The sequence below is a fragment of the Limosilactobacillus albertensis genome, from assembly GCF_014145555.1.
Classification (GTDB): domain Bacteria; phylum Bacillota; class Bacilli; order Lactobacillales; family Lactobacillaceae; genus Limosilactobacillus; species Limosilactobacillus albertensis.
In genome coordinates this window covers 1-52,339 of the sequence record NZ_JACIVD010000073.1, presented here as the reverse complement: position 1 = coordinate 52,339, position 52,339 = coordinate 1, and the positions used below count along the sequence as shown (strand labels likewise).

The 52,339-nt window shown below is 37.2% G+C and carries 57 protein-coding genes and 1 tRNA gene; 42 read left to right on the top strand and 16 right to left on the bottom strand.

The genetic code is table 11. The annotated features are described in order from the left end of the window. Positions 1–19 precede the first annotated feature (19 nt). On the bottom strand, positions 20–988 hold the full coding sequence (locus H5S41_RS10530) for an IS30 family transposase (protein ID WP_085720378.1): 969 nt from the start codon (positions 986–988) through the stop codon (positions 20–22). A gap of 93 nt (positions 989–1,081) precedes the next feature. Here H5S41_RS10530 and H5S41_RS10525 point away from each other — a divergent pair, with 93 nt between their 5' ends. Beyond that, entirely contained in the window at positions 1,082–1,336 is a 255-nt protein-coding gene (locus H5S41_RS10525; RefSeq protein WP_182603279.1) for an AbrB/MazE/SpoVT family DNA-binding domain-containing protein, read from the top strand. 430 nt (positions 1,337–1,766) lie between these two features. Here H5S41_RS10525 and H5S41_RS10520 read toward each other — a convergent pair whose 3' ends face one another. Further along, on the bottom strand, positions 1,767–2,186 hold the full coding sequence (locus H5S41_RS10520) for a YjdF family protein (RefSeq protein ID WP_182603278.1): 420 nt from the start codon (positions 2,184–2,186) through the stop codon (positions 1,767–1,769). Between the two features lie 768 nt (positions 2,187–2,954). Here H5S41_RS10520 and H5S41_RS10515 point away from each other — a divergent pair. From H5S41_RS10515 to H5S41_RS10505, 4 genes are all read left to right on the top strand, one after another. Then, positions 2,955–3,371 (top strand): (deoxy)nucleoside triphosphate pyrophosphohydrolase, encoded by a 417-nt coding sequence (locus H5S41_RS10515; protein WP_231833057.1) that lies wholly within the window; start codon positions 2,955–2,957, stop codon positions 3,369–3,371. Next, complete coding sequence (locus H5S41_RS12005) at positions 3,371–4,144, top strand: phospholipase D-like domain-containing protein (RefSeq protein WP_231833058.1); 774 nt, start codon at positions 3,371–3,373, stop codon at positions 4,142–4,144. The genes H5S41_RS10515 and H5S41_RS12005 overlap by 1 nt, the downstream gene beginning before the upstream one ends. Then, positions 4,096–6,318 carry a DUF3427 domain-containing protein gene (locus H5S41_RS11995; RefSeq protein ID WP_231833059.1) on the top strand — a complete coding sequence of 741 codons (2,223 nt, stop codon included), beginning with the start codon at positions 4,096–4,098 and terminating at the stop codon, positions 6,316–6,318. The genes H5S41_RS12005 and H5S41_RS11995 overlap by 49 nt, the downstream gene beginning before the upstream one ends. A gap of 160 nt (positions 6,319–6,478) precedes the next feature. Continuing rightward, positions 6,479–7,102, top strand: coding sequence for an SAP domain-containing protein (locus tag H5S41_RS10505; RefSeq protein WP_182603276.1), 624 nt, complete (start codon positions 6,479–6,481; stop codon positions 7,100–7,102). Positions 7,103–7,168: 66 nt separating this feature from the next. Here H5S41_RS10505 and H5S41_RS10500 read toward each other — a convergent pair whose 3' ends face one another. Continuing rightward, positions 7,169–7,759, bottom strand: a complete 591-nt coding sequence (locus H5S41_RS10500) for an MBL fold metallo-hydrolase (protein WP_182603275.1) — start codon at positions 7,757–7,759, stop codon at positions 7,169–7,171. Positions 7,760–7,839: 80 nt separating this feature from the next. Then, positions 7,840–9,429: an MFS transporter gene (locus H5S41_RS10495; RefSeq protein WP_182603274.1), complete on the bottom strand. Its 1,590-nt coding sequence runs from the start codon at positions 9,427–9,429 to the stop codon at positions 7,840–7,842. A 123-nt stretch (positions 9,430–9,552) separates the two neighbouring features. On the opposite strand from H5S41_RS10495, the gene H5S41_RS10490 reads away from it, so the two are divergent. The 3 genes from H5S41_RS10490 to H5S41_RS10480 all read left to right on the top strand — a co-directional run bounded on the left by H5S41_RS10490 (position 9,553) and on the right by H5S41_RS10480 (position 11,676). Beyond that, a complete protein-coding gene (locus H5S41_RS10490; RefSeq protein ID WP_182603273.1) occupies positions 9,553–10,071 on the top strand; it encodes a PadR family transcriptional regulator in 519 nt (172 codons plus the stop codon). Between the two features lie 188 nt (positions 10,072–10,259). After that, a complete protein-coding gene (locus tag H5S41_RS10485) occupies positions 10,260–10,787 on the top strand; it encodes a DUF7010 family protein (RefSeq protein ID WP_182603272.1) in 528 nt (175 codons plus the stop codon). Positions 10,788–10,905: 118 nt separating this feature from the next. Further along, positions 10,906–11,676, top strand: a complete 771-nt coding sequence (locus H5S41_RS10480) for a CPBP family intramembrane glutamic endopeptidase (RefSeq protein ID WP_182603271.1) — start codon at positions 10,906–10,908, stop codon at positions 11,674–11,676. Positions 11,677–11,743: 67 nt separating this feature from the next. On the opposite strand, the gene H5S41_RS10475 is transcribed toward H5S41_RS10480, so the two are convergent. Next, on the bottom strand, positions 11,744–12,190 hold the full coding sequence (locus tag H5S41_RS10475) for a DUF3021 domain-containing protein (RefSeq protein WP_182603270.1): 447 nt from the start codon (positions 12,188–12,190) through the stop codon (positions 11,744–11,746). Continuing rightward, positions 12,187–12,621 (bottom strand): LytTR family DNA-binding domain-containing protein, encoded by a 435-nt coding sequence (locus H5S41_RS10470; RefSeq protein WP_182603269.1) that lies wholly within the window; start codon positions 12,619–12,621, stop codon positions 12,187–12,189. Before H5S41_RS10470 ends, H5S41_RS10475 begins: the two co-directional genes overlap by 4 nt. A 190-nt stretch (positions 12,622–12,811) precedes the next feature. Between H5S41_RS10470 and H5S41_RS11990 the strand changes: the two genes are divergently transcribed. From H5S41_RS11990 to H5S41_RS10435, 8 genes are all read left to right on the top strand, one after another. Continuing rightward, positions 12,812–13,000, top strand: coding sequence for a hypothetical protein (locus H5S41_RS11990; RefSeq protein WP_231833096.1), 189 nt, complete (start codon positions 12,812–12,814; stop codon positions 12,998–13,000). Then, positions 12,966–13,301 (top strand): hypothetical protein, encoded by a 336-nt coding sequence (locus tag H5S41_RS10465; protein ID WP_231833095.1) that lies wholly within the window; start codon positions 12,966–12,968, stop codon positions 13,299–13,301. The genes H5S41_RS11990 and H5S41_RS10465 overlap by 35 nt, the downstream gene beginning before the upstream one ends. 126 nt (positions 13,302–13,427) lie before the next feature. After that, the gene (locus H5S41_RS10460) at positions 13,428–13,823 is read left to right on the top strand and encodes an iron-sulfur cluster biosynthesis family protein (protein ID WP_182597610.1); all 396 of its coding nucleotides are present in this window, start codon (positions 13,428–13,430) and stop codon (positions 13,821–13,823) included. Positions 13,824–14,062: 239 nt separating this feature from the next. Beyond that, complete coding sequence (locus H5S41_RS10455; RefSeq protein WP_182603268.1) at positions 14,063–14,944, top strand: ABC transporter ATP-binding protein; 882 nt, start codon at positions 14,063–14,065, stop codon at positions 14,942–14,944. Further along, positions 14,941–15,699 carry a DUF2705 family protein gene (locus H5S41_RS10450; RefSeq protein ID WP_182603267.1) on the top strand — a complete coding sequence of 253 codons (759 nt, stop codon included), beginning with the start codon at positions 14,941–14,943 and terminating at the stop codon, positions 15,697–15,699. The genes H5S41_RS10455 and H5S41_RS10450 overlap by 4 nt, the downstream gene beginning before the upstream one ends. Before the next feature lie 16 nt (positions 15,700–15,715). Further along, entirely contained in the window at positions 15,716–16,486 is a 771-nt protein-coding gene (locus tag H5S41_RS10445; protein ID WP_182603266.1) for an ABC transporter permease, read from the top strand. 190 nt (positions 16,487–16,676) lie between these two features. Continuing rightward, a complete protein-coding gene (locus H5S41_RS10440; RefSeq protein WP_182603265.1) occupies positions 16,677–16,967 on the top strand; it encodes a hypothetical protein in 291 nt (96 codons plus the stop codon). A gap of 77 nt (positions 16,968–17,044) precedes the next feature. Then, a complete protein-coding gene (locus tag H5S41_RS10435) occupies positions 17,045–17,683 on the top strand; it encodes a GyrI-like domain-containing protein (RefSeq protein ID WP_182603264.1) in 639 nt (212 codons plus the stop codon). A 73-nt stretch (positions 17,684–17,756) separates the two neighbouring features. Here the strand turns inward: H5S41_RS10435 and H5S41_RS10430 are convergent, their stop codons facing one another. Further along, complete coding sequence (locus H5S41_RS10430) at positions 17,757–18,644, bottom strand: Rpn family recombination-promoting nuclease/putative transposase (protein ID WP_182603263.1); 888 nt, start codon at positions 18,642–18,644, stop codon at positions 17,757–17,759. A gap of 123 nt (positions 18,645–18,767) precedes the next feature. Between H5S41_RS10430 and H5S41_RS10425 the strand changes: the two genes are divergently transcribed. From H5S41_RS10425 to H5S41_RS10415, 3 genes are all read left to right on the top strand, one after another. Then, positions 18,768–20,093, top strand: a complete 1,326-nt coding sequence (locus H5S41_RS10425) for a dihydrolipoyl dehydrogenase family protein (protein ID WP_182603262.1) — start codon at positions 18,768–18,770, stop codon at positions 20,091–20,093. A gap of 84 nt (positions 20,094–20,177) precedes the next feature. Then, entirely contained in the window at positions 20,178–20,831 is a 654-nt protein-coding gene (locus H5S41_RS10420; RefSeq protein WP_153709979.1) for a nitroreductase, read from the top strand. Between the two features lie 203 nt (positions 20,832–21,034). Continuing rightward, a complete protein-coding gene (locus H5S41_RS10415) occupies positions 21,035–21,127 on the top strand; it encodes a helix-turn-helix domain-containing protein (protein WP_231833094.1) in 93 nt (30 codons plus the stop codon). A gap of 120 nt (positions 21,128–21,247) precedes the next feature. On the opposite strand, the gene H5S41_RS10410 is transcribed toward H5S41_RS10415, so the two are convergent. Next, positions 21,248–22,333, bottom strand: coding sequence for an LLM class flavin-dependent oxidoreductase (locus H5S41_RS10410; protein WP_182603261.1), 1,086 nt, complete (start codon positions 22,331–22,333; stop codon positions 21,248–21,250). A 193-nt stretch (positions 22,334–22,526) separates the two neighbouring features. Between H5S41_RS10410 and H5S41_RS10405 the strand changes: the two genes are divergently transcribed. Further along, positions 22,527–23,465: a peptidoglycan recognition protein family protein gene (locus tag H5S41_RS10405; protein WP_182603260.1), complete on the top strand. Its 939-nt coding sequence runs from the start codon at positions 22,527–22,529 to the stop codon at positions 23,463–23,465. 121 nt (positions 23,466–23,586) lie between these two features. Further along, on the top strand, positions 23,587–24,138 hold the full coding sequence (locus H5S41_RS10400; protein WP_182603259.1) for a hydrophobic protein: 552 nt from the start codon (positions 23,587–23,589) through the stop codon (positions 24,136–24,138). A gap of 62 nt (positions 24,139–24,200) precedes the next feature. Here H5S41_RS10400 and H5S41_RS10395 read toward each other — a convergent pair whose 3' ends face one another. Further along, positions 24,201–24,908 (bottom strand): Bax inhibitor-1/YccA family protein, encoded by a 708-nt coding sequence (locus H5S41_RS10395; RefSeq protein ID WP_182603258.1) that lies wholly within the window; start codon positions 24,906–24,908, stop codon positions 24,201–24,203. A gap of 261 nt (positions 24,909–25,169) precedes the next feature. Here H5S41_RS10395 and H5S41_RS10390 point away from each other — a divergent pair, with 261 nt between their 5' ends. From H5S41_RS10390 to H5S41_RS10365, 6 genes are all read left to right on the top strand, one after another. Further along, positions 25,170–25,469, top strand: a complete 300-nt coding sequence (locus H5S41_RS10390; protein ID WP_182603280.1) for an MGMT family protein — start codon at positions 25,170–25,172, stop codon at positions 25,467–25,469. A 28-nt stretch (positions 25,470–25,497) separates the two neighbouring features. Next, positions 25,498–26,514: a DUF3114 domain-containing protein gene (locus H5S41_RS10385; protein ID WP_182603257.1), complete on the top strand. Its 1,017-nt coding sequence runs from the start codon at positions 25,498–25,500 to the stop codon at positions 26,512–26,514. A gap of 25 nt (positions 26,515–26,539) precedes the next feature. Continuing rightward, the gene (locus tag H5S41_RS10380) at positions 26,540–27,733 is read left to right on the top strand and encodes an amidohydrolase (protein WP_182603256.1); all 1,194 of its coding nucleotides are present in this window, start codon (positions 26,540–26,542) and stop codon (positions 27,731–27,733) included. 132 nt (positions 27,734–27,865) lie between these two features. Continuing rightward, on the top strand, positions 27,866–29,389 hold the full coding sequence (locus H5S41_RS10375) for a glutamate--cysteine ligase (protein ID WP_182603255.1): 1,524 nt from the start codon (positions 27,866–27,868) through the stop codon (positions 29,387–29,389). 104 nt (positions 29,390–29,493) lie between these two features. Then, on the top strand, positions 29,494–30,417 hold the full coding sequence (locus H5S41_RS10370) for a lactate/malate family dehydrogenase (RefSeq protein ID WP_182603254.1): 924 nt from the start codon (positions 29,494–29,496) through the stop codon (positions 30,415–30,417). 3 nt (positions 30,418–30,420) lie between these two features. Beyond that, positions 30,421–31,014, top strand: a complete 594-nt coding sequence (locus H5S41_RS10365) for an LOG family protein (protein WP_182603253.1) — start codon at positions 30,421–30,423, stop codon at positions 31,012–31,014. Positions 31,015–31,029: 15 nt separating this feature from the next. On the opposite strand, the gene H5S41_RS10360 is transcribed toward H5S41_RS10365, so the two are convergent. Continuing rightward, positions 31,030–31,392: a DUF4828 domain-containing protein gene (locus H5S41_RS10360; RefSeq protein ID WP_153709991.1), complete on the bottom strand. Its 363-nt coding sequence runs from the start codon at positions 31,390–31,392 to the stop codon at positions 31,030–31,032. A 159-nt stretch (positions 31,393–31,551) separates the two neighbouring features. On the opposite strand from H5S41_RS10360, the gene H5S41_RS10355 reads away from it, so the two are divergent. The 4 genes from H5S41_RS10355 to wecB all read left to right on the top strand — a co-directional run bounded on the left by H5S41_RS10355 (position 31,552) and on the right by wecB (position 35,251). Further along, positions 31,552–32,571 carry a Gfo/Idh/MocA family protein gene (locus H5S41_RS10355; RefSeq protein WP_163704213.1) on the top strand — a complete coding sequence of 340 codons (1,020 nt, stop codon included), beginning with the start codon at positions 31,552–31,554 and terminating at the stop codon, positions 32,569–32,571. An 11-nt stretch (positions 32,572–32,582) separates the two neighbouring features. Next, a complete protein-coding gene (locus H5S41_RS10350; protein ID WP_182603252.1) occupies positions 32,583–33,890 on the top strand; it encodes a DEAD/DEAH box helicase in 1,308 nt (435 codons plus the stop codon). 59 nt (positions 33,891–33,949) lie between these two features. After that, positions 33,950–34,022 (top strand) — tRNA-Arg (locus H5S41_RS10345). Positions 34,023–34,129: 107 nt separating this feature from the next. Beyond that, a complete protein-coding gene (gene wecB / locus H5S41_RS10340; RefSeq protein ID WP_182603251.1) occupies positions 34,130–35,251 on the top strand; it encodes a non-hydrolyzing UDP-N-acetylglucosamine 2-epimerase in 1,122 nt (373 codons plus the stop codon). A gap of 70 nt (positions 35,252–35,321) precedes the next feature. On the opposite strand, the gene H5S41_RS10335 is transcribed toward wecB, so the two are convergent. Together H5S41_RS10335 and H5S41_RS10330 are read right to left on the bottom strand one after the other, a co-directional pair. Further along, the gene (locus H5S41_RS10335) at positions 35,322–35,759 is read right to left on the bottom strand and encodes a GtrA family protein (protein WP_163704210.1); all 438 of its coding nucleotides are present in this window, start codon (positions 35,757–35,759) and stop codon (positions 35,322–35,324) included. Continuing rightward, a complete protein-coding gene (locus H5S41_RS10330; RefSeq protein WP_182597591.1) occupies positions 35,752–36,210 on the bottom strand; it encodes a flavodoxin in 459 nt (152 codons plus the stop codon). Before H5S41_RS10330 ends, H5S41_RS10335 begins: the two co-directional genes overlap by 8 nt. Before the next feature lie 116 nt (positions 36,211–36,326). On the opposite strand from H5S41_RS10330, the gene map reads away from it, so the two are divergent. Next, positions 36,327–37,181, top strand: a complete 855-nt coding sequence (gene map, locus H5S41_RS10325; protein ID WP_163704208.1) for a type I methionyl aminopeptidase — start codon at positions 36,327–36,329, stop codon at positions 37,179–37,181. A gap of 59 nt (positions 37,182–37,240) precedes the next feature. Here the strand turns inward: map and H5S41_RS10320 are convergent, their stop codons facing one another. Together H5S41_RS10320 and H5S41_RS10315 are read right to left on the bottom strand one after the other, a co-directional pair. After that, positions 37,241–38,362, bottom strand: coding sequence for an aminotransferase (locus tag H5S41_RS10320; RefSeq protein WP_182603250.1), 1,122 nt, complete (start codon positions 38,360–38,362; stop codon positions 37,241–37,243). A 13-nt stretch (positions 38,363–38,375) separates the two neighbouring features. Continuing rightward, positions 38,376–39,797 (bottom strand): basic amino acid/polyamine antiporter, encoded by a 1,422-nt coding sequence (locus H5S41_RS10315; RefSeq protein ID WP_182603249.1) that lies wholly within the window; start codon positions 39,795–39,797, stop codon positions 38,376–38,378. Positions 39,798–40,114: 317 nt separating this feature from the next. On the opposite strand from H5S41_RS10315, the gene yjeM reads away from it, so the two are divergent. The 4 genes from yjeM to H5S41_RS10295 all read left to right on the top strand — a co-directional run bounded on the left by yjeM (position 40,115) and on the right by H5S41_RS10295 (position 44,048). Then, on the top strand, positions 40,115–41,620 hold the full coding sequence (gene yjeM / locus H5S41_RS10310; RefSeq protein ID WP_153710000.1) for a glutamate/gamma-aminobutyrate family transporter YjeM: 1,506 nt from the start codon (positions 40,115–40,117) through the stop codon (positions 41,618–41,620). Positions 41,621–41,795: 175 nt separating this feature from the next. Further along, a complete protein-coding gene (locus H5S41_RS10305; RefSeq protein WP_182603248.1) occupies positions 41,796–42,224 on the top strand; it encodes a DUF6978 family protein in 429 nt (142 codons plus the stop codon). Between the two features lie 11 nt (positions 42,225–42,235). Further along, positions 42,236–43,009 carry a DUF1828 domain-containing protein gene (locus H5S41_RS10300; RefSeq protein WP_182603247.1) on the top strand — a complete coding sequence of 258 codons (774 nt, stop codon included), beginning with the start codon at positions 42,236–42,238 and terminating at the stop codon, positions 43,007–43,009. Positions 43,010–43,169: 160 nt separating this feature from the next. Beyond that, the gene (locus H5S41_RS10295; RefSeq protein ID WP_182603246.1) at positions 43,170–44,048 is read left to right on the top strand and encodes a YihY/virulence factor BrkB family protein; all 879 of its coding nucleotides are present in this window, start codon (positions 43,170–43,172) and stop codon (positions 44,046–44,048) included. A gap of 61 nt (positions 44,049–44,109) precedes the next feature. On the opposite strand, the gene H5S41_RS10290 is transcribed toward H5S41_RS10295, so the two are convergent. Then, a complete protein-coding gene (locus tag H5S41_RS10290; protein WP_153710004.1) occupies positions 44,110–44,337 on the bottom strand; it encodes a DUF2922 domain-containing protein in 228 nt (75 codons plus the stop codon). A gap of 19 nt (positions 44,338–44,356) precedes the next feature. Continuing rightward, positions 44,357–44,572 carry a DUF1659 domain-containing protein gene (locus H5S41_RS10285; protein ID WP_182603245.1) on the bottom strand — a complete coding sequence of 72 codons (216 nt, stop codon included), beginning with the start codon at positions 44,570–44,572 and terminating at the stop codon, positions 44,357–44,359. 102 nt (positions 44,573–44,674) lie between these two features. On the opposite strand from H5S41_RS10285, the gene recX reads away from it, so the two are divergent. The 6 genes from recX to H5S41_RS10255 all read left to right on the top strand — a co-directional run. Then, entirely contained in the window at positions 44,675–45,466 is a 792-nt protein-coding gene (recX, locus tag H5S41_RS10280) for a recombination regulator RecX (RefSeq protein WP_182603244.1), read from the top strand. A gap of 78 nt (positions 45,467–45,544) precedes the next feature. Continuing rightward, on the top strand, positions 45,545–46,312 hold the full coding sequence (locus H5S41_RS10275) for a DUF4422 domain-containing protein (RefSeq protein ID WP_182597585.1): 768 nt from the start codon (positions 45,545–45,547) through the stop codon (positions 46,310–46,312). Between the two features lie 17 nt (positions 46,313–46,329). Next, positions 46,330–47,259 carry a glycosyltransferase family 2 protein gene (locus H5S41_RS10270; protein WP_182603243.1) on the top strand — a complete coding sequence of 310 codons (930 nt, stop codon included), beginning with the start codon at positions 46,330–46,332 and terminating at the stop codon, positions 47,257–47,259. 11 nt (positions 47,260–47,270) lie between these two features. Continuing rightward, the gene (locus H5S41_RS10265) at positions 47,271–47,918 is read left to right on the top strand and encodes a sugar transferase (protein WP_182603242.1); all 648 of its coding nucleotides are present in this window, start codon (positions 47,271–47,273) and stop codon (positions 47,916–47,918) included. A 228-nt stretch (positions 47,919–48,146) separates the two neighbouring features. After that, positions 48,147–50,867, top strand: a complete 2,721-nt coding sequence (locus H5S41_RS10260; RefSeq protein ID WP_182603241.1) for a M23 family metallopeptidase — start codon at positions 48,147–48,149, stop codon at positions 50,865–50,867. Positions 50,868–50,933: 66 nt separating this feature from the next. Next, positions 50,934–52,339, top strand: a 1,406-nt coding sequence (locus H5S41_RS10255) for a KxYKxGKxW signal peptide domain-containing protein (protein WP_182603240.1), incomplete at its 3' end; no start/stop codon positions are given.

Below are 52,339 nucleotides of genomic sequence, written 5' to 3'. Positions count from 1 at the left end.
CCCGAAATGTCAATTTAAATTAGAAAAATGTTGAAAGCTGTTCATCTGTGACGTGACTTAGGAATACTTCAAGTGGTGTGCGGTAGTGAAGTGACTTCCGTGGAATAGTATTTCGTTTGTGCATCAGCTGGGTGATTAGTTCATCTGGTAAATTACGGAAGTCTAATCGTTTACTGAGACCGTCACGACGTAAGATACCATTATTGTTTTCATTCAGGCCGCGTTGATTGGGCGCTCCAACCTCCGCAAAATAAGTATGAAGATCATGTTTATTGGCAATCTCACGCCAGCCCGCGAATTCCTTACCATTATCAAAGGTAATCGACTTAACGAAATGACGAGGTATTTTAGAAAGCCATTTATCCAAGTGATAGTTAACTGCTTCATCAGTTTTACGATGAACGTTAAGCACAATCATCACCTTAGATTGACGTTCCACCAAGGTCATGACCGCACCACGATGAGCTTTTCCTTGAACAGTATCAGCTTCAAAGTGACCAAACTCGTGTTGGTAGTGAGGAAAATCATGGTATCGCTGGTAAATACTCCGACCGAGATGCCCCGCCTTACCACGTCGTTCGACATAGCCATTGGGGTGTCGCTTGCCTTTCATCGGTAATTGCTGGACGGCAAAATTGTACTGTCCACGAGCAAACATCCGATAAAGTGTCCGCATACTACAGCTAATTGTCCGTTCTGCTCGACCAATGATCGTATCAGGTGTCCAGCCCGCTTTAACCTGCTCATTGATGTAGCTGATCTCATCCTTGGCTAGCTGAGCCTGCTTACGACCACAACGCTGCTTATTCCGTTGGTAAGCCTTAAGATACTGTGCAATGGTCTTACCGCTATCAAGAAATCGATAGACTCGGTAAATAGTTTCTTGGCTTCGTTTAAGCAGTTTAGCAGCTTGATAAGCCTTCGTACCTTGGTGCCAAAAATTAGCTATGAGGGTTAGTTCACGTGTGGTAAGATGTTTATAAGTCATTTGTGATGTTCCTTTACTTTTGTTTGTGGTTATTCAAAAGTCTATCACAAATGGCTTTTTTATTTTTCTAACTTAATTTTACAAACGGCGAATATGGATGACGCTTTAACTGAGAAAGTTTCTCAGAAGGGCCAGCTAGTTATTCCGGCAGCTATTCGAAAAGCATTGGGAATAGAGAAAGGTCCGAAAGTTTCTTTTGAGGTAAAGAATGATGAGAAAATACCGACAGCATTAGACTGGTCAAATTTGGTTGACCAACTACCAGAAGAAAGGGTAGACATTGACAAGAATGGTCATTATGATCATGAAAAATCAACTAATTTTCATGATTGGATGGTTAATGGCTAATGCAACCGATTGATATTTATATTGCTGATGTTTCATTTGATGAAGAAAGTTGAATTCTAGTTGTTCTTGAACTTTTGCAGCTAAATAGATAACAAACGTCGGTGTAACGGTATTTTAATAATTGGAAAGTGTACTAATTCCTTTGTTGACGATGGAGATTAGTACACTTTTTGATTTTTCATCTAGGGGCTTGAGTATTCTATGTTCTTTTTGCAGGTTGAGTATGCAAAGATGCGCTTTGGAAAGTTAAGTGAACTAAGATGTTGAAAATAGTGAAAAAGGTTGAATTTTAGCTCAACACTTAGGGACGAGAGTGCTAAACAAAATCAGTTTTAGTCTAATTTTATTATTATTAAAGAGAGCTACACACTTAACTATGTTCAGTCAAAAAGAAAAGCATGATCGTCACTGGAACGACCATGCAATATGTTTAATAACCACGATGCTTTTTACGATGCTTAGCTACTCGTTTTTGATAACGAAGCTCTTGTGCTAATCGTTTTTCAGTTGAGTGCTGCGCTTTTCGTAACTTTTTCTTTTCTTCAAATTGTTTTTGCAAAGTGCTCTGTGCTTTGGTGCTAATACCGTGAGCTTTTATTGCCTTATTGGCTAATCGTTGAGCACGTTTGGGATTGATATGTTTTGTAACTATTCGTGTTCTGTCTAGTTCATAATGAAAATGGAACCGTTGATAATCCTGATTTATCAGTTTTAGAATTAATGATGTTTTGGGTTCTGAACTACCAAGGGTAACTGATGCAACTGAATAGCTGTTATCATCGTAACATTCCAAAATAGCCTTATAGAAACTACCATCAAAAACAATTGTTAGACAAGATTGAATAACCATCATGTCCCCTCCTTAAATTAGGTTAAGAAAGCGGGACATCCCGGAGGGGAAGGATACTGATCAGCTTGTGCCGATGTCCGGACTACCAACCGAACTGTGTTTTTACTTTCTTAGAAGATAGTATCATAATTTTATTGAAAATGTACCACTATAAATTAGCTCTATATCGATTGCTTTATTGTTCCTATGGAATGAGCTTCACAAAATATTTATGAATAGTGAACGGATATTTACTCCCCCCAAAAAAATATTCCTGATATTATCTTAGGTAATATTAGCAAACTTAGGGAGATGGTGGGAATGAAGAAAATTCAGAAGCATCATAATGATATTAAGCATGGTAAATATGAAAATAGTCTTCAAAATGGTAATAGATATTATCTACAACAAAGATTATGAATGCTAGGTATGGATGGTTGGCGCTTGCTCTTAATATTTGTATTATTATAAATGTTATTGGAATTATCTTTGTTTTATTTGCTTACCTGAGAATTAAAACAATACCCAAATAAAATATGTAGTATTGAACTTATTTGAATTGGGCAGCAAATAAGTTATGAATCGAATTAAACATAAACTTGTCGCTAGTTACTTGGTATTAAAGTTAGTATAATTATTTTCGTTAAAACTTTGTGTAGAAACTATAATAAATTTATTTTTATGCCTGGAAATTGGTATACTTTTATTTATTGTTAGAGACTTGAATAGATTAAAAGAGTGAGGTTAGTTGACGTAGAATATAATTTAATGGAATGTGAGGAAATTATTTTGGCTAAGCAGATTAAAGTTGTTGGCGCCGCAATTCTAAATGAAAATAGGCAAATTTTAGCTAGTAAGCGAAATGGTAATCGGATTCTGGGAACACTATGGGAATTTCCAGGTGGAAAAATTAATCTGGGAGAAACTCCTGAAGAAGCTCTTCAACGTGAACTATTTGAGGAGTTTAATGATAGTATCCAAGTTGGAGAACAGGTTTGTCCTACTTCGGTTTATTGTTATAAGTTTGGTGAAGTTCATCTAACTGTTTATTTTGCAAAGTTGGTTACACATCATTTTGATTTAGTAGCACATAGCAAATTAAAGTGGTGTGATCAAAATGATTTGTTGAATCTTAACTGGGCAGATGCTGATCTACCAATTGCAAAATATATTAATAAGATAGATTTGAAAGAGGTAAAGATTTAATGGCTAATTTTGACTATAATCAGCTCTTAAATAAGAATATTAATAATCACGACAATACAGTAGTAAATGAGCTGTATGGATCATTATTGAATGGGTACATGAACCAGAAAACTGTTATCAATAATGATCAACTTGGTCCGCGTCTTCTCAATAACCAAGAAGGTAGTTTGATTTGGGAACAAATAAAACACGAATTACTAACGTGTGATAGTTATACTTTTGCTGTTGCATTTATTACTGATCCAATGATCTCTAATCTGAAACCTATTTTTAAGGATCTTTCCCAAAAAGGTGTTCGAGGAAGAATTTTAACTTCAACCTACTTGTATTTTAATCGTCCGGTTGTATTTCAAGAATTATTAAAACTACCAAACGTGGAAGTAAAAATTGCTGATGTAGATGGATTTCACCAGAAAGGTTATATTTTTCAACATCAAGGTTATCAAACGATTATTATTGGTAGCGCAAATTTAACAACAAACGCATTGATGCGTAACTATGAGTGGAGTTTGCAAATTAATTCTTTAGATGGTGGTGATATTGTTGACCAAGTCAGTTCAAATGTTGAATCTGAATGGAATAAGGCAATGAGATTAACTCGTCAGTGGATTGCAAAATATGAAAATCTATACAAGAAAAATAAAAACAAGTTCATTTTAGAACCCCAAACAAATCATCATGAAGATGAAAGCATTATAAAACCAAATCAAATGCAAAAGATGCAATCAAACAGCTACGGTTATTACGCAAGGAAGGCAAACAGCGTGGCTTAATTATTTCCGCAACAGGAACAGGGAAGACTTATTTAGGAGCATTTGATGTTAAAGCTGCAAAACCTAAGAAAATGCTTTTTTTAGCTCATCGTGAACAAATATTAAAAAAGTCTAGGGATAGTTTTTATAAGGTAATTGGCGGTCAGAAGGAAAATTATGGACTTTACACAGGTAACTCGCGGGATAAAGATGTCAAATATGTTTTTGCAACAGTCCAAACTCTTAGTAAGATTGAGCATTTATCATTATTTGATCAAGATGAATTTGATTACATTTTAATTGATGAGGTTCACCATGCTGGTGCTGAAACCTACCAAAGAATAATGAATTATTTTCATCCAAAATTCTACCTTGGAATGACGGCAACACCAGATCGTAATGATGATTTTAATGTCTTCAAATTATTCGATTATAATGTTGCATACGAAATTCGTCTTCCAAAGGCTTTAGAAGAGGACATGCTTTGTCCTTTTCATTACGTGGGAATCAGTGATTATGAATTTCAGGACAGTCAAATTAATCAAGAAATTGATCAATACAATAATGAGACTATAAGTCAAAAAAATGCTCGGCAGGTAGTTAAATATCTTTCAAGTAAAGAACGTGTTCAATACATTTTAGAGCAAACCAATTATTATGGATATTCTGGGGATACTCTACATGGACTAATATTTTGTTCAGGAGTTTCTGAAGCGACTTCTCTTGCTAAAGAACTTACGAGGCAGGGGTATCCTTCAAAGGCCCTTTCTGGAGCAGACAGTGAATTAAAGAGAAGCCAGGTAGTCGATGACCTTGAAAATGGAATAATTAAGTACATTGTTACTGTAGATATTTTTAATGAAGGAATTGACATCCCATGTATTAATCAAGTTGTCTTTTTGCGAAATACAAGTTCTAATATTGTCTACATTCAGCAATTAGGACGAGGGTTGCGAAAATTTGAAGGAAAAGAATATGTAGAAATTCTTGATTTTATTGGCAATTACAAAAATAATTACATTGTTCCGGTCTCTCTTACTGATGATTCTTCTTATTCTAAAGATAGTGCACGGGAAACCACCAATATGGAACCAACAATTGGTATTTCGACTATTTATTTTGAACGAGTTGCCAAAGAAAGAATTTTTGCTTCGATTCGCCAAGCTAAATTTGACAGTATGCACAATTTGCGAACTGTTTACAAAGAGATAAAAAAGAGAGTTGGTCGTATTCCATTATTACAAGATTTTATAAGGTTTAACTCAATCGATCCAGTAATTTTGGCTAATAAGGAGAACAACTACGCCAACTTTTTGAACAAGATGGGTGAGAATGTTAATATTTCTAATTATGAAAATAAAGTGTTAACTTTTCTCAATGCAGAATTGCTCAATGGTAAACGGCGTCACGAATTGTTATTGTTAGAATTATTAACCCAACATCCAGAAATTAAGTCACAGGAATTTGCCAAAGTGTTAAATGAAAACCATTGTTTATCTAATCCTGAAGTAATAGATTCAGTACGAAGAGTGCTAAATTTGACATTTTATAGTCAAAATGCTTCTCCGTCACGTAAAGATTATGGTGAGCAACCGATAGTGACATGGGATGGTCAACATAAACAATACCAATTGAATCTAAATATTTGGAATTCAATTCAGAAGAATGACGATTTTCGTACTTTATGGATAGACAGTATCAAAACTGGATTATATAGATCAAAAAAATACCAGCCAGATAAACTTTTTACAATTGATAAGAAATATACACGTAAAGATGTAATGAGGTTAAGCAGTAATAGCACTAATGTTACCGCTCAAAACATTGGTGGATATTATTTCAATAATAAGTATGGAATGATCTTTGTCACATATAAGAAATCAGAAAATATTAGCAAATCTATTCAATATGAGGATCGTTTTCTTAGTGATCGGATTCTTCATTTTTATTCTAAAAATAACCGAAAATTAACTAGTAAGGAAGTTCAAAAATTCTTTGATGGCAAATATCAATTACTATTGTTTATGAAGAAGTCAGATGCTGATAATAATAAAAATTTTTATTACTTAGGTACTTGTCAATATCTTGAATCTTCTGCTCAACAAGAATTACGTGATGGAAAGTCAATAGTTTCAATGAATCTCCGTCTGGACCAAAGAGTTAAATATCATCTTTATCATTTTCTAACTGATTAGCTACCTAACTTAAGCGAGCTGACTAAAATCGGAGAGTCAGAAAATAATTGAGTGGTTTTAGTTCCACTAAACTTAGATTATGATTGTCTTATATTTTTATCAGTGGTGAGTGGTTACTGAGTAAAGAATTTACAATTTATTTCAAAAAAGGTTGTTTATCATGAAAATTCCTCATACTCTTTCTGAATTTACACAAACCTATTACTATAAAACAGAATTAATAAAGTTATGCAGACAATGGAATTTACCCACATCTGGAACAAAAGCAGAACTCAATTCGTACGTTGAAAAGTATTTAAAGGGAATGCCTGCGAACGAAATTAAACCGTGTCGAAGTAATAATAAAACACATCGTTCATTAACGTATAATGAGATTAATTTGAACACAAAGTTAATCAACTCTGGCTTCTGCTTTAACAAAGTTGCTCACCAGTGGTTTGCTGATTATTTTGGTGTCGAGAAATTTTCCTTCAGTAAGAAAATGGCCGTTATTAAAAGAAAAGCGGAGGTAGAACGTGATGAACAAGCGACTGTTGGCGACTTAATTCAACAGATGCAGAATTGGGACAAAAATAAAATTGCATCACCTGCAGAAGAAAATACTTATCAATGGAATAACTTTGTTCGCGACTTTTTTAAGGATCCAGCTACTAAGCAGTTTAGTCAGCGATTAAAAGTTGCTTCGCTTTTATGGAAAAAAGTACGCATTTCACGGGGGAAAAAGGTTTGTTGCCATAATATGTTAGAGAAGTATAATAAAGAAATTGAAATATATAAGGAATGATAATGTATTAGGCTTTTCTTGAATGTATTTTTCCTACTAATCGATCCATACATCTATTAAAATCTTTCAGATAACCTTCTCATTTGCATAATGGGCAAAATAAATGAAAGTTGCGCCATGAGAGATAAGTTTTTTCCAACTATGGCTTAGAATTTTATTATTATATAAGGGTACCTGTTCTTGTGGATATAAATCACCAACAAACGCCTCTCCACTATCTAGAATAAGAGATATAGAATCTGCACTATGACCAGGTGAACTTAAAATTGTGCCTGAGATTCCACATTCACTGAGAAACTGACGACTATCAATTAAATTTAACTTGTGGATATGTTTATCATTAATTGGATGAAAATTAGGGTTATTTTCTTTTTGAAAGATATAATCACTTTGATGAATATAGGCTATTTGACAATCAAGCACCACTAAGGAGATTCCAAGGTTCATCAAATCAGTTGCTAATCCCATATGGTCGGGGTGGTAGTGGGTAATTAATAGATAATCAATATCTTGGACCTTTAACTTTTTCCTTCCTAGCTCTTGGAAAAATTTAGGAAGAGTACCCGCCCAGTCTGTATCAATTAACAGATTTTTCTTTGTTCCTTTTAGGAGATAGCATTTTGTATTACCGTATTTTAATTGAATAATTTTAGTCATGAGGAGCTCCAATTTTTATAATTAGTGTTAATTTATATTAAAATATAATCGAACTTTAAGGGTATAGTAACACGACTCAATCATGCTTTAGCTTTTTTTCGTGGAAAAAGTAAACAAGTAAATGTTGAAAGCAGAACGAAAACAATTGAATAACTATATAGCTTAGTAAATGCTTTGTCATATTCATTAATGGCAAAGCTTTTTATTTTTGTAATTTTGGCATTAATATTTTGATTTATTGTTTTAAGCTTCAAATCTACCTTTGATTCAACTTGGATATAGATTTGCTGCTTTGCTGTTTCAGAAACTACCCCGGATTGTTTCTTTATTACTTTATTATAATTTTCTTGAATAATGCTTTCCCTTTCCGCTTGGCTAAAGTGAATTTTAGGAGTACTAGTAGAGTTACCAGATAGTGAATTAATAGCTTTTTGAATTACGACATTTTTCTTAGACTTTGGAATATTTAACGTTGCAACTTCTTCTTTAATGTAGCGGGTTGAGTTATTTTTAGCGGTGACTAAATTACCGTATAGCCCAGTGACATAGATAGCAATTGCTAATGAAATGCCGATTTGGCGAAGAACGCCAGCAACGCTTTGAGATGCATTTAGTAGTGAACCTTTAAAATCCGAAGCAGCTAGTACTGTGATTGGACCGGCGATAATCCCGTATCCAGTTCCTAAGATAAGGCAGGTGATAATAACTAGCATTGAATTTTGCATATTAATTGTTGCAAAGAGAATAAAACTAGTTGTCATTAATATAAAACCAGTTGCAATCACCATTCGGGCACCGAGCCTATCAATAATAATGGCAGCTAAAGGTGAGAAAATAAAAATCATTCCGGTGATTGGAGTAATTAGTAACGCTGCCGTTAATTCTGTTTTTCCTTGAATTTTCACGAAGTAGGTGGGGAGAACAACAGTTACAGCAACTAAAAAGAGATTGCTAAGAACAATGGTAATTGCCGAACCCGTGAATTCCCGATTTTTAAAAAGTTCTAATGGCACCATTGGATGGACTGACTTTTGTTCACAAATAATAAATAAGATTAAAGAGATGCCTGAAGCAATGAATAATGTGTCAATTATTAGACTATGCCATCCCCACGTTCTCCCTTGAACAAGTCCCAGAGTTAGTGTGAAAAGGGTAATCATACTTAGTAGTGAACCAATAAAGTCGATTGAGGCCTTTTGCTTAACTTCATGTAATTCAAGATTAAATAGACAAATGATTACAGAAATAATACTTAGAGGAATATTAATGATGAAGATCCAACGCCAAGAAAGGAATTGAGTTAAACAACCACCAATTGTCATGGATAATGGAAAGACAAGGGCTGCACCGATACTTTGCAATGCTCGTCCGCCAATTAGCATATTTAGATTATGAGCAGAAGCTGAAATAGTAGAACTACAAATGAATACTACTAAACCTATAATATAAGTTCTGTTAATTCCAAAATGCTCTGCAATTTTACCAAGCGGGATTGTTAGTGAAGCAAAGAGAATTGTATAAATGTTTAATGCCCAGGATAACCGATTTAACTGGGCATTCAGGCTAGATTGAATTGCTGGTAATGCAACGTTCATTACGGTTGTGTCAAGCATGCAAAGGAAGATACCGATAGACATTGCACAGATAGTAAGAATATTTTTAGCTTTCATAAAGCTTACTCCTTTTATATTAATATTGTTAATATAAATTACATAAATATAGATGTCAATGATATAAATGATGAAAATAGTTGCTATACATGCTATTATGAGTAAAAAAGGAGTTCAAATAATATGAAGGGTAGAGACGTTATTCTTGGAATTCTTCAAAACAAGCCTAGAACTGGTTATGAAATTAACGAAATTTTGCAAAATCAAATTTCATATTTTTATGATGGAACCTATGGGATGATTTATCCAACACTCAAAAAGTTGGAAAAAGAAGGAAAGGTAAAGAAAGAAACTATTATCCAAGATGACAAGCCTAATAAAAATGTCTTTTCTATTACTGATGAAGGAAAAGAAGAATTGAATGAATACTTGAATTCTGAAGATATAAGTGAAGTATTTAAGTCGGATTTTTTGATGAAGCTATTTTTTGGTGATAATTTAAGTAAGAAACAAGTTGTTAAATTAATTAATAAAGAAATTGAGACTAAAGAAAAGCAAATTCAAAGGTTGGAGAATAGTTTAAAAAAATGGCAATTTCAGGGAATAAGTAATTTACAGAAAATAACAGTAGGTTATGGATTAGCGCAATATAAAGCGGTTGTTAGCTATTTGAAGGTCCAGTTGAAAGTCCTAGAAGATTAGAGAATAAAAAAGCACTCAGTTAAAATAGTTGAGTGCTGGATATTCTAATTAAATTTAATCACTCCACCATCTTTAAACGTAAACTTCGCGTTGAAAGATGGTGCTTTTTAATTTAGTGTAATCAAGCTACAAATATTAGTTACCTTTATTGTATAATTAAACAACCAAAATTAAAGGAGGGACAGGCGATGACCCAACTCGAACAAAAAAGGCTTGATTTAGCTGTTAAGCAAAAAAGAGGACTGCATTTTATCACTGCTTCTGTAATAATTTGGCTTGCAATTGCATTTATTTATTCATCTGCTATGCCGATCTTGACTAAGAACCTATTTGTTTTTATTTGTACAGGGATCTTATTACCGCTGGCATGGGGAATCTCAAAAATATTGAAAGTTAGCTTTAGTGATAATGAAAATCCTTTGTCAAATTTGGGCATCTTGTTTGCAGTGAATCAGTTATTATATTTGCTGATTGCCATGTGGATTTATCCGACTATTCCAGATAAAATGCCAATGGTTATTGCAATAATTTTTGGTGCGCACCTAATGCCCTTTAGCTGGTTATATAAATCTAAAGTGTACTTACTGTTCTCGATAGTTATTCCGTTTTTGGCGCTATTCATTGGCTTATTATTTAGTCCAACTATTTTAGCTGTTGGAATGACAATTATAGAAACCATTTTTTGTGGAGCATTAATTATTGAAAATAAAAATTGAAATTTATGGAATATGATTGGCAATATAAACTTAATCCGGTCAAATAAAGCCATTGCAGTATAAGACCTCGTTAAGGTGTAAAATAACCTTAGAGACTATCCAATCGAGGCGAAACCACATGCGTAAATATGTCAAAGCGCTAATTATGATTATCTTAATTCTAATACTAATGGTTGTTGGTCAAATTGCACCACTAGCAGTAGCTGACCACTTAAATTTTTCAGAAAAAACGGCAGTTATTTTAATGACAGTTACTTATCCAATTATTGTCATCGGTGGTGGATGGCTACTAAACCATTTTCTATTTCATCAACCTCTGCCATTAGTGGCTAAGTGGCGTTTTCAATGGTGGCCAATTTTATATGCAATCTTGGCGGATGTCTTAATTTACCTATTTTCTTGGATTGCGCAGACTGGCTTCCATTCATCAGTAACAACAATGAATAACTGGTGGTTACAATTCGCTATGACAGTGATCAGCGCGCCATTAGTTGAAGAATACGTTTTTCGTGGGTATATCTTTGGCGCACTGGATAGTATTTTTAGTCGTTCCGTAACGATTTGGCTAACAGCATTTGTTTTCGGCTTAATTCATCTATCGTCACTCGGTAAAGCAGCATGGTATAATGCAGTCTTCCTCGTAGTCGCCTATACCGCAATGGGAATGTTCTTCACGCTAATTGCTGTGGCAGCGAAAAGCTTGTGGGCTAGTGTTACCGCGCATGTTGTGAATAATTTATTGATCTACATTATTGGAATTTGGGCGGCGGTTTCCACTTCATCAAGTATGATGTGGCGAAGTCTAACCGGAACTTTGCTTGGCATGGGGATCGTTGCTGGATTGGTTTATTGGCGCTTTTTAAAGAATAAACGAGGATTAACACGATAATATGCTTTGGCAGATAGTAAAATGAACAGCTCGTGCCAGACTGACGCGAGCTGTTCATTTTAAAAACTTATTGCCTAAGCTTCCTATTAATTTTTTTCAAATCCTGCTTTACCGCGTAAAAATTAATAAACCACATAATAAGGTAAATCATTACAAAAATGCCAGTAAAAACTAACCAGTTAATTAGGTTTAATGGGAACCAGCCGGCTAGAATTGCCAGGGGAGTAAATCCACAATAATAGATGATAAAGTTAACGATTGTTCGTTTTAAAATTGACCAATCCTCAATATTAAAAATTAATGCGCCCAAGCTGAATACAAGCCCCATCATCCCCCAGAGAATTACAGAAACTAACACTGCATTTAACGGTCGACTAAAATGATCGGTAAAAGTTGGTGCAGATGGTACGTAATCTTTAAGGTTGTAGAGGTAACTAAAGAATAATGAAAAGATTAAGCCGAATAACTCGCCGACACTTACCCCGCTGACGGCATAAAGAAAACATTTTTTCATAAACCTAACCTCGCTTTCAAATTTTTGATTTTGCGTCGACTAATTGAAATTCGCTGGTGATTTTTTAAAATTACATCAATTGCGCCATTATCCATTAATTCTAAGTGATCGATATGCTTAAAATTAAAGATTGCACTCCTAGAGGCTTCAACAAAATCATTAGTTAATTGCGCTTTTAATACCGAAATTGGTTTCCGATACTGATAGCGTTTATTAGCGGTTGCCACTTCTAAGCCGTGATCAGCTGTTTGAATGGCGAAAATATCACGATAGTAGACGGGAACTAATTCATTATCATAGTTACACCATAGTACCTGCTCATTGTTATTTAAATATTCTAAAAGATCAGCGAGTTTAGGAGTCATTTTCCGCACCCAGATTTCAGCATGTTCATCCTTGATTGAACTATCGACATGGCAGTTGATTTTCAAAGTGTTATACCTCCTCAATTGATGTATCAATTTTAACAAAAGATAACGATGCTAACTGCAAATAGTATTAAATGGTGGAAAAATACGAATAAGAGGTATGATTTAGGAAACAAATAGCAAAATTGGTAAGTGTTCTAAGGATGATGGGAAGTAGTTAATAATGAGTAAGTATAATCAGTTATGGTAGTATATCGCAAACAATGAGAACGGATCTTTTGAGCTGACATTTGAACAAATTGGCGTGATCGCTGGTGTACCATTAGATCATTCTTTCTTAAGGTATAAGAAAGAGTTACTAAATTATGGATTCAAGGTAGAAAAAATTTCAATGAAAAATCAGTTAGTTGAATTTACCAAACTTAAAGCAGAAACCAAGTAGTAATGATTCAAAGAAGGCAGTTGAAATGCGGCAAGTACCGATTAATCAGGCTAAGTCTATCTTAAAGCAGCTTTTGAAAGCAAGAAATCATCAGAAAGTTCGTTTACTGACAAATAAGAAAGACCGTTCATTAACGGTTATTGTAAATAATGGTGAAGTAACCGTGATTGAACAAGGATACGTTAATGATGCCAATATATATTTCGCTGAAAGCTCAGCTAAACACAAACTTACAAAGGCTTTTAAGCGCGAATTTCCCCGTAGTCACCAGCTTTATGTTAGCTATGAGAAAACGAGCTAGATTATTCACAGATAATAGTTAGCAATATCTAGGCTACTGTAATAAATGAATTTAAGCAGATTACTTTTCATTTTTCTATTTATGAGTAAACTTAGGACTAAAACTAGCTTTTAGAGGTGGAGTTCTATGAAGACGTTATTTGTTACAGATGAAGCTAAGAAACGGGTTGCAAAATATATTAGTCCGGATAAACGAATTGTCCTTGATTTTGATGATGGTGTTGGACCATTTTCTGCAGTTGGAAATTGTAATCTTGATGCAAATTATAAACTAATCTTTGTTAATAAAGACATCGAATTAACTGATTTTGATGAAAAGGTCAGTTCTAATATTGGCGACATTTATATTAAAAGCGAGTGGTATGCTAGTGCTCAATTTGAAGATCAAATGGAACTTCGCTTTGATCCTAAGCATATTGCACTACCATTAGTTAGCCCGACTAAGATCTTAACAGGGAATGTAGAGGTGCTTAATATTAGTAAACCGATAAAGGTAGAATATACGAAGACACATGATTGCTAAACTATATTAATAAAAGATTTAGGCGATTTTAGCGAGGAGTTAAAAGAGGCGATTAATCAAATTAGACAGCAAAACTAAATTATTACATCAAATATTTCCCAGGAAATATTAATTTCATAAGTCGCTAGTTATGGTGAAATTCCAGGCTAGTGGCTTTTATCGTTAAACCATCATTGTACTTTTACCCCCCCATTTTATAATTAGGTTGTAAAACGGTTACAAAATTAGGGGTGATGAGAATGTTACAGGTTAAAAACCTTAATATCTATTACGGGCGCCATAAAGTCATTAATGATGCATCATTTAAAATCCAACCTGGAGAAATCATTGGTTTAATTGGACCTAATGGAGCTGGTAAGTCTACAATAATGAAAACAATTCTAGGATTAACTAAGTTTACCGGAACAATTATTTTTAATGGACAAGAGATTACGCCGACTAAACATACAGCGCTCCAACATGTTGGTGCTTTAATTGAAAACCCAGCCTTATATCCTTTTTTGACAGGCCGTGAGAATTTATCACTCTATGCCAATGACCAGGCTGAGCTAGCGAAAATAGTTTCAATGCTTGAAATGGATCATTATATTGATCGGCGAGCAGGCGATTATTCGATTGGAATGAAACAAAAGTTAGGAATTGCATTAGCACTTTTAAATCATCCCCAATTAGTTATCCTTGATGAGCCAATGAATGGGCTAGATATTGAGGCAACTATTTTAATCCGCAAAATTATCCATCGTTATGCGACCGTGGGCACAGCTTTCCTTATTTCAAGCCATGTTTTGAGCGAACTTCAAAAAGTGATGACCTCGGTAATTATCCTTAACCATCATGAAATTATTATGGATACTCCAATTGATCAATTTAAGAATACTCCCGTAAGTAAAGTTAAGTTAAAAGCTACGGACAATTCCGCTGCAAAAACAATTTTGACTAATAGCGGGCTTGATGTTCATCAGAATGATAACTATTTAATTATTAATATTGCTGACATTGATCAAGTACAAAATTTACTTTACCAGCATCATATCATGTTACGCGAACTAACTCCGGTTCACCAAAACTTTGAACAAGTAGTTGTTAGTGTTCTAAAAAAGAATCGGAGGGATACACAATGAAAACTAATCTTTCCCACGAATTCTATAAGATGATCCACCAACGTTCTTCTTGGGTAGCGGTAATTGTCCTTTGCGGTTTAATGCTATATTCAGCAACGCCGACTGCTTATATTACTAAAAATCTCATTTCTCAAGGCTTTGGCACTGGTCAGTGGGTGATTATTATCATGATTACGTTAAGTGCTAACTTTATTGCAATGGAATTAAAGAATAATACGATGACCACGTTGCTATACAAGAGTCCCAATCGTTGGGGAGTTTTTGTCGCAAAATTGATTGTCCTAATCGTATATAGCATTGTCCTTTTAATTGCCGGATTTATTTTTACTTTAATCATTAAAGCCGTATTGGTTAACAGTCATTTTACCTGGCAATCGATCTATCACCAGCATACCCTGTTCAATTCCCTATTGCTTAACTTATTAGGTGTTGGAATCTACTTGCTATTTATAATTACCTTGTCAATGCTCTTAATTTCATTATTTAAATCGAGTGCAGTTGTGATTGTAATTGGTTTATTTATTGGCTTTCTCGGTGCTAATATTTCAGCACTTATAATGCAGACATTTCCTGGCATTAAATCAATAATTGCTTGGAACCCGCTTAACATGATAAATATTATTACCCAATTATCGAATTCGCGCGTAATCCAAAGTTCTGCATTAACGAATAATGAACTGATTATTGGCAACTTAATTTATGTAGTCGTTTTCCTTTTAATTGGGATCCTAGTCTTCAGAAAGATTAGTTTATAGGAAAGGAGGGAGACGAATGAGTACCGAGCTATATCGAGAATTATATAAACTTAATCATCGGAAAATACCCTGGTTAATGGTTATTGTCATGGTTATCGTGATGATTATTATTGGACTAGCAATGGGACGGACCTATAGTAATTTGTTAGTGATGACCTGCTATGATTCGAGTACTATTATCATGCTATTATTAGTGATTGTTGGTTCGACAATCTTTTCTTTAGAGTTTCAAAACGGAACGATTATTCCTTTAATATATCGATCACATAGTCGGTCAGTGGTCTTTTTTGCTAAGTTCATTACCTTATTCTTGTATAATTTGTTTTTACATGGGATTGCAATTTTGGTAACGGTTCTTCTTAATATTTTTCCAATTATTAATAATCCGGTCTCATGGACTGCTACCTATCAATATCATCAGCCATTAGTTATTAATATGATTGCTAATACTGGTGTGGATTTAATTACTTCCACCTTAATCATTAGTTCAATTTGTTTAACTTCCTGTATAATTAACTCTAATACCGTGGTGATTGCAACTAATGCTTTAATTATTTTTATGGGCAGTGGTTTATCGACTAATTTATTGTTAGCTCATGTGGGACCCAGTGCGATTATTCGATGGAATCCATTTAATATGTTGAATTTAACTACCCAGTATTATAATTATGCGACTTATCATCAATCATCATTACTTTCTAATCAGCAGTTGTTGTGGGGAACTATCATCTATACTATTTTATTTACGCTATTCGGTTATTGGATTTTTCAGCATAAAAAACTATAAACAAGATCAATCTAGAATCCAAGAAACGTTATCGCAAAGTGAATACGAACAACCATAAGCCCACATAATAATCTGTAGTCAGGGGCGAAAACTCAAAATAGAGCCTTACAGGACGGAAAATAACGTTAAATGATGATAAAATTGATGATAAAAATTGCGGCTTTAATAAAGCAGTAAGGAGAACAGGCCAATGAAACTAAGGACACTTCACGATACCATTAAGAAGAAATATGAAAATGGTGATTATAACCACCAAAATAATTTAGGAGAAAACCTAAAATCAAATAGGGAAAAGCAGTATGAGCAGATGCTTGCCAGCACAATGAGTGTTACTTCGCTATTTTTAATTCTTCTTTGTACGGAAATTCCGAACCGTTACGATTGGCTGGAGGACATTTTGATCTTTTTGACGATTGCCAATGGAATTGCTTGTATTTTTTCTGCATCAAAGTTAATTCAACTGAAGAAGTCGCCAAAATAGTATCGGGTTAGATTAATCTTAAAATAATTTTCAAAGCCTGCAATCACTTATTAATCAGCAAAAAGGAGAAATCAAATATGGCTTATGATTTTAAGAAAGAGGAGAAAAAATTCTATCGACCGAGCAAGAAACCTACTCTAATTGATGTTCCGACTATGACTTATTTAACTGTTCATGGTAGTGGTGACCCTAATCAAGCGGGTGGGGAATATCAACATGCACTCGAATTACTTTATAGTCTTGCCTATACTATTAAGATGAGTAAAATGGGTGAATATCAGCCAAGTGGTTACTTTGATTTTGTGGTTCCGCCACTTGAAGGCTTTTGGTGGCAACCAGGGGTTAAAGGCGTTGATTATCAGCATAAAGAGAATTTTCACTTCATCTCAGCGATTCGGATGCCAAGCTTTGTAACTTCAGAAGTTTTTCAGTGGGCTGTCAATGAAGCAACTGCTAAGAAAAAGTTGGACTTTACGCCCGTCAAATTAACTTCAATCGCAGAGGGGCAGTGTGCACAAATTATGCATGTTGGTCCATATGATAATGAGCCGGCAACCGTTGCTAAGCTTTATAATTTTATTAAACAAACAGGGTATCAGCCAAATTACACGGATCAGCGTCATCATCATGAAATTTACCTATCTGATCCTCGTCGAACTAAGTCAGAAAATCTGAAGACAATTATTCGAATTCCAATTAAACAGATTAATAAATAAGTACGATCAATCATTAGTAAAGTAAAAAACGTCTTTTTAACTCCAAAACGGGGGAGAAAGACGTTTTATTCGTTTATCTTTGTTTAAAGAATTTTTCAACTTCTTGCTCAGTTAAATGATATTTTTCACTGACTTTTTGTTTAATCACTACAGGCTCTATATTTAGTTCTTGAAGGGTGCTAATCAAAGCCTTAATTCCATCCGATTTTGCTGCTCTTTGTCCTTCTTTAAGCCCTTCTCTAATTCCTTCTTCGCGTCCTTCTCTTTTAGCATCCATCAAATTGATTTCGTACTTCATAAAGCCATTTCTCCTTTCTGGATCGTCTTTAATCTGCTTAATCTCATTTTGGATTTGCGCAATAAATCTACTATTATTGTTACTCTTATTGCGCATTAAAGCAAGAAAGCTTTTGATTGCTTGGTCATCTTTATCAAATTCTTTGGCGAGAGCGTTGAGGACAACGACTGTTCGTTTATCATTAAACTTTAAATGCTGGTCCTTAGTACAAGTTAGTTCAAATTCATAACGTGCCCATCCTCGACCAAAATAATCAAAATTACAGAACATAATAATATATGTGGGATACTGATTAAGGATTGAGTAGTCTTCTCCTGGATGTAGCAATCCGTGGTCGATTTGTTCTTGGTAATAACGCAATCGTGCTGGCAGATTTTTTTGATCATTGACCTGCATTTCAATGACGACGATATTATTTTGGCTATCACGGACATAGACATCAAAACGAACCCGATGAGAGTTGACAGAATTGACATCTTTTTGAGTTTCTAATTGGACAATTTCCTTAGCCTTGAGATTTGGCAATGCGCGATTAATTAGTTCAAGACAAATTTTCTTGTTTTGCATTACCAATCCAAACATAGGATCACTGGTAATAGTCATTTTCTGCCAACGGTCATAGATTAGTGCAATTTGCTGCTCACGACTTAAATTTTTATTCATTTTTTTGTGTCCTCCTTGATTGTTTTTGCAACCTCTATAATATATATACGTAAAGAATCAGATTTTACATTTTTTAATAAGCAATAGTAACGTAATGGTCCGTGTTTTTTTGGAGGGACGAACATGAAAAAATATAATGAAATTTTAATTGGTTCTGGTCCAGCAGCGTATAAAATGTCAAACTTATTAGCAAAAACGAATCACAATGTATTAGTCATTGAAGGCTTTGAATTTGGCGGAACCTGCCCGAATTATGGTTGTGAGCCCAAAATTTTTCTTGAAGGCGCAGCGCGAACAGTTCTTCAATCACAACAATTAATGGGACGTGGCATTAGTCAACCAGCCAAATTAGATTGGCAGGCACTTATGAAAACAAAACTTAGCCGATTCGATCCATGGCCGGATGAAACGCTCTCAATTATTGAGAAAAGTCATGATGTTGAGGAAGGCTATGCTCACTTTATTGGTGACAAAACAGTGAGCGTTAATGGTCGTCAGTACCAGGCTGACCATATTATTATTGCAACAGGACAAACACCCAACATTTTAGATATTCCGGGAAAAGAGTATTTACACACAAATTATGATTTACTATCCTTGAAAACCCTGCCATCGCGAGTTGCTGTTATTGGTGCGGGGTTCGTTGGCCTTGAATTGGCGACCCTAGTGGCGGCTGCTGGTGCGGATGTAACGATGATTATTCACTCTGACCGTGTATTGCGAGAATTTACGCGAGCAGAAGATAAAATGCTTGTTGAGGCAATGAAGGAGCGGGGAATTAAGTTTATTTTTAATGCAAACACGCAAAAAGTTAGTCAATTAAAAGATGAGTTGATCATAGCAACCGACCAGGGAGAAGTTAGAACTGATTACATACTTAATGCAACCGGGCGCCATCCTAATATTGAGAAATTAGCATTAGATAATACAAATATTAAGTATGATCATCATGGCATCAAAGTAGATGACCATATGATGACTTCAGTTGATGGGGTATATGCGATTGGTGATGTAGTCAGCCGCCAAGAGCCTAAGTTAACACCGGTTGCTGAGTTTGAAGGACAGTATCTTTTTGATTATTTAACAGGTAAGACCACCCGGCCAATTACGTACCCGCTGATTGGTCAGGCTGCCTTTACTTTTCCTGAGGTTGCGCGTGTTGGTGTTAATGCAGATAGTGTTGCAGATGACTCTCAGTACCAAGTTAAGCGAATTTCCCTTAAATATGGAAGTTTATACGCAGGACAAAATGACCAAGTTAGCACCTTAACCTTGGTATTTAAAGGAAGACAATTGGTAGGAGCTAGTGAAATAGGTGATTACGCAGCAGACGATATCAATAACCTTATTCCAATTATTGGTTTACAGATTGATGGTAATGAGTATCGGCAGAAGGTAATGGCAATTTATCCAACTTTAGGCGACAAAATAGCAGGGTTGTTACCATGAGCTTTGAAACGGTAGATATTGAAAACTTATTTCCTAAATTATGCTAAACTTTAGTAAGGACTTTAATTAGGAGGTAATCAAATTATGGAATTACAAGAAGCGATTAATCAACGCCACTCGGTTCGTGAATTTCAGGACAAGCCGGTTGAACATGAAATTATTACTAAAATTGTTCAATTAGCACAGCGAGCACCATCATGGGTTAATTCACAGCCATGGCAGGTCTACTGCGCAATGGGTGATTCTCTTCAGCAAATTAAAAATGCTTATCATGAACAAGATAAAGCGGGGAATCATGGACAGCCAGATCTATCAGTGATGGGGCGTGAAGAATGGGCTCCCCAAGCGCAAGTAAATATGAAACAATGGCGCCATGAGATTGTTCACCACTTTGCTAGTTTTGATGAAGCTCATGAAAAGATGACCAATGCCAGCGATACCTTATATCATTCACCGGTTATCCTTTATATTACAATTCCTAAAGCATCCCCTGATTGGTCGGTCTTTGATGCGGGATTGTTCGCGGAGAATCTTATGCTAGCAGCTACCGATAATGGATTAAGCACTATTCCAACATATAATAGTGTCCGCTTTCCTGCGATCCTTCATCAAATATTGCAGGTTCCAGAAGATGAACGTTTTATTGTTGGTATCTCACTAGGTTACCCAACTGCCGACTCAATCAATACCTATCAATCAAAGCGCCGACCGGTAAATGAAGTTCTTCATTTCAATTAATAGTAAAAAGGATTAATCAGTGATTTATAGCTATTTACTGGTTAATCCTTTTTAGTTATCGAAATACAAAATTCATGAGAGAAAATAGCGATATTTGTATTTCCCGGGAAATTAATTTGCTGACGGCTAATTGACGGGTTATTGTCGCCTAAATGACGTGGCAAGGGTATTATCGAGAGTAAAATTAGAAGGGAGGAATTAAAATGGTTAATAAAATTAAGCAGCTACGGATGGAGAAGCACCTTTCACAAGAGCAGCTTGCTGAAAAGGCAAAGGTTTCTGTAAGGACGATTTAGCGATTAGAAGCTGGCGAAGATGCAAAATATCCGTTAACAGTTAATCGTATTGATAAGAATCAAGATGAAATATCTAAAACGCGCAATAAATAAGGAGCCGAGAAAATTCTCAGTCCCTTATTAGCGTTCCTTCCACTTAATCGAGAAGTCATTTAATTTGCTTTTATTCTTAAAATAATCTTTTACTCGTGGTACTACTTCTTTGCCATAAATCTCGATAGCCTTCATGATATCTTCATGCGGCATGGAAGCAATTGGTAAGTGAAGGTAGAAATGCTTTAAGCCAAGTGTTTCCATCATTTTAATGATTTTGTTAGCGACGGTTTCGGCATCACCGACGAAAATTACTCCATCGCTGCCAATGCTTTCGAGGTATTGGTCGTATGTCATGCCATTCCATTGTGGCCGTTCTTTGCTAATGGTATCAACTAGTAATTTGGTTGGGTAAAAGTATTCCTTGATTGCTTTTTCATTATCATCACTTAGCCATCCCCAGGAGTGAGCAGCAACCGGCATCTTCCCCAGATTATGGCCAGTCTTTTCTGCAACGACACGATAGAGTTGAATCAGCGGTTTGAAGTCTGTTATTTTACCGCCAATAATTGCGTAAACAATCGGTAATCCCAATTCAGCTGCCCGAATTGTTGAGTTAATATTGCCACCGGTAGCTAGTGAAATTGGCAATGGCTTTTTGGCACGAGGATAAATCCCAATATGATCAACTGCTGGGGTAAAATTACCCTTAGACCAATCAAGAATTTCATTGTTGTTAATTTTTAATAACATCTCTAACTTTTCTTTGAAGAGAGCGTCATAGTTATCTAAATCATAACCAAATAAGTCGAATGCCTCAGTAAAGGAACCGCGACCAGCCATAATTTCAACTCGTCCAGGAGCAATCGCATCAATTGTCGCATATTGTTCATAAACGCGGATTGGATTAATTGTTGGTAAATTAGTAGTGGCACTCGAAAGATGGATTTGTTTTGTCCTTGCAGCTCCCATCGCGAGAACAATTTCTGGAGCAGAAACGGCAAAATCCTTTCGATGGTGTTCACCAATAGCAAAGGCATCAATTCCCACTTTGTCCGCAAGAATGATTTCTTCTAATAGGTTACGAATTCGTTCATCATGGTTGATTGCTTTCCCCGTTTTTTCAAGCGGGGTAGTTTCGCCAAAAGTTGAAATGCCTAATTCAATTGTCATAATGGTATTCTCCTCTCTTACTTACTTTTTACAAGTAATATCTTATCATAAATTTTTTTATTTAACAATCATTTATATTTTAGAGGTAATACCATCTAATTTTAGGTTACTATTGGTAAAAATTATCGGTCCTATGAATTAGTGTTTTGCATTTTTTCTAACAAATTTCAAATTCAGCGGTTACAATAGTTATATGCGAAAAAGAAGAAATAAACAGCAACGACAAAAGCAAACATATTTTATAATCGGATTATTATTAATAGTTGGTCTCGCATTTAGTGTGTACCATGCTCATCAGACAAAGACTGTTAGCAACTCCTATCCCGTTGATGAGACAGTGACGCTTACTAATACTGCTAAAATATATGATTCTCTTTCAGCAATAAGGGAAACGAATACTAAGTTTAACACTGCCTCAACGTACAAGGTTAACCGTTATTATCTGATAGATAAAGATCCCCATAAAGTATATGCCCAAATCATTTATAATGGAAAAAACTACTTTGTCCGCTCTACTGATACAAATATCGTAATGACCAACGCCATCAATAAGTATATTGCGCAAGCAGGCTATCCTCACGCGGATATTGAGCACCAAATATCTTCGCGCTTTACTCAGCAGCAATATGGGACGACATCTGGTAAACCACGTGGGGTAATTATTCACGATACGGGGAACGAAAACTCAACGATTAATAGTGAAGTTTCATATATGGAGAAGAATTATGGTACCACCCGGGTATTTGTTCATACCTTTATTGATGCCCAACAGATTTTGAATATCGCTGATACCAAATATATGGCTGAGGGAGCAGGACCCAATGCCAATCCATACTTTGTTCAATTTGAAATGCCGCATGAATATACCGCCACTGCATTTGCTAATCAAGTTGCGAATGCTGCTTATTATACTGCCTATAATTTAAAGCAGGGTAATCTTCCGGTAACAAAGGGAAATAAGAATGGTGGCGGCACGGTTTGGACACATGCAATGGTCTCAAGTTATTTGGGCGGTACTGATCACCAAGATCCAATCTCATATTGGTCGGCATCAGCTAAAAAACTTTTTGATACCTCATACACCATTAATGACTTTATTGTATTAGTGCAGGCTTATTACAATAAGATGTAAGTAATTAATAGCAATGTTGGATAGCATCTAATGATAAGTCTTTTTACGGTAAATCACTCATAAGTATAATGTTGGAGAGTCATGCCCATCTATCGTATAGTTACACTAGGAGGGATAAATCATGACTCTCTTATTAATTTTTTGTTTATTAGTTATGTATAGTTTCATCAAAGGGACCTTTCAACTTGAACCCGTAACTAAGACTAGTTTCATTATTATTCCGATTTATGCTGTTATAATGACGATAATCTCGATGTTTACTGAATCAAACGAATGGCACTTATCTGTTACGGTTATCTTAATTCTGATTGGAATTATGCTAGGCTGGTTTCAGACTTTCAGTGTCCGCGTTGTTAAAACCGCCGCGAAGGATAAGTATGATAACCATATTTTCAAGTATTGCCGGGGATGGGCTTATTTGTATGGCTTTGGACTTGTTTTTGTCGTTGAAATTGCTACCAATTATTTATTGGGATTAAAAGTTACTATTAAAAGTGTTTTATTTGAGCTTTTAAATGAAGTATTGCGGGAACGGTTTAAATTTTTGCCTGATAATGGATGGATAATTTGGCTATTGCTTGCTGTAACGACGAGTGTATACACAATGATCCTTGTTCATCGCTATCCCTGTATCAAAGAAGCACTGTATTGGAAAAAATATAAAAAAGAATAATCATAAGCAAACAAAAAGCGCCTAGTTATAGATGGTATTTACCACATGACTAGGCGTTTACTTTAACGTTCGCTATCAGAACCAAAGATATCTAAGAAGCTAACAAAAAGATTAATAAAGTCGAGGTATAATTGCAAAGCACCGAGAACTGCGAGACCGTTAGAAGATACCTGATCGCCGCATTCGAGGTAGATGTTTTTCATTCGCTGAGCATCCCAAGCTGTTAATGCAGTGAAAATAATTACTGCAATTATTGATAAGATATAACTAATCATCGGACTTTGAACGAAGAAGTTGACGAGTAATGCGATAATCAAACCAATTAAAGCAGCACTGGCATATGAACCCATTCTTGTAAAGTCACGGTGAGAGAAGGTGCCGATTATTGCCATCGTTAAGAACACGCCGGCAGATGAAACAAATGCAGTAGCAATATCTGTTCCGGCATAAGCTCCTGCAATAAATGCAAACGAAATTCCATAGATAATTGCGGTAAGAACAAGTAAGAAGAAACAAAGTCCTGGACTCCGTGTAGCGTTAAAACTAATTCCAAAAGTTAGAATAATAGGCAGGAGGATAATTAACCAAATCCCCCAGCGATTATTAACCATAAATGCAGTGAATTGTTTAGCAAAAACATTCATTACAAGCCAAGCGGTCAGTGCTGAAAGTAGTACCGCCAGGGTCATTAAACCATACATCTTTGTTAAAAACCGGTTTAAGCCTGTAACATCAGCAACGTTTCTACGATTAGGTGAGAAATCATCCATAATTAAGCGCTCCTTTCCATAGTAACTAGTTGCCTACCTTTATTATATTCCATAACTTTAATAATAAAATTAATTTGCAATAAGTTAGCAATGACGGCTTCTATGAAAAACTTGTAGCACTCGTTATTATTCTTTATTATAATTAGCAAAAACAAGGGGGATTTTTGTAATAAGGTAGTATGATGAGCAATTTAGGGAATTAATAGTTGGTAATTCATCATTCACTAACTTCAAGTAAAGAGGTGACTAACAACGACTAAAATAGATGAACAGTTTGTTCACGCGGTTTTGAATGTTGTTGATATAATTCCGAACGGGCGCGTGGCTACTTATGGACAAATTGCACGGATAATTGGTCGTCCTCGTAACGCTCGTTTAGTAGGGAAAGTCCTTGGTAAATTTGGCGGTCGCGGGCACCATCCTTGTCATCGGGTTGTCACTGCTAATGGGCGCTTGGTTCCGGGATGGTTTGATCAGCGTCCGATGTTATTAGCAGAAGGGGTCCCATTTAAAGACGAAAATCATGTTGATATAAAACGTTGCTACTGGAGAGGAATATAATTTCCTGGGAAATAAGACGGAGAAGGTAATGAAAAACGATCAAATAGGATCAGTGGCTTATATGAGGTCACTAATAAATAGCGGGTTAACTGCCCATGATCAACTAGATTTAATCCTTAATTACCACCTGAATGCTGAGATTGATGAGAATCGCTTCCTACAGCTGCTAAGTAAGAAATATCAACTAGCACCTCAATTAGCACCAACTAGTTATTTTTATCCTTATTTTCGTGACTTAGTAGTAGACGCTTATGGCTCTCCTGAGGGACTGTCAACTGATTTATTGGGGAGAAAAATTCACCTATTTCGTAGCTATCTTGACCGGCAAAATATTGCTTATATTCGTAATTATCACAGTCCGCGACTTGATTCCAATGCGACTGACCTTCAGCGATTACTTTGCTATTTGCATGATAACCACCTAAGAGCTGATTTTAAAACAGGGGCAAACTTTCATAACCGTTATCATCAGTCATTTACTTATCCTCACAATATGAAAGTTCAGTTATTACGTAATTCAATTCGTTATAAAAAGAACCCGGCAAGAATGATTGAATTTATTATTGATATCGATAGTGGCAATTTTGTTAGTCAATGGAATATTTATCATCAGACTGCTACCGGGCTAATTGATACTAATCCTGATCATTATTCACTTAACCAGTTGCAGCAGGTTGCTAATACTGAATCCTTCAATTACGGTATTCCCTACGGCGGGCGATTGGTTGTCGGAAAATATCGTCATACACACCAGTACCTAGATGTTAACCAACCGTTAAATAGTAAAGTTCGTCGTGTAGCAAAGGATTACTGGCGTTTTCCTCATGACTATAATCATAATGGTAACTATGCTGATCTGATTAAGGGACCGCAAGATATCGTTGCTTGGCGTAAGGTCCCTAAAAATCAACGGTATTCGATCTATATGAATTATGTTGAGTATTTAAAAGAACAACATTTAAAAAATAAGGGGATTAATTCTTATTTTTCAGCTACTCCAAAATATCATCAATTCTGTGCTCATTGGAAAGCGGGGTTGCTATAATGGTAACTAAAGGGAGAGCGATATTATGAATAATGAGCTTCAAATAGCATTGATGAAGAAATTGGATGAACATGAAGATGAAATTATCAAGATTCGGCGCTATTTGCATGCACATCCAGAAACTTCCTTTCACGAAAAGAATACAGCGCGATACATTAAAGAATTTTATCGGCACTTGGACTGTGATTTACGAGACTGTGGTGATGGATATGGAATTCTTGTTGATATCCACGGTGCACGCCCTGGTAAGTGTTTGGCTTTACGTGCCGACTTTGATGCGTTAGCAATTCAAGAGGATAACGACCTGCCATTTAAATCACAAAATCCTGGAGTAATGCATGCTTGTGGTCATGACGGTCATACAGCATATATGATGGTGTTGGCTAAGTGTTTGATTGAATTAAAAGAAATGCTAAATGGAACGGTGCGGATTATCCATCAACCAGCAGAGGAAGTTTCGCCAGGCGGTGCATTATCAATGATTCAAGATGGTGCATTAGATGGCGTTGATAATGTTGTCGGTATCCATGTGATGAGTACGATGCCAACAGGAACAATTCAGCTTCATCCAGGGCCAACCCAAACCGGGCGCGCTAATTTTGACTTGACTTTTGTAGGTAAGGGCGGTCATGCATCAATGCCGCAATTAAGCCATGATGCAATTGTAGCGGGAAGCTATTTCGTTACTACCGTTCAAACTGTAGTGTCGCGACGTCTAAACCCATTTGATGTTGGTAGTGTTACGATTGGCTCCTTTGATGGCGCTGGATCGTATAATGCAATTAAAGAAAGCGTCAGTTTAAAAGGTGACGTTAGGATTATGGATGAAAAAACACGGGAGATTATTAAGTCATCAATTCAAAAAGTTATTAAAGGGATTGATGACTCCTTTGACGTTCATAGTAAATTAAAGTACGATGATAATTACCCGGTTTTGGACAATAGTCGGTCCTTTACAGCTGAAATTGAGAAATGGCTTAAAGAAGCGAACTTGCCACGAGTAACAGCAATCAAAGATAGTGGTTTTGTAAATGCATCAGAAGACTTTTCTTATTTTGCCCAGGTTGTTCCGAGCTGCTTCTTTTATGTGGGCTGTCAGCCGGCTGATGGTGGTAGCTATCCCCATCACAGTCCAGAATTTATGTTGAATGAAAAATCACTTTTAATTTGCGCTAAGGCAATGGGGACAGTAGTAACAAATTATTTTGCCCTTCGTTAACAAAAACTAAACATTCTTTGATATATGTTAAAGTGATTATCTGGATAAAATAATTAAGTAATTATTGTCTATTATGTTTCAAAAGTGTTATGGTTGATTTTGAATAAAATGAATGATTGGAGGGATTCTTGGATGGGAACCGATTATGATCAACTTAAAGCAGCTTTAAAACAGCCGTCATTAAACGCCAAACTCTTTTCTTCAAAGTTTGGTTTAGAGGCAAAGAAGCACCGAATCTTGACTAATGGGCGGGCAAGTCGTTATCCATATCCTGAAAATCTGCGTTCACGGCAATATAATATTTATTTGAACTCAGGCTTTACAGATGACATGATGGATTTTGAAACTGCGCCGGTTGTCGGAGCTAAGAATGCAGTACGTCAGTTAAAAATGTTAGAGCAGATTGCAATTTCAAATTTACGAAGTGACGAACGATTATGGCCGCTAAGCATGGCACCAGGCCCAACTTATCAGCATGATTTGGAATATTTACAAACTGCTTTCACTAAAACATGGGATCAGCAGACTCATGATTATTTAGGTAAAAAATATGGTATTGTTCAAGAAATCTTAGGAGATGTTCATGTTAACTTTGGCTTAGATGATGAGCTAATCAACGAACTTTACCAGCGCTTTTATGTGGAGCAGTATCCTAATCGCATCGACTTTCAAAATCACCTATACTTCAAATTGGCACAAAACTTTTACCTTTACCAATGGTTGTTTACGTACTTATATGGGGCAAGTCCGGTTTCAACGGATATGCCGCATAGTATTCCTGAAGACCTACAGTTGCCTGTTCGGAGTTTGCGTTGCAGTGATTATGGGGATGATAATTTTGCTGATGAACAGGTTACCTATGCTTCATATGATCAGCATTTTGCAGAACTAAAACAGTTCATGAATGATGGGACCTATTATAGTATGAAGGAATTCTTTGGCCCGGTTCGTTTACGACGTCATAATACACGGGATATCGATGATGCTCTACGCAAGGGAATCAACTACCTTGAATTTCGTAACTTCGACCTTGACCCCTTATCACGAACGGGAATTAGTGATGATACGATTAATTTTCTTGAATTGCTGCTTTTAAATAGTATCCTTTCACCATTGCCGGATGATTTGCCTGCAAAACTAGCAGAAGCGAAAAAACGGAATAATGAAGTGGCGTTGCAAAAGCCAAAAGATCAACTGCCATGGATGCATGAAGCTGCGATAAAATTAATTGCAGAATTACAAAATTTCATTATTGAATTTAACGCGCCCCGTGAGTATCAGCTTGCTTTAAAATTTGTTCGTCGTCGGGTAGATGATCCATCTTTAACAATCAGTGGCCAGTTAGCGGACCAACTTGATGATGGAGATTTATTATCTTTTGGGTTGAAGATTGCAAATGACCGTTATACCAAAAATATTAACTTCCAGCATCCGCTACAAGCCATTAGCGATGCATACTCTGATGATGTTCAGCGGCTGGTTAAAGCTGCAATTGAGTTGGGAGTTCAAGTAGATTTGCAACCCGGTCAAGTAATCTTACATGTAGGTGATCATGAGGAAAGTTATGATGCGCAGGCAGACTTTGATTTTTCAAAGGGTGCTCGTGATGTAATTATTAGTGACTTTCCAGAAGTTAAAGATTTTCAAGAAAAATAATAATGTAAAAAGGTCCAGATTATTGATGATTCAATGCTCTGGACCTCATTAGCTAGAATTTTAATTTTAGATTATTACCTGGGAAATAGAAAGAAGATCTAAAAATGAGAAAAATTGGAATCATTGGCCTTGGACATGTGGGCCAACTGCTTGCCAATCAGCTAGTCATGAATGGAAAAGTTGACGAACTGGTATTGATTGACGAAAAAGATCAATTAGCGGTTGCTATTCAAGCTGATTTAAATGATGCTCAAACGGTGCTTGCCGTACACACAAAGATAATTATTCAGGACTATGCTGCCTTAGCAGATGCAGATATTCTTATTACGGCCTTTGGTAAGAGTGCCCTATTAAAGCAGCAACCAATGGCTGAACTGGAGACCAGCTATCATCAGGCACGAGAGATCGGCAATAAGATTTTTAAAAGTGATTTTAGCGGGATCCTAATCAACTTAACGAACCCTAATGAAGCTATTACTGCCGTTCTCCAGCAGTCAGTTGGCTTACCGCAAAAGCAAGTAATTGGGATTGGCACCGTGGTTGAAACATCCCGCCTTTATCGGGCAATTGCGGAAGCGGCAAATGTAGCAGCTGCAAATGTTACTGGCTTTGTTTATGGACAACATGACGGACACCAGGTATTTGCATGGTCAACAGTGCGGGTTAACGGACAGCCACTAACAGCTGCAATTAATGGCCACCATCTTGACCAAAGCCAGTTAAAGATTAAGGCTAATCTTAGTAATTGGTATACACTTGATGGTTTAGGCTATAATGTAAGTGCTGTGACAGCGTGGACATTACGGATTATAACGGCTATTTATGCTGATGAACAGTTGGCTTTACCAGTTGCAATTTATCAGCCGCAATATTCCACGTATATTAGTTTTCCCGCGCTAATCGGTCGTCAGGGAATAGGCAACTTGTTACTGTTGAAGCTTTATCCTTTAGAAGATGAGGAAATAAAAAGCGCCGCAGCAACAATCAAACATCAATTAGATTCCCTAAAAAATATTGAAGGAGAATAATTAATGATCAAACGAATTGCAGTATATTGCGGAGCACGCGATGGGAATGATCCTGCGTTTAATCATGAAGCTCAACGTTTGGGTAAATGGTTAGTCAGCCATAACATCGAATTAGTTTATGGTGCTGGCGCTTTTGGCTTAATGGGGACTTTAGCACGAACAGTTTTACAAAATGGCGGAATGGTTCATGGGGTTATTACCTCAGAACTAGCTGAGCGTGGTGCTATTTATAATGAGTTGCCGGATGTAAGGATCGTCCCTAACATGGATATTCGGAAACAAACGATGATGAGCCTTGCCGATGGATTGCTGGCGTTTCCTGGTGGCTTTGGAACGCTTGAGGAAATTAGCGAAGCAGCTTCATGGACAACGGTTGGAGATAATAACAAACCAGTTACGTTCTACAATTTTAAGGGATTTTATGATCCGCTGCTGGATTTGTTTAAGCAAATGAATAAGGCGGGTTTTGTTGAGGATCCTTATTTGAATAGTGTTTATTTTGGTGATCAATTTGACCAGATTTTAGCATTTATGCAGTCTTATAAAGCCCCCGCTCATCGGCAATATACTAAAAAATTTAAAAATAAAAAACGCTGAATCACAGCGCCAACCTTATTTTAAGGGGTGAATGGTGTAAACTTGATCATCAGCTTCATCAGTTAGTGAAACTGGTCGTTGTTCATTTGCTCGGATAGTAATATGGTAACCAAACCGATCAAGGAAAACTAACTTATCAGGCTTGATCTGTTGAACCGTTGCTGGAATAATTTGATTATCGATACCGAGCTTTAATTCAGGAGAGATTGTTATTTTATGAGAGCGATCTCGTTCTTTATCATAATATTGCCATGTGCCGGCATAAAAGATAGGCAACGAAATCGTACTATTGCTTTTCTTTGCACGACTGAACCCTAAAGTACTAGTGAGTCCAGCCATTAGTCCCGCGCCGAAAAGTAACATTCCTTTTTTCCTCATATTTTATCAGTCTCCTCAATTAAGTGATAAGTCATTTATAACATAACTAATTATACACACATTTCTATTATCAGAAGATTTCATTTCTGTTAAAAACGCGCAATAATTGTTAAAATTAGATGTAACCAAAGAAATAATTGAAAAGGAAGAGTTGATTTTATGCTAAAACTTGGCGTTATTGGAACACATATTATTACTGATCAGATGCTAGATGCAGCAAAGACGACTGGTAAGTACAAGTTAACAGCAGTCTATTCGCGGACATTACAACGGGCTGAAGAGTTTGGTAAGCCTTATGGTGCTACCGAGTTTTATGATGATCTTGACCGTTTCTTTGAAGACGGTGACTTTGAAGTAGTGTACGTTGCTTCACCAAATAGCTTGCACTATCAACAAGTACGAAAAGCAATCGAAAATGATAAGTTTATTATTGTTGAAAAGCCGGCTTTTGTTAATCCGAGTGAATACAGTGCGATTGAATCTTTGCTTGCTGCCCATCCTAAGGCACGGTTGGTGGAAGCGGCTCGGCATATTCATACAAAGATCTACCAAGCTGCTTTGAAGAAAGTAGATGAGATGAAAGACCATCATGTTCAGGGTGCAACCTTGACTGTAATGAAGTATTCTTCACGTTATGACAAGGTCTTAGCTGGCGAAGAACCGTACCCGAATATTTTTACTCTTAAGTATGCGGGCGGAGCATTGATGGACCTAGGAGTTTATGCTGTTTACGGTGCTGTAACGATTTATGGCGAACCTGAATCAGTTGTATACTTCCCAACCCTTGCTAAGACCGGGGTAGATGCAAAAGGTGTCGCAATTCTTAATTATGATAAATTTACCGTTACATTAAACTTTGGGAAAACTGCTAACTCACACCTTGATTCTGAAGTTTACGGATTAAAGGATACATTGGTATTTGACAGTATTTTTGATACTACTAAAGTAACTTACTATGATGCAGATCAAAATGCGCACCCAATTGAAGCACCAGTTGAAAAGAATTCAATGACTGATGAGATGAACGATTTTGCGGATCTTTTTAATAATCCTGACGATGAAGAAGAAATGAAGAAGTACAAGCACTGGTTAGAATTATCAAAGACTGTAAACTCAGTGATGTATTCCTTACGCCAGTCTGCCCAATTAGTTTTCCCCGCTGATAACGATCAAGAATAGGATGGTTTAATTTGATCGAACAATTTCAAAAACACTTTGATGAAAAATATAAGCAACCGACAGCAATTCAAACTGCTGTTGCTCCGGCATTACAAACCGACCAATCTGTCCTTGGAATAGCACCAACTGGTTCAGGCAAGACCCTTGCTTTTACGCTACCGCTTTTGCCTAAGATTATGCCAGGCGAAGGAACCCAGTTATTGGTTCTTGCACCTTCGCAAGAATTAGCAATTCAAACAACAAAAGTAATGCGTGAATGGGCATCCTTAATTGGAGTTAGTGTTCAATCATTAACGGGGGGTGCTAACTTGCGCCGGCAGGTTATGAAGCTTCATCAGCATCCTGATGTTGTTGTTGGGACACCGGGGCGAGTTCTGCACATGCTTGATAATCATCATTTAAAACTAGGGCATTTAATGACGATGGTAGTTGACGAAGCTGATGATATGCTTCAAGATGATACGCTTGCAGTAGTTGAAGATATTGAACGTGCGACACCATTGTCTGCTCAATTAGCATTCTTCTCTGCTACTAAGTCACCGGTTTTAGATGAGTTAAATGTGATGTTTGGTCGTGACATTGAGGTTATCGATGTTCGTGATGAAGATACATCGCAAGGACCTGTTGAACATGGTTATTTAAGTGCTCGGACCAATGCGCAAAAAACGGCAACATTACGACGATTAACCAGTATTAAAGACTTTCGTGCATTAGTATTTTTCAATAGCACGCGTACGCTTAATTATGCAGCTAGTCGTCTTCGCCATGAGCACATTCCCGTTGCAACGCTTGGTGGTAAGCAAAAACAAACGCAACGAGAAAAAGCAATGCGGATGTTTCGGAAACGCCAAATTAAGTTATTGTTAACTACTGATTTAGCAGCGCGGGGGATTGATATTCCCAAGCTACCAGCAATAATTAATTTTGACTTGCCAACCGCCTTGAATACTTATATTCACCGCGTTGGCCGAACTGGACGGCAAGGTGAGCCGGGATTAGCGCTTAGCCTAGGTGATGATCATGATATCCGTGACCTTAAGAAGTTGCTCGCCGACAGCGATTATGAGCTAACAAAATTATATGTCGGTGATAATAAATTAACGAAGCAAAAGCCGGAAAAAGGGCAGCAAGTAGTTTCAATTAATAAACAAGCTAGTCGCCATTTGCAAAAAGAACAATTAACTGGTGAACCACGCTTGCAAAAGAAAATGGATAAGACGCTTAATGGCTTTTCAAAACCGAAAAAACGACGAAAAAAGAAGAATCGGAAAAACAAAGGTATTCGACTAAAACACCGTCGTCAAAACGGAGAAAATTAAAAAAGAATGATTATCGTCTTTACGAAGTGCTCCGTAAATGCGATAATATTCTTTGACTTGGTCCTATAGTATAATTGGATAGTACATCCGCCTCCTAAGCGGTCGATTCCGGTTCAAATCCGGATGGGACCATTAATTGCCGACGTGGTTGCTTTGTAGAGTAATTACGTCTTTTTTTATTGCAGAAAATTATAAAGTTTCTTAAACTGGGAGTATGACAGTAGAAAGGGGAGTGGAGGATGCAACCGCCATATAAGGTTATGTTTTTATTCGGCACGCGGGCTGAGGTTTTGAAGTTGGCGCCAATTATTAATCTTATGCACCGTGATACCGAGACGTGGCAGACAGTGCTTGTTTCAACCGGGGATTCTCAGCTATTAAACGATACGTTAGCATATCTGAATTTTAAGATTGATTTTAGTGTTGACGCATCTAATATCGCCAGCACCAATGAAGTTGAGTTATTAAGTCAGCTTTTGCATAATTTAAATAACGTTATTAATGCTGGACAGCCTGATATGATTCTTGTGGCTGGTGACGCGACGACGAGTTTGGCTGCCAGCTTGATTAGTTTTTATCATCATATCTCACTTGGGCACGTTGAGGCTGGTTTGCGTACTTATGAACGATATTCACCTTTCCCAGATGAGATGCATCGCCGCCTTACTGATAACTTAGCTGACCTTTACTTTGCACCAACTACAAGGGCGCGGGATAATTTGTTACAAGAGCATCATCCAGCTAAACGGATTTATGTCACCGGCAATACTTCAATTGATAATGTTAACCATACTCTACAAGGCGATTTTACGCATCCTTTACTTCAAAAAATTCCAGAGAATCATTGCATTTTATTGATGACGATGCGTCGCAAGGACAATATAGGATCACCGATGAAACGGGTTTTCCATACGATGCGTGACATTGTAGAAACAAATAGTAATGTTGACTTGATATTTCCTATCTATCCTTATCCGGAAGAGGTATCGCTTGCCAATGAGATTTTAGGTGATCATGAGCGAATTCATCTTATTGAGCCGTTGAATCATCATGACTTTTTAAATATTGCTGCAAGGAGTACGATTTTACTTACCGATTCGGGTGGTTTACAGGAAGAAGCGCCAGCATTGCATCGTCCGCTTTTACTCTTACGGGATGAGACAGAGCGGCAAGAAGCAGTTAGCCTTGGCGGAGTAAAGATTGTTGGGACAGACCCGACCACGATTCAACAAGCAGTTTTTGAATTGTTAAATGACGAAAAAAAGTATCGGCAGATGGAACAAGCAGAAGTACCATTCGGGGATGGTCACGCCAGCGAGAAAATCCTTAAGATCATTGCAAAATATTTACAGCTTAAATAGAAAAGCCTTCATTATATAAAAATGGCATCTAGAGTCCGCTATTGAACGCTAGATGCCATTTGTGCATACTCTATTTATCTGCAATGTCACGATTATCTTTGAAAATTAACCACTTTGAGAAAACATAGTTGGCAATTACAACAATTACGTTATCAATAAACTTAACGATAAATTGTTGGAGGGGAGTATCAAATTTAAGAACTTTAATACCAACGTAAGTAATAATTAAGTCAATTACCAATGTTAGTCCCCGATAGAAAAAGAAGCGTAAAATCTCAACGATAAAGTCACTTATGGTCGTATAATGCGAGCCGAATACCCAGACCTTATTAGTAAAATATGCAACTAAAACGGATGCAAACCAAGCAATTACGGTAGAAAGCGCAACGTTCCAGTGTAATCCCGGACTTAGGATCTGGAATACTGCTAAGTTAACCACCGTTGTTACAACGCCCCAAAATAGGTAGGCGATGATTGACTTATACTTTTCCCATAAATCCTTAATCATTAAGTTTAGCCGCCTTTTCTACTAATTGCTTAGCGAAAGCATCAAGTTTTTGAATATCTTCCTCGTCAGGTGCAAGGTTAACTTTAACATTTTCAGCGCCCTTAGTTGCACCGGTTTTCGCAAGTGCATCACCAAATTTATCAACAGCAACACAGAAATCGTCGCCATAGAAAGTATCGCCTGAGCCAGCGACTCCATAAACTTTACCTGCTAATTGTTCTTCTTGCAGGTCTTCGTAAAAGTCAAGGCCTTCTTCTGGTAATGCTCCTTCATCATAAGTATAAGGGCAGATCACGCAAATATCAGCGTCTTCAAAGTCAGCTGGATCAGCCATGGTCATTTCAACTTCATCGACTTCCGCACCTAAATCTTCTAGTGCGTCCGTGATAATATCCGCAACGTCTTCATTATTACCAGTAATCGTTGCGTATACTACAAGTGCTTTTGCCATTTTATAACCTCCATTTAATTCTTAACGTTCATATAGTATAGCACGGTTTACGATATCACGGCAGACAAGTGGTATACTATTAATGTTAGATTGTAAATAAGGAGCAGATTGCGAAAATGATTAGTTTAAAATCACCTCGAGAAATCGATGCAATGGAAAAAGCTGGGGCAGCCTTAGCAGGAATGCACCTTGGCTTACGAAAAATTATTAAACCAGGCATCTCAAGCTGGAAGATTGAAGAATTTGCGCGGAAATACTTCAAAGCAGCTGGTGCTAAAGCAGAACAGATTGGTTTTGAAGGCTACAAGTATGCTACTTGTGTCAGTGTTAATGATGAAATCTGTCATGGGTTTCCCCGCAAGAAATTGATTTTAAAGAAGGGTGACCTTGTTAAAGTAGATACTGTTGTCAGTGTTGATGGCGCTTTTAGTGATTCTTGCTGGTCTTATGCCGTTGGTGAAGTTTCCCCTGAAATCCAAAAATTAATGGATGTAACCAAGAAGTCATTATTCATGGGAATCGACCAATGTATCCCTGGCAACCGGATTGGTGATATTGGTGCTGTTATCCAACACTATACAGAGGATGAAAATGGGTATGGAGATGTCCGTGAATTCGTTGGTCATGGTATTCAGCCAACAATGCATGAAGATCCAATGGTCCCGCATTATGGTGAACATGGTCAAGGTATTCGCCTTCGTAATGGGATGACGATTACGGTAGAACCAATGATTAACACTGGTACTTGGGAAGCGGATACCAGTGATCCGAGCGGCTGGCTTGCAAAGACGGCTGATGGGGGTTGGAGCTGCCAATATGAACATACCTTGGTTATTACCAACGATGGTCCTAAGATTTTGACTTCTCAAGATCCAGAAGCAGATGCTGATTACATGTATGATGATAATTATGCTAAGTACCTTGACCATTACCGTGAGATTGCGGAAAAAGTGGCAAAACAGTTTGAATAATTTAAATTAACAAAAGGGTTAGAAAACTACTATTGGTCTTCTAACTCTTTTATTAATGCTTAATCATATTGGTGCATGTATTTTGAAAGACGCTTCAATCCCTCTTTTAGTGTTGCTTCAGGAGCACAATAACCAAGGCGGACATGCTCAGGAGTATCAAAGGCAGTTCCTGGTACTAGGAGAACTCCCTCATCGTGTAGGAGATTTTCACAAAAAGTATGGATATCAACGGGAACGTCAAGTTTAGGGAAAGAAGTTGAGACCGCTTGCGGCATAACAACGCTTGCACGGTCTTCATGTTCAACCCAATCCTTGTAAATTGCGAGGTTGCCAAGAACCAGCTTTCGGTTGCGGGCTAGGACTTGGTCGCGGTGACGGAGGACATAAGTAGCGAGCTGGTCGTTAAATACCCCGCCGCAAATCATTGTATAATCACGGAACTTGCGGAAAAGATCTGCTAATTCAGCGTTAGTAGCTGTCCAACCAATTCGCACGCCAGGAACGGAATAGGTCTTAGAAAGCGAATTAGTTGAAATTCCTTTATCATAAAGATCAATAATTGGTGTGAACTCTTCTGGGTGGTCAAGTGGTAGGTAGACTTCATCGACTAAAATATAAGCACCGACAGACTTAGCAATATCGACAACCTGCTCAAGAAATTCCTTATCAAGAACGGTCCCGGTTGGATTATTAGCATTGTTTAGGCAGATCATCTTAGTGGTTGGCTTAATGAGTTTCTTCAGTTCTTCAATTCGAGGGTACCAATCATCTTCTTCATGAATATGCCAGTAGTCAACATCAGCGCCCAATGACTTTGGAATATCATACAGTTGCTGATAGGAAGGGTACTCTGCAATTACATGATCGCCAGGATTAATGAGAGCGTAAAGGGCTAAGATATTTGCCCCGGTTGCCCCATTAGTCTGTAAGATGTTTTCCGGGTCAACATGTTGATAAAGTTTGACAACTTCTTTCTTGAATTCCGGTGATCCTTCAATCCAGCCATAATTCATTTGCTGCTTATCGAGCATCTCATAAAATTCTTGACCATTGTGTCCGTCAAGATTTAATAAATCATGCATACTAAGAGAAGCAATTGTACTTTGTGAGATATCATAAGTTGCACTTTTTTCCCATTTGTTTAACCATGCTTCAACGCCAAAATGTGCTATTTCAACCATTTTTATGTCCTCCTTAATTAATCGAGATTGTGCCGTTAATAACCAATACTAAGGAAATTACAGCAAAGATTGCGATAATTCCCATTGCCCACTTTTCTTTTTTGGAAATTACGTGGTTAAATTCTTTACATGCTTGGATATAGAAGAAAAATCCAGGAATGAATCCAACCGAAACAACCATTACTTCTTTCCACCCTGAAAGAACCATTGCCATCAATTCAAAGAGGGTCGCAATTAAACCAATAATGAACTGGCCCCATTCTTGGTGTTGCCAGCTGTACATCATTTGATAGATTCCGACGAGTAGGTAACAAATCAAGATTGCAGCAGTACACAAGGTGTAGGCGAAGTTATAAGCATATGATGTGAATAGTAGCGAAAAGAGGAAAATTGATTGCAAAATTCCCGTGATAACTAAAGCACGAGTTGGCGCCTTTTTATCATTTACTTCACCCCATGATGTTGGAAGGGTTTGATCATCTGCCATTAACATTAGTGATTCAGCTGGAAGCATTGTCCATGAAAGCCAGGAGACTAATACAGAAATAATTAAGCCAATACTAATGAGGGCTGCACCCCATGTTCCGACAAGGTGTTGCATGATGGCACCAAGGGCAGGTTGGCCGCCAGCTGCTAACCGGGCCCGCGTCATGACTCCATATGGCAAAATTGAAACGACAATGTAGATAACAAGCAAGCTAATTAGGCCAAAGATTGAAGCCCGTTCAGCATCGGTCCGTGTTTTAGCCCGGCTAGAAAGAACTGAGGCACCTTCAACCCCGACGAATAGCCACATCATTACCATAATAGAGGCTTTTATTTGGTCAAAAATTGAGCCGGTTTCAACTTTTGATCCTAGGTTTTCTGTCACATTACCCCAAAAGTCAGCCGTGAAGATTCCGGCCTTAAAACCGAGAATGACACAAATAACAAAAACAACTAAGGGGATGATTTTACAGATTGTCCCGATTGAATTAATGAAGGCAGCTGATTCAATCCCACGGTTAACTAAAAATGTTAAGAACCACGTTAAAATAATTGCAACAATAATTGAGAATAAGTTCTGTCCATTTGCAAATAAACGTGGGAAAAATGTCCCCAGGGCACTCATCGTAATCGTAGCAAAAGCAATATTACCAAGCCACGCGGAAAGCCAGTAAGCCCATCCGGAAATAAACTCGCCTAACGGACCAAACGCGGCAGCTGCATAGCTAAAAATACCTGAATCAAGGTCTGGTCGCTTTTGGGATAGGTTTGTTAGCGATAAGACTAAGGTTAAAACACCAATACCAACAATCACCCATGCAACCATCGCTGGTCCGGGAGCGGCCGCACTAGCTAAATCACTCGTTATTCCAAATACTCCGGAACCAATTGTTGAACCGACAATCAAAAGGGTTAGTTCCATTGTATTAATACCTTTTTTCTCACTCATTTACTCCACCTCACAATCATATATTAGAGTGAAAAAATCACGGCTTAATTATATCAATGCTAGAAAACGCTATCAATACTATTAAGGTTAAATGTGAAATTAATTATTAATTGGTAAAAAGGGCATACATCATTTACAGCTAAATATACAAATGTGCGAATAAATTCGTGAAAAATAGCATAAAAATACAATAAATGGTATGAATGTAATGTGAAATTTCGTAAAAGCCTTTTCTTTTTTTAAAAGACGACTATACTAATAATTATTAAATAGTTTCTTATTTTTATTTAAGAATTTTAAGCTTTGGAGGCATTATTTTGGACGAACAGAGTGGTAATAAGAAAATGATTACTACCTTTGGACTAGTGACGATGATCATTACCGCCATTTTTGGTTTTGGGAATGTTTCAAACGCCTACTTGCAAATGGGCTATGGTAGTATTATTTGGTATGCGCTAGCAGGGATTTGTTTCTTCTTTCCTTGCGGTTTAATGATGGCAGAATATGGTTCAACTTTTAAGGATGCTAAAGGTGGGATTTATTCCTGGCTTGCCGGTTCAGTTGGCGAACGGATTGCCTTTGTCGGTACTTTCGTATGGCTTGCGTCCTGGATCGTGTGGATGGTATCGACTGCTTCACGGATTTGGATTACTTTTTCTGCATTGCTTTTTGGTAAAGATACAACCCAGCAATGGCACGCATTTGGACTGACATCTACTCAATTGATTGGAGTGTTAGGGATTATTTTAATTCTCGGTGCAACCTGGTGTAGTTCGCGGGGAATGACAGCAATCGCCAAAGTTGGTTCACTTGGTGGGATCTTTACAATCGTTGTTAATGTTATCTTTGTAATTGTCAGCATTATCGTTTTAATCGCTGATAAAGGGATTTTAAAGCAGCCGATTCATGGCGCTTCAACTTTTATTACTTCGCCTAATCCACAATTCCAAACACCAATTGCTATTATTTCATTTGTTGTTTATGCTATTTTTGCTTATGGCGGGATGGAATCATTGGGTTCAGTTACAGATAGTATGAGGAACCCTGAACGGACATTCCCGCGGGGGTTAATTATTGCAAGTATCTTTACAATCGGTACCTATGTCTTAATGATTTTCATGCTCGGTTGGTCAGTCAATTACCAGCAAACTTTAACTAAGAGTAGTGTTAACCTTGGTAACGTTACTTACGTTGTCTTTAATCAACTAGGGGTTACCATGGGTGAATCGCTTGGCTGGTCTCACAGCGCGGCTTTGACATTTGGGGTCGTTATGACGCGGATCGTTGCTTTTGCACAAACGTTAGGATTCTTGGGCGCATTGTTCATCTTACTTTACTCCCCAATTAAAGCTTTCATTCTTGGTTCAAACCCTAACTTATGGCCAAAGAAACTGACAAAGCTCAATAAGGCGGGGATGCCTGCTAATGCAATGTGGCTACAAGCTACCATTGTCTGTGTAATTGTCTTCCTTGTTGCCTTTGGGGGTAATGCAGCCCAACAGTTTTACTTGATTTTGACGGATATGGCGAATGTTTCGACTTGTTTCCCATACATCTTCTTGATCGGGGCATTCCCATTCTTTAAGGCTAAGAAAGATCTTAATCGGCCATTTGTTGTCTTTAAGAACCGCTTTTGGACAAATGTTTTAGTTTGTTTTGTTGAATTAATCTTGATTGTTGGGATTGTATTCACATTCGTTCAACCATTGATGGACAAAGATTATCAAACAGCATTCTGGACACTTGCCGGACCAATCTTCTTCGCCATTGTTGCGCTGGTCTTCTACCAAATTTCGGCTAAGCGTAATCATGTTGAAGAATAACGATTAATAATGATATAAAAAATCCTCTAGTCAGTGGTATATAGCCATTGGTTAGGGGATTTTTGGGTATTCCTTATGATAAAATAAGATGCAAAAGATAATTGATTTTGTGTTTTCAGTATAAAGTGGCGAGTGTTGCAAATTTGCAAGATAGTATGTGAAAGGATAGAAACGAATGAAAGATAAAGAGTATCAGCAGTTACATGATTTACCTAAGGAATTAGATGATTATAATGTTAATATTGCTGCTCAATTTACTCAATCTAAGATACAGGGTCATGGTAAATTTACTGCAAATGAAAAATTCGTAGTGATTCAAAATCGCAAAGGACATCATAGAAAAAACAACCTGACTTACGTACTGCGGAGTAAGAAGGGGTTGATGATTCGTATTGATATTAATGGGAAAACACATGAGCATATTCCTACACCACATGTTCATATTTTTGATGAAACCCATAATAATGGTATTGATGCTATACCGCTGTCAGTTTTTAAGAACTATCCCGATTTATCTGATGATGCAACGAGATCATTAATAGCATTTTTAGATTACAATAATTTTGAAACCCAAGGATTGACTTTTTCACAGAATCTTGTATAGGAGGTGCAAAAATGCCCCTAAGCACTAAAGAACTACTTAATAATTACTATCGATTTTTAAGCAAAAGTTATCAGATTAATAAGCTAGATGATACTGATGAGATTATTACTCCTTTTACAGATAATATTGGTGATAAGATTACTCTTTATCTGTCGCGAAGCAAGGATAATAAAATTAAATTAGACGATGATGGTTATACCTTAGATAATTTAGAAATGATGAATGTCAATTTATCAGATGCACGTCAACAAGTACTTAGGAAAATCTGTAGTCAATATGAAGTATCGTTGTCCGATGATGGAATTTTATATAATACTGGTACGACTGCAGACTTTCCAAGAATGAAATTAAATATAACATCAGCAATTTTAAAAATTGGTGATCTCTCTTTTACACAACATTCTCAGGTTAAAAAAATGTTTGTTGATGATGTAATTGCTACTCTAAACCAAAATGATCTAGGGGGTCTTCCCAGCTATTTTATGGGACGTAGCGGTGTCAAGTATAATTTTCCGTATGTTGTTGCGCAGCAGAAGACACATCCTTTAAAAATTGTTGATGTTACTAATCATATTAATAATAGAAATATTATGCAGACTGCCTTTCAATTTTCAGATATTAAAAACAATTCATCATTTCAATATAATTCTCCTAAACTAATGCTAATTTATAACGATAAGATATCTTCACCGAGCGATCAAGCATTAAGAATTGCTAAAGATATAGGCTTTATGCCAATGCCATTTAGTAAATTAAGCAGTATAAAGAAACAATTAACAGCATGAAAGAAGGCGCTAGAGTTCAGCTTTACCGAGCACTAGCGCCTATTTTGGGGTGATATATCATTTGCGAGTTTTAGCAAAACCGTTGCGTAGTAATAATGTAATATTTGTCGGGGAGGCATTTTGTTATAATTAAACCTATAAAATATTTTCGGAGGTTATTATGGACAAGGAACCGGGCAAAGGTAAAACTTTTATTGCGTTATTAATTCAACATATTACAATGGCCCAGATTTCAAGTTCTGCTGCTGTTTTGGCATACTATACTTTATTATCTATTTTTCCAGCAGTGATGGTGGTTGGAAATTTACTGCCGATGATTGGAATTGATGCCAAGACGATTTTAGCCTACCTGTCAACTGCAATCCCTGAGTCGGTTTACGATTTTATCCAACCGCTGATTTATGATTTCTTACGGCGCGGGAGTGGTGGGGTCTTAACAACCGGGGCCTTGATTGCGCTATGGTCCACTAGTCAGGGTATTGCCGCTTTTCAGCGAAGCGTTAACCATGCTTACGGAATCGCCGAAAATCAAAATCCCGTAATGAACCGGATTGTTTCCTTTATCTGGATGATCGTATTGCTGGTGGTTATCTTTATCATCATCATTTTGTACGGCTTTGGGGAACAGGTTCTTAAAAGTATTCAGCCGATTTTTAATTTCCGGCGCGATTATATTGCCCTGTTTAGTTCTTTGCGTTGGCCGGTAACTTTTGCGGTGCTGTTCATTGCTTTAACATTGTTGTACTATTTTGTGCCTAATGCGAAGGTGCGGTTGCGGTATGCGCTGGCTGGATCGTTTCTCTCTTCATTACTATGGATGGGATTATCGCGACTGTTTTCTTTCTATACATTAATATTTAGTCATGGTGTGATTTCTTATAAGACGATTGGAGCCTTTATTGCAATGATGATATGGCTTGATTTTTCGGGCTATATTATCATGTTGGGGGCTGCGTTAAATGCTGCTTTGCAAGAGTGTCATGAGGGTGAGTTGCACGCTAAAAAGCACTTTTGGCAGTTATTGGAAAGAAAAAAATAAAATGGAAACCGGAAAATTTCCAGTCTCCATCATTGAAATCTTTAGTATACTTACTTAGTTTTTACTTATGTTCATCATTAAAGATAACAGTTGAAACGGTGTCAACGTATTTTGCAGATACAGGTAATTGGTAAAGTTCTTCACCATCCTTAACGAAAATATGTGTTTGAGCGATTTCTTCCATTGCCTTCCGAACTGTTTTAGCATCGAGATCGCCACTGGCATATGATAGCTTTAATGAGTGCTTTTTACCAAGACTGCCTTTAAAAGTTAAGTTTAATGTACGCATATGTTATTCCCTCCACTGATTACTTGTTCATTGTGACTTGATTAGTAACGATGATATCTGCATCAAGGCATTTTTCCGCGGTGAGCATTTCAATCGCAGAGCTAAATCGTGCAATCTGATCATTAGTAACACCATCGCTAGCATTATTAAAGGGATGTTTAACGCCTTTGGGATGGTCATTATTAGTGATAGTGAGTTGGATTTTGGCGGATTTGAAATTACGAACCATTTGCATGATAAAAACTTCCTTTGCTTGATTTACTTTGTTAAGTAGCGGCCACTGCTTACACCTTTATAAACGGTTGAGAACAGAAAATGTTAAGGAGAAATTTTAAAAATGGCAAAAATTTCTAAAATTGAAGCACAAAAACGGAAGGGTCGGTATAATGTATATCTTGATGGCAAGTATGCATTTCCGGTTGCCGAAAGCGTCTTAATCCAATTTCGTTTAATGAAGGGAACGGAATTAGATGAAAAACAAATTGCAGCGATTACGACGGCTGACCAGCAGGCCAAAGCATATTCTCGAATGTTAGACTACCTTTCTTATCAAATGCGGACTGAGAGTGACATTATAAAGAAGCTAAAAGAGATCGACACTCCAGAAGAGTTTATTGAGCCAATTCTTAGTAAACTCCGTGCGCAACAATTGGTTGATGATCATGCTTATGCGGATTCTTATGTGCGGACCGTGATGAATACGGAATTAAAGGGGCCGACAGTTATTCGTCAGCATTTACGTCAGAAAAAGATCGGTGAAAATGATATCGATGATGCGTTAGTTCAATTTACTATCGAAGACCAAGCCGAAGTAGCAAAGAAATTAGCGTTAAAGCTTTTTCGGCGTTACCGCAATCAACCAGAGCGACGACGAGCGCAAAAGGTACAGCAGGGACTAATGACAAAAGGATTTACCAGCAATATTTATGACATGATCAAGGATGAAGTGGTTCCACAGCCGGATACTGAGCAGGAAAATGAATTACTAGTTAAAGAAGCTGAAAAGCAATGGCATCGTGCTCGCCGTTACCAGGGTTATGAACGAGAACAGCACTTTAAACAATCAATGTATCGAAAAGGCTTTGACCTTGATGACGTTCAGGCTTGGCTTGATGAGCATGAATTATAATAATCGCTTTCCAAGATAGGGAATAACTGGTATTATTTTAATGATTATGTTTAAAAACTATTAATTAGGAGTACGACAGTGAATATTAAAATCTTAGTGGCTGTCCATAAAAATTATCGGATGCCAGATGATCCTATGTATTTACCAGTCTTTGTTGGTAAAGAGATTCACCCGAGTGTAAACCATACATTTCAAGGTGACAACACGGGAGATAATATTTCAAAAAAGAACCCTCATTATAATGAATTGACGGCCCTTTATTGGGGATGGAAAAATCTTGATGTTGATGCATTGGGATTGGTCCACTATCGTCGTTACTTAACGATGGGCCACTCAAAGGACTTATCAACAATCTTGAATAAGGAACAAGTTGAAGAATTATTTAAAGATGCAGATGTAATTTTACCTAAGAAACGGCATTATTACATTGAAACAAACGAGTCCCACTACCTTCATGTCCATGAACATGAGCCGCTTGAAATAACTCGCCAAGTCCTAAAAGATAAGTATCCGCAATATTTGCCAGCCTTTGAAAAAGTGATGAAGCAAACTTCCGCCCATTACTTCAATATGATGATCATGAAAAAGCAACCGTTAGATGAGTACTGTACATGGTTGTTTGATGTTCTTGGTGAAGTGGAGAAAAAAGTTGATTATTCTAACTATACGTCCTATGAACAGCGGGTCTTTGGCTTTTTAAGTGAACTGTTATTAGATACATGGTTGATGACAAATCCACAGTATAAGACGGTGGAGGTTAACCGGGTATTTCTGGAAAAGCAAAACTGGCCACTAAAGATTGCCAAGTTCTTGAAACGTAAAGTCACTGGACATGGTGAACACTAACGATTGGAGAAATAAAAATGCCCAAATTATCAATAGTTGTTCCTTGTTATAACGAGGAAGAAGCTATCCCGCTTTTTTATCCGGCTGTTGAGAAAGTGGTTAAAAAAATGCCGGTAGAGATTGAGTATTGGTTTGTTAATGATGGGTCAAGTGATGGCACATTAGCTGAAATGAGAAAGTTGCATAAACAAGATCCTGAACGGGTTCATTATGTTTCTTTTTCCCGTAATTTTGGAAAGGAAGCAGGACTGTACGCTGGGTTACAGGCAGCTACTGGGGATTACGTAGTTGTAATGGATGCCGATTTACAGGATCCACCAGAATACTTGCCTGAGATGTATAAGGATATTTCAACTGGTGAGTATGACTGTGTGGGGATGCGGCGGACTGACCGGAAAGGTGAGGCGAAGTTTAAGTCTTTCCTCAGTGACCAATTCTATAATGTTATTAATCGGATTTCCGATACGAAGATTGTCTCTGGGGCCCGTGACTATCGGATGATGACCCGGCAGATGGTTGATGCAGTATTGTCATTGACGGAGTATAATCGTTTTTCGAAAGGAATTTTTAACTGGGTTGGCTTTAAGACCAAGTACCTTCCTTATAAAAATGTTGAGCGAGTTGCCGGAACGACTGATTGGTCAACTTGGAAACTGTTTAAGTATGCGATTGATGGAATTACTGACTTTTCTGAAGCCCCGCTGGCAATTGCTACGTGGGTTGGCGGTTTTACTGCCTTTATATCTGTTGTTGGAATGATTATTGTCTTAATCAGAAAAATTATTGAACCGGCAAGCAGTGCTTTTGGTTGGGCTTCAATGGTTTGTATTATCTTGTTTCTTGGCGGTATCCAATTATTATGTTTAGGGATAATCGGCCGCTATATTGGTCGTATTTATATGCAGACAAAGAAACGACCAATATATATTATTAAAGAGAAAAAGTAGGATTGAGGATCATGAATGAGAAGGTAAAAATTAAACAACAATCTAAGGGCTACCTTTTCTGGAAACGGTTCTTTGATATTACGTTATCATCATTAGCAATGATTGGGTTTAGTCCAGTCTTTCTGACTATTTTTATAATGAATCGGTTTGGTGATAATAAAGGTCCATTATTTTATAAGCAGGAACGAATTGGTTGGCATGGCAAACCATTTAAGATTTATAAGTTTCGTTCAATGATTGTGAACGCGGATAAGATTTTAGAAAATGATCCAGAAATGTATGCTAAGTATGTTGCCAATAACTATAAACTGGAGCCAGAAGAAGACCCACGGATTACTCGTTTAGGTCGATGGTTACGGAAAACATCAATTGATGAAATTCCGCAGTTTATCAATATCTTGCGTGGTGATATGAGCATTATTGGCCCTCGCCCTATTGTAAAAAAAGAACTTGAAGAATATGGCAATCGGGTTGAAAAGTTTTTATCAGTAAAACCGGGTGCAATGGGATTGTGGCAATCGAGTGGCCGGAGCAACATTCCATATCCAGAACGCTGTGATGTTGAATTAGAGTACGTCGATAAGGCTTCACTTGCTTTTGATACAAAGATAATGTTTAAGAACATTATTAGTATTTTTAAGCGTGATGGCGCGTATTAGTTGCAAGAAAACGTTTTCTTTGATTGCGTAACGATTAAAAATGAATTATTAACAATTGTTACAATTAAGTTAAATATATATATCCGGATAATTACGAAAGTCTCTAAAGGTTGATTTAACAACCCTTTAGAGGCTTTTTTAGTAGTTTGCAACAAAACAATGTAAACAGTATGATATTAATCGTTAGAAAAATTTAAGTATTCAAATTTCAATTCGGTTTTATCTTTAATGGAGGACAAGCTTATTTTTAAACCTAGTCATTTAAAATCAAAAGTTTTATCAACTCTTACTGTTTGTGGGGGAGCATTATTCTTATTAAGTGGGAATGCTGCAGCTGATCAAACCACTGATGCACAACAATCCACTACTCCTCAACAAGCAACTAATGAACAACAAACTAATGCTAAAGTTGATATTCAAGCACAAAATACATATAACGGTGTAGCTGTCAATCCGCAAGCAGCTACAGTTCAAGAGACAGAAAAGTATAATGTTGTTCCGGCACAGACAAATCAGCAAGAACAACAAGCGGTAAAAAATCCTAATAATTATGGTTATTTAGATTCTGTTAGTCTATCCAATAACCAACTTCAGGTCAGTGGATGGCAAGCAACTAACCAAGCTGAGGACAAGCCATATCATTACGTAATTGCCTATGATAATACTGCAAAGGCTGAATTAGGCCGCCAACAAGTTGAAAATGTAAGTCGCCCGGATGTTGCCAAAGTACATCCTGATGCTACTAATGCTGCTACTTCTGGCTTTAATTCAATAATTAAATTAAATACTGCTAATGAGGATTACACTAACCACTCAATTAGTGTAATTAGTCGTTACAGTGATGCTCAGAACGGTGAAGGTAACCGCGTAGATTACTGGTATCCTGCATTCACTTTTGACCAAGGAAACCATGCATATTTAGATGATATGCATACCGAAAATAATCAATTACATGTTACTGGTTGGAATGCAACTAACCAAGCAAGTAATAAGGATTACCACTATGTAATTCTTTATAACAAGACAAAGGGCCATGAACTTAGCCGTCAATTGGTTGATGAAAAGAATAGTCAACGTCCCGATGTTCAAAAGGTTTATCAAAATGTAAATAATGCTGCTAAGTCTGGCTTCAATGTAACATTTGATTTATCAAAGTTATCATTTGACGCTAGTGATCAATTACAAGTAATTAGCCGTTACAGTGATGCTCAAAACGGTGAAGGTAACCGTGTAGATTTCTGGTTTGCACCAACAAGCCGTGAAAACCAAGGTAATCTTGATAGTGCTAACTTTAGTAATGGGCAATTAGTTGTTAATGGATGGCATGCAAATGATGCATCAACCATCGCACCTAACCACTTCTTGATCCTTTTTGATCGGACTGCTAACAAACAAGCTGCTTCTCTTTCAGCGAGTCAAGTTAACCGTCCCGATGTTGCCAAGGCATTTGGTGCTATTCAAACTGCAGGTAAGTCAGGATTTACTGGCACATTTAATGCTAATGTCATTATTCCTGGTCACGAATATGCATTAGTTAGTCGCTATTCTACTTCTGCTAATGGTAACGGGGATCAAGGTCACTATGTAGACTATTGGTTTAATGGCCTTAAGTTCAATCAAGCACGCTACAGTGTAGATTCATTTACTCAAAATGATAAAGGATTCCATGTAACAGGATGGATGGCGAGTGACTTTGCGGTTAATCGTCCAAACGCTTATGTTATTTTACTTAATAATGGTAAAGAAGTTACTCGTAGCAAGGTTACTTTAACTGACCGTTCAGATGTAGCTGCTGTTTACCCAAGCCTTTACAACAGTCGTAAGAGTGGATTTAGTACTGATTTGATAGTAAATCCCGCAAGTTTAACTGGCGAACTTTCAATGATTCTACGTTTTACTGGTTCAAATGATGGTAACAGTAATTACACCGATCAAAATACTAATAAGTATGCTACTAATGCGGGTAGTTTTGATACGGTAAATGTTTCTGGCAACCAAATTAAGGTTGCTGGTTGGCACGCAAGTACACAAACTGCCGGAAAGGACTACCAATTTATTATCGTATTGGATCAGAATGGTCATGAATTAACTCGTCAAGCGGTAAATACAAAGGATATCACTCGTAATGATGTTCAAAAGGTATATCCATGGTTAGCTAATAGTGCTAAGTCTGGTTTTGATACTACTGTAAGCATTAACGATCAAATTAATCATAAAGTTGTTCGCTTGATTCATCGTTACTCTAACCAAGCTAATGGTGAAGGCAGTTATGTAGATTATTACTCAAATCCAGTTTCTATTCATTCAGAATTCCAAAATGAAAATGGAGCTACTTTCTACTACGATCCTCGGACTGGTGCTAAGAAGACTGGTTGGGCTAACATCAATAATAATAACTATTACTTCGACCCATCTACTGGTGCTATGTTTACTGGTACTCATACCGTTGATGGCAAATCCTATGACTTCGGTAGTAATGGTGTAGCAGTTGAAAATGATAAGTGGGGATGGCCGTTCCCTAACGTTGGCGAAGGTCACTTTGGCGGTGCACAGTTATTTGGTGTAAATCCTGGTGGACAATTCCGTCGAAATGGCTTCCATGATGGTCTTGACTTTGGTTCAATCGATCATCCAGGCTCAGAGGTTCATGCAATTCACGGTGGTAAGGTTACCCAAATTGGTTATACTGCTGGTTTAGATTGGTATGTATTAGTTGACACTGGTGAATACCTTACTGTTTATCAAGAAGCATTCTCAAACAGGAACAATATTCAAGTTCAAGTTGGTCAACAAATTAACACTGGCGATGTAATTGGTCGTCGTGATACGTCACACGTTCATATCGGTGTTACCCGTCAACATAACTTTAATATTGCTTTAGCTAACTCATTTAACAATAATGGTACTTGGTTAAATCCATTAGACTTAATTCGGAATGGTTCTAAGTAATAAAGGAAAGCTACTTATTGTTAATAAATAAGTAGCTTTTTTATAGGGGAATTTTGGGAGATAACAATGGAAATTAAAAAACACTATAAATTATACAAAGATGGCAAACAATGGTGCTGCATGGCATTAGCCGCTGCGGCCGTATCGGCTGGTTTAATGCTTGGCAACGCTAGTGTAAAAGCTGATACCGCAACGACTGCTAATCCACAAACAGAACAAGTGGTAACGCCAGCTGCTGATAGCACAAGTCAGACCACAGACTTAGCTGCTCAAGAAAAGGCAGCCCAAGCAAAGGATAATGGTAATTATGGCTGGCTTGATTCAGCTAACGTGGTTAATAACGGTAACTTACAAGTTAGTGGCTGGCAGGCTACCAACCAAGCGGCTGGTAAAGATAATCGGTATGTAATTGCTTATGACAGTACTACTAATACAGAATTAGGACGGACCAAGGTAAATGGAAATCTTGCTCGTCCCGATGTCGCAAAGGCTTATCCTAATGTAGTCAATGCTAAGGATGCCGGTTACCAAGCAACGATGAACAGTCTTGACTGGAGCAAGGTTAAGAATGTTGATGACCATCTTCAAATCGTTAGCCGTTACAGTAATGCTGCTAACGGTGAAGGAGACCACGTTGATTCTTGGTCGCAACCAATCAATTTAGATAAGAGCAACAATGCCTATCTTGATAATTTCAGTATTGTTAATAACCAATTACAAGTAACCGGTTGGAATGCCACTAATAAAGCATTGGGCAAGCATAACCATTACATCATCTTATTTGACCGGACTGCCGGTCATGAGTTAGCACGGCAAAAGGCAACAGCAGTTGCCCGTCCCGATGTCGCCAAGGTTTACCCGCAGGTAATCAATGCGCAAAACTCTGGTTTTAATGTTAGCTTCTCATTGGCTAATGTGGACTTAAATCATGAATTGCAAGTTATTAGTCGCTACAGTGATGTCCAAAATGGTGAAGGCAATAACGTTAATTATTGGTATGCCCCAAAGAAATTCACTCCAAACAATACCAGCAATCAAGGTAACCTTGATAACTTTAACCTTAGTAATGGGGAATTAACAGTTGCTGGTTGGCACGCTACTGATTATTCTCAAGTAGAAAGTAACCACTACTTAATTCTTTTTGATAAGAGTAACAATACTCAAGTAGCTTCAATAAAGGTTACTAATGTTGCCCGTCCAGATGTAGCGAAGGCTTATCCCGCCGTTCAAAGTGCTGGTCAGTCTGGTTTTAATGCTAGTTTTGGTAAAGTTAACCTAACTCCAGGTCACGCTTACCAAATCGTTAGCCGTTATTCAACTTTAGCTGAAGGCAATGGTGATAATGGACAAAGCAAGTTCACTGATTTCTGGTCAGCACCAGTAACATTAAACCAGCAGGCTTACAACATTGATAATTTCAGTGCGACTAAAGATGGCTTTAATGTAACCGGTTGGGTAGCTAGTGACCAGGC

Coding starts and splice junctions, on each gene's coding strand:
- H5S41_RS10315 (WP_182603249.1), bottom strand. CDS start 39,797: ATGAGTGAGAAAAAAGGTATTAATACAATGGAACTAACCCTTTTGATT.
- H5S41_RS10355 (WP_163704213.1), top strand. CDS start 31,552: ATGCTAAAACTTGGCGTTATTGGAACACATATTATTACTGATCAGATG.
- H5S41_RS10445 (WP_182603266.1), top strand. CDS start 15,716: ATGAGTACCGAGCTATATCGAGAATTATATAAACTTAATCATCGGAAA.
- H5S41_RS10305 (WP_182603248.1), top strand. CDS start 41,796: ATGAAAGATAAAGAGTATCAGCAGTTACATGATTTACCTAAGGAATTA.
- H5S41_RS10500 (WP_182603275.1), bottom strand. CDS start 7,759: ATGACTAAAATTATTCAATTAAAATACGGTAATACAAAATGCTATCTC.
- H5S41_RS10415 (WP_231833094.1), top strand. CDS start 21,035: ATGGTTAATAAAATTAAGCAGCTACGGATGGAGAAGCACCTTTCACAA.
- H5S41_RS10330 (WP_182597591.1), bottom strand. CDS start 36,210: ATGGCAAAAGCACTTGTAGTATACGCAACGATTACTGGTAATAATGAA.
- H5S41_RS10420 (WP_153709979.1), top strand. CDS start 20,178: ATGGAATTACAAGAAGCGATTAATCAACGCCACTCGGTTCGTGAATTT.
- H5S41_RS10385 (WP_182603257.1), top strand. CDS start 25,498: ATGAAAAACGATCAAATAGGATCAGTGGCTTATATGAGGTCACTAATA.
- H5S41_RS10370 (WP_182603254.1), top strand. CDS start 29,494: ATGAGAAAAATTGGAATCATTGGCCTTGGACATGTGGGCCAACTGCTT.
- recX (WP_182603244.1), top strand. CDS start 44,675: ATGGCAAAAATTTCTAAAATTGAAGCACAAAAACGGAAGGGTCGGTAT.
- H5S41_RS10295 (WP_182603246.1), top strand. CDS start 43,170: ATGGACAAGGAACCGGGCAAAGGTAAAACTTTTATTGCGTTATTAATT.
- H5S41_RS10525 (WP_182603279.1), top strand. CDS start 1,082: ATGGATGACGCTTTAACTGAGAAAGTTTCTCAGAAGGGCCAGCTAGTT.
- H5S41_RS10335 (WP_163704210.1), bottom strand. CDS start 35,759: ATGATTAAGGATTTATGGGAAAAGTATAAGTCAATCATCGCCTACCTA.
- H5S41_RS10395 (WP_182603258.1), bottom strand. CDS start 24,908: ATGGATGATTTCTCACCTAATCGTAGAAACGTTGCTGATGTTACAGGC.
- H5S41_RS10435 (WP_182603264.1), top strand. CDS start 17,045: ATGGCTTATGATTTTAAGAAAGAGGAGAAAAAATTCTATCGACCGAGC.
- H5S41_RS10425 (WP_182603262.1), top strand. CDS start 18,768: ATGAAAAAATATAATGAAATTTTAATTGGTTCTGGTCCAGCAGCGTAT.
- H5S41_RS10490 (WP_182603273.1), top strand. CDS start 9,553: ATGAAGGGTAGAGACGTTATTCTTGGAATTCTTCAAAACAAGCCTAGA.
- H5S41_RS10320 (WP_182603250.1), bottom strand. CDS start 38,362: ATGGTTGAAATAGCACATTTTGGCGTTGAAGCATGGTTAAACAAATGG.
- H5S41_RS10430 (WP_182603263.1), bottom strand. CDS start 18,644: ATGAATAAAAATTTAAGTCGTGAGCAGCAAATTGCACTAATCTATGAC.
- H5S41_RS10360 (WP_153709991.1), bottom strand. CDS start 31,392: ATGAGGAAAAAAGGAATGTTACTTTTCGGCGCGGGACTAATGGCTGGA.
- H5S41_RS10520 (WP_182603278.1), bottom strand. CDS start 2,186: ATGGTTATTCAATCTTGTCTAACAATTGTTTTTGATGGTAGTTTCTAT.
- H5S41_RS10375 (WP_182603255.1), top strand. CDS start 27,866: ATGGGAACCGATTATGATCAACTTAAAGCAGCTTTAAAACAGCCGTCA.
- H5S41_RS10265 (WP_182603242.1), top strand. CDS start 47,271: ATGAATGAGAAGGTAAAAATTAAACAACAATCTAAGGGCTACCTTTTC.
- H5S41_RS10405 (WP_182603260.1), top strand. CDS start 22,527: ATGCGAAAAAGAAGAAATAAACAGCAACGACAAAAGCAAACATATTTT.
- H5S41_RS10365 (WP_182603253.1), top strand. CDS start 30,421: ATGATCAAACGAATTGCAGTATATTGCGGAGCACGCGATGGGAATGAT.
- H5S41_RS10290 (WP_153710004.1), bottom strand. CDS start 44,337: ATGCGTACATTAAACTTAACTTTTAAAGGCAGTCTTGGTAAAAAGCAC.
- H5S41_RS10400 (WP_182603259.1), top strand. CDS start 23,587: ATGACTCTCTTATTAATTTTTTGTTTATTAGTTATGTATAGTTTCATC.
- wecB (WP_182603251.1), top strand. CDS start 34,130: ATGCAACCGCCATATAAGGTTATGTTTTTATTCGGCACGCGGGCTGAG.
- H5S41_RS10285 (WP_182603245.1), bottom strand. CDS start 44,572: ATGCAAATGGTTCGTAATTTCAAATCCGCCAAAATCCAACTCACTATC.
- H5S41_RS10455 (WP_182603268.1), top strand. CDS start 14,063: ATGTTACAGGTTAAAAACCTTAATATCTATTACGGGCGCCATAAAGTC.
- H5S41_RS10410 (WP_182603261.1), bottom strand. CDS start 22,333: ATGACAATTGAATTAGGCATTTCAACTTTTGGCGAAACTACCCCGCTT.
- H5S41_RS10505 (WP_182603276.1), top strand. CDS start 6,479: ATGAAAATTCCTCATACTCTTTCTGAATTTACACAAACCTATTACTAT.
- H5S41_RS10485 (WP_182603272.1), top strand. CDS start 10,260: ATGACCCAACTCGAACAAAAAAGGCTTGATTTAGCTGTTAAGCAAAAA.
- H5S41_RS10450 (WP_182603267.1), top strand. CDS start 14,941: ATGAAAACTAATCTTTCCCACGAATTCTATAAGATGATCCACCAACGT.
- H5S41_RS10495 (WP_182603274.1), bottom strand. CDS start 9,429: ATGAAAGCTAAAAATATTCTTACTATCTGTGCAATGTCTATCGGTATC.
- H5S41_RS10460 (WP_182597610.1), top strand. CDS start 13,428: ATGAAGACGTTATTTGTTACAGATGAAGCTAAGAAACGGGTTGCAAAA.
- H5S41_RS10300 (WP_182603247.1), top strand. CDS start 42,236: ATGCCCCTAAGCACTAAAGAACTACTTAATAATTACTATCGATTTTTA.
- H5S41_RS10480 (WP_182603271.1), top strand. CDS start 10,906: ATGCGTAAATATGTCAAAGCGCTAATTATGATTATCTTAATTCTAATA.
- map (WP_163704208.1), top strand. CDS start 36,327: ATGATTAGTTTAAAATCACCTCGAGAAATCGATGCAATGGAAAAAGCT.
- H5S41_RS12005 (WP_231833058.1), top strand. CDS start 3,371: ATGGCTAATTTTGACTATAATCAGCTCTTAAATAAGAATATTAATAAT.
- H5S41_RS10475 (WP_182603270.1), bottom strand. CDS start 12,190: ATGAAAAAATGTTTTCTTTATGCCGTCAGCGGGGTAAGTGTCGGCGAG.
- H5S41_RS10530 (WP_085720378.1), bottom strand. CDS start 988: ATGACTTATAAACATCTTACCACACGTGAACTAACCCTCATAGCTAAT.
- H5S41_RS10260 (WP_182603241.1), top strand. CDS start 48,147: ATGGAGGACAAGCTTATTTTTAAACCTAGTCATTTAAAATCAAAAGTT.
- H5S41_RS10270 (WP_182603243.1), top strand. CDS start 46,330: ATGCCCAAATTATCAATAGTTGTTCCTTGTTATAACGAGGAAGAAGCT.
- H5S41_RS10380 (WP_182603256.1), top strand. CDS start 26,540: ATGAATAATGAGCTTCAAATAGCATTGATGAAGAAATTGGATGAACAT.
- H5S41_RS10440 (WP_182603265.1), top strand. CDS start 16,677: ATGAAACTAAGGACACTTCACGATACCATTAAGAAGAAATATGAAAAT.